Consider the following 56,244-nt stretch of genomic DNA (forward strand, 5'->3'; position numbering starts at 1 on the left):
GTGGGTGTGGCGGTGACAGAAATGGACCGGGTGACCCAGCAGAATGCCGCGTTAGTTGAGCAGTCAGCAGCGGCAGCTGCGTCACTGGAAGAGCAGGCTGGCAGACTGACTCAGGCGGTATCTGTTTTTCACATACAGGCAGGAGAAGTGAAGAGTAACGTTAAAAGCAGTACCGTGGTACCGCTACAGCGGCCCGATATAAAAAAACTGAAAAATAATGACGAGGATGATTGGGAAACATTTTAATTAACATGCCGACATAAAAACAGAATTACCGTATCACTACAACGTTGTACCACTTTTATTTGCCCATGTTTCATGGGCTTTTAAAAACAAAGAGTTAGTCGTCCGGGCACTATCAAAAATAAAAGTACGGGTGTTTTAATGGGGGTCTTTATCTTTTTTGTGACTCAGCCCATCTTTAGTACTCAACTTCTGTCCACCCCAAAACAAAAAGGCCACAAACGTACAGTTGAAAAAATACATTTAGTGATGCGATTTGCAAAATAATCAAAAAATAATACTCGTGTTAATTATGTGTTGACATTAAATATCGGAATTAAACAAAATCAAGCAGAATTCAATGATATTAAGGACATTGTGTGCCGTATATGAGAGAGGAATCGAAAAGAACACGAACGCCGCAGGCTGATGTTAATAAAATTCTTCATTCGTTACCGAGGTATTGATTATGCCAGGGTGGGTAAAGGCGATAGTGTCAGGATTGTTTTTTATATTATTTTTAGCTCTTAGCATGCTGATGTATGACTATATGATTTCTTTATTAAAAATGCAAAGTGAAATTATATTTTCCGTGCAAAATTTAATATTAACATTCGGGCTTCCATTTGCGTTATACGTTTTTTTTGGAATGACAGTTGAGCTTTTTTTTGGTGAGGATTCTATATTTTACAAGGCTATTGCAAAATATAATAATGAAGACGACATCTTACTTGTTTTTTATTGGTCTTATTGCAAGCTTCCCTGTTTCTTTTGCTGTAAATATCTATCTTCTCGATAATGGATATGAAACATGCGGGAAGATTTCGTGGATGTCACCCACCACCTATGTAAAAGATTTATCACTTTGTGACAGGTAAAATAACAGGTTTTAATACCCGCTGATAATAAGATCATACCGAAGACGCCTTACATGGGCGTTTTCGGACACTTTAAGAAGCCCGTAAAAGCGGGCTGAATAGTGGCTAATACAAATAGTAAATCTTAAAAAACCGTAACCATTATTGCGTTAAGAAGAAAAATCCCTGTTTAATTAAATAGAGCTTGTGTTTCAGCAGACAGATGAAACACAATAAACGCAGATTCATTCATCGTGCTGCGTTGTTATGGGCTAAATGAATATTTATTATATCAGTGCGTTAAAATGTATTTAAGGGGTACGCAATGTGGGATCTGGTTTTTTTACGTGAGCTGTTAATCTCAGGTGTTAGCTATCTGCAGCTTTTTCTTGAAGCGATATCCGTCATTTGCGTCGCGACAGGGCTTGTTAAAACGTTGTATATTTTAATTACGGTAAAAAATGGCAGAGTTGCTCGTTTTTATTTCGGTAACTGGCTGGCAATGGCCCTGGAATTTCAGCTTGCAGCGGATATTTTGCTTACTACCGTTGACCCTGATTTAGACAGCCTCATTAAGCTGGCAATTATCGCCGTAATCAGGACGTTCTTAAACTACTTTCTTGCCAAAGAGCTGGAGCACAATTCTTCAGGCGAGGAATCAAAGGGTAAGGCAAGTAAGCATCAATAAATAACAACGCTCACGTTTGAGCGTTGTACCGTTGTGGTTATCGCAACAGACGGAAGAGATGACAGATAAGCCAGCCCGGGGCTCAGATCGCGGAACCTCATTACAGAAATAAGTACTGGTCAATCACGGCGTAAAAAAGACATGGCATTTACCAGACAACCGGTCTATATTATTCCGCATGACAGAGGTAAAGACGCAATGACATCAGTAATCACTAAACCGAAACGGGGACGACCGCCGAAAAATCATGATGCGGGTGCGGATGTAAAAAAAATGCTGATCCGCAGCGGCATGGAGATGTTTACCGAAAAAGGGTATATGACCTCGGATATTAACGGGATCTTGAAAAAAGTCGGTGTGCCGAAGGGCTCTTTTTACTATTACTTTGACAGTAAAGAGCAGTTTGGTCTGGAAATCATGCGTAATTATGACGGCTATTTTTCCCGCCTGCTGGATAAATGTTTGTCTGATACCACGCTGCCGCCGCCGGAAAGACTGCGGGCATTTTATCTGACCGCCAAAGCCGGGATGGAAAAATACCACTGGCAGCGCGGCTGTCTGGTGGGGAATCTCGGTCAGGAAGTGGCCAGCCTGCCGGCGGGGTATTGTGAAATACTCGATGAAATTATTACCGGCTGGCAGAAGAAAGTGGAAATCTGCCTTCTGGAGGCACAGAAACAGCAGCTTATTTCCGGTAAAACAGATTGCAGGCAAATGGCGGCTTTTTTCTGGATGGGCTGGGAAGGGGCGGTAATGCGTGCCAAACTGACCCGCAACAGTGAGCCGCTGGATCTGTTTATCACGGTTTTTATGGCACAAATACGGGCGGATAAAGACTGAGATAGTGTTACAGAATAATTTATTAAATATCGCCGTTGTTAACATTCCGGTGTGTATTTAATAAATTTTTTTACAATTAACCAGACAACTGGTCTATATTCATAAAAGGATAACACCATGTTTAACTGCATTCTGATTGAAAATACTGACGGCTATACCGCAAAGCTGGCTCAGCTCGATGAATCACAGCTGCGGGATCACAATGTGACTGTGCAGATTGACTACTCCACGCTGAACTATAAAGATGGCCTGGCAATTACCGGTAAAAGCCCGGTTGTGCGCAGTTTCCCGATGATCCCTGGCATTGATTTTGCCGGTACCGTGACCGAAAGCAGCTCTGAGCATTATAAAGCGGGTGACAAAGTACTGCTCAACGGCTGGAGTGTCGGTGAAAAATACTGGGGCGGACTGTCTCAGGTAGCAAAAGTGAAAGACAGCTGGCTGACGCCGTTACCTGCCGGGATGAGTACAAAGCAGGCGATGATGATCGGTACCGCCGGTTATACGGCAATGCTGGCGGTTCAGGCCCTGCTGAAACAGGGGATCACCAAAGAATCCGGTAAAGTACTGGTGACCGGAGCCAGCGGCGGCGTGGGCAGCTTCGCGGTTTCTCTGCTGTCAAAATTAGGTTTTGAGGTTATCGCTTCCACAGGCCGTACTGCCGATACTGCGTATCTGATTGATACGCTGGGGGCATCTGAAATTATGGATCGCAATGAGTTATCTGTGCCGGGCAAACCGCTGACCAAAGAGCGCTGGGCGGCGGCGATTGACAGTGTGGGCAGCCACACACTGGCCGGTGTCTGTGCCGGTACTCAGTATGGCGGTGTTGTGGCGGCCTGCGGCCTGGCACAGGGTATGGATTTTAACGGGACTGTTGCACCATTTATCCTCAGAGGTGTGAGCCTGATCGGTATTGACAGTGTGATGCGTCCGCAGGCAGATCGTGTGGCGGCATGGAAACAGCTGGCTGAACTGACTGATCCGGCACAGCTGGAAACCATCAGCCGGGTGATCCCGTTAAATGAAGCCATTCCGGCAGCGCACAGTTTGCTGAACGGCGAAATCCGCGGCCGTGTGGTTGTTGATGTGAATAATTAATATTGTGTGACCCGCAATATCCGTAAAAGGACAGACGGCAGAATCCTTCTGCCGTCTGTCCGGCTTACAAAGTCAGCACTATTAAGTGCTCTTACATACTACTCATAATCACTTGTCAGCGAAAGATGTATTATTGCTGCCATTCATACCGCATAGCTATCGTTCACGGGATAGTGTCAGCGATTGTCCGTTATCATCAATAAACACCGCTTCAGTTTTATATGTTCCTGCTGTGATGCCGGAAGCGCCATCGATGAGATAGGTTTTTTCCCCGAACGGGGGAATCATCATGTCCGGCATGGCGGTTGCCTGGTAGCGCCGGTTCCCGTCCGTCAGTGACAGCGAGGATAATGACAGATAATAAGGTGACGGGTTGCGGGCAGTGACCGCGATCCTGCCATCTGCCTCCCGGTAAGAGAAGGTGAGTGTTTCAAGCCGCTTGCGCAGCGGGGCGGTTAATCCGGCGGGACGATAAAAAATCTTCATCTGAGTATTCATTGCCATCAGCACTTTATTTTTATCACTGTCCGCTGTTTTAACAGCCGGATTTTCATATAAATTCAGCCAGAAGACGGATTCACGATCAGACGGCAGCGGCGTGCCGTTATAAATTATTTCAAGATTGCTGCGTGACTGCGGATCAGCGGTAAAAATGGCAGGAAGTGCCACAAACGGGTATTTGTCCTCTCCCGGAACGCCGCTGTTCTCACCGTTATCCACCCAGACCTGAACCAGCACCGGATAATCATTGGTATTGGCGAGCAGCAGGGTTTTCCGCGCCTGGCCTTCCTGAAAAATCACCCGGGTTGATGATGCCAGCATACCGGCGACCGCCGCAGAAGTGGTGAACAGCAGCAGTGCCGCCAGAATCAGGGCACGACAGGGAACAGAAGAGTATCGTTTCATGTTGCTCCGTTACTGAACTTTAATCAGCACATAGGCTTTGGCATCGACATTACCGGGCTGTGCCTGTTGCCCCGGCAGGCGGGTCAGCGTTGCGGTCAGCCGGATCAGATAACTGGTGTAGCCTGTGGCGGATGAACCGGCGGACGACGCGCCGGACAGTACCGGAAACCATCCGGCCTGATTGGCGGTATTCGCCGAACACGGCGTGGAACCGTTGCATCCGTTCCAGCCGACAAACGGCATCTGTTGTCCGGTGACGGCATTACTGAGCCGGATCCCGGTACCGGTTGCCACGGACGGTACTGTACCATAACCATCGGACAGTAAATATTCCACACCACCGGCGCTGTTCACCAGCCCGAGCTGTTGTGCTTTGCTGTAAGCTTCCTGTGATGTCTGTAATCCGACGGATGTCTGGGCTGTACCCACGCCGGACACCACGGCATTATCGCACTCCACGGTGATATCAAAGGCGCTGCTGACGGTCTGCCCGGCATTAAGCTGCCCGGCGGAAATGCGCGGCAGCTGCACCAGCGGCGTAACATTACGGGCGGCACAGGTGGCATTATGGGAATACGAGGAAACCGGTGAGCCGTTCATCCCGATTGACATCCACCAGACATAATTGAATCCCTCATAATGATAGGCGGAATCAGTACCTTCTTTCGGATAGACATAGCCGGTCGGTCCCTCGAAAATCACATAGGCGTTCGGCTGGGTGCAGCGGTAAGTGGAGGTACCGGTTGTTGGTGCCATGCCGCTGCCGCAGAATGCACTGGCCGCGCCGGAGCGGGGCGGAAGCGTGCTGACTTTGATTAAATCCACTTTCAGGGCACTGATATCCCGCACGCGGATCTGAATTTTTCCGTTTGCGGTGGTCGCATAGGTGGTGATCGGGGTTCTCTGCCAGTAGCGGGTAAATACCTGACCGGAATTCATATGGGTAAAACGGATGGCAGTATACGGAAACCAGGTGGCGTAATAGTTTTCATAACCATCGGTTTTGCCGATATCAAAAAATCCGCCGTGACGATCATCACCATTGGTGGCGAATAATTCAAAGATACTGCCTTTATCTGCGGCGTCACACTCGTACAGTACTTCATCCGGATCGGGAAATAACGGGGATTGTGTCCAGCTGGTGACCGAAGAAGCGAGAACCGTTCCGACCGGCTGGAGGTACGCGCTGGTCATATTGATATTACCCAGCCCGGTGCCCAGCCCGGAGACATCCGCGCCGGTCTGTTTTTTAGTGATCCGCACACATCTGGCATCCGCACTGATACTGTAAAATGCCGTTAATGTGATGAAGGAAATAAGTAACGTTTTGATTATTCTGGTCATAAAAGAGTTTCCGCAGTTACTGACACGGCAGTGCCATTGAAACCAGAGGCACCGGTTTATCATCCGGCAGCCGGTAAGTGGTACTGCAGGTATTGCCGGGACCATCACCCCATACAATCCGCAGTTTTCCTTCCGGTTTATCGGCCCGGAAATAGAGCTGATTGGCCTGGCCGGTCATCCCGAGTACCTGATCATTTTCATTCAGTACCTGGCTGCCCATCGGAATGGCTTTTCCGCCGGCATACAGCAGGGTGATTAACACCGGCTGACCGGCATTCGTATCATATTTTATCCGCAGCATCGCACCACTGTAGGGCGCCACTTTCTGTTCCGGACGGCTGATTTCAGCCTGTGTATCAATTCCTTCACTGCTCAGCATCACGGCGTTGTACTGATACGGGATCAGAGACGGCACCAGCGCATAGCCGCTGCTGCTGACGGTTCCGCCACTGACCACTTTCGCCCCCTGAGCGCCTTTTGCCTCGACAATGGCAAAGGTATCACTGAGATAAGGCCCGGCGGTAAGTCCGCCGCGGTGTAAGACCAGCGATCCCTGAGCGCCGGCGGACGCCTGCCGGTAGTCCGGCGCTTTGGCGGCACTGACGCGCAGATTGGTCACCGGCAGTTGAGTCTGCAGAGAGCCGGAGATTGTTCCCTGACTCAGCCGGTCATCTGAAATATAGCTCAGTCCGTAACTGATCGGCTGAGATTCTGTTCCGGTCAGGCCGGAAAGGTTAGTCTGATAATCATTCCGTCCCTGAGTGTGATTAGCCGAGAATGAAATATTCGGCGAATAGCGCTGCTCCCCCAGCGGCATACTGATCCCGAGGGAGACGAAATTCTGACTTTTCCCGCTGCGCACACTGCTGTCCGGCTGCAAACCGTCAGCCGCTGAGGCGTTGGTCATCCTGGCAACGGAAAGATTGACCGCCACCCGGTTATCAAAAATTTTGCTCCAGGAGAGTTGCAGCTGGTCATTTTTTTCGCCGGAATTATGGTAATTTTCCCGTGATGCGGACAATCCCAGATTTCCGTATTGGTTAAGATTCTGGCTCAGGGTGATATCAAAACGGGAACGCTGGCGCAGAATACGGAAGTCTGTCTCTGATGCCGTGTCCCCGGCGAAATAATCCGCGCTCAGTTTGTCATTCAGAGTCCGGAAACCATTGGTGGAATAATGATAGCTGGACAGGGTGACCGAGGTATCTGTCGGCTGAAATGTCTTGCTGTAGGAAGCATGAAAACGCCAGCCGGTTTCGGTGGTGCCGGGTAATTTTGCATTGGACAGTGTGGCGTTAATGCTGAACGCCCCGAAACGGTTGGTATGCACGCCGCCCAGCAGCATGGCCTGATAACCTTTCGCGACCTGACCGGCGGCATTCAGGGTGATCTGGTTTGTCAGGCCGTGCTGAATCACTACTTCGCTGAAATTGTCATTACTGCCGGTAAACCGGGTTTTCCCCGCTGTCACCGAGTATTTTGTGCTGCCGGGCCGGACGGACTCCGGTACTGCGGAAAAGGGCACAATAAAGCTGTTTACACTGCCGTCCGCCTCTGTCACTTCCACCCGCAGGTCACCGGCGTAGTTTGTGGAATACAGATCGTTTATTTCAAACGGGCCGGGAGCAACGGTGACAGAATAAATCTGCTGATTTCCCTGCCAGACAGTGACTTTGGCGTTACTGTTGGCGATCCCCTGAATACGGGGGGCATATCCGCGTTCATTATTCGGCAGCATCCGCTCATCGGTACTCAGACTGACACCTTTAAATCCCATACCGGATAAAAAATTACCGGAGGTGAAGCCTTCGCCGATTAATAATTTACTGCCGATCTCATAAAGCGCGCGCTGGATATAACGGCGGCTGGTGTTCCATTTTCCGCCGGTGCTGTCAGACCAGTTATACTGACTTTCCTGACGGAAACTCCATAATCCCAGATTAAATCCGCCATTCAGGCTCAGGTAGGTGGAATTCATGTCACGGGTGCGGCTGTCGGTATAACTGACGTGATACTGGTTGGCGTTATAGTTGGCGAATAACATGGTTTCGCCGCTGTCCAGACTTTCCTGCGGGATCCGTTTCTGCCGGTTACCGGAAAGCATGGCCTGCGGGATTGTCAGGTTCAGTTTCAGTTCTGCATTATTAAAGCGGCTGGTGATATTTTTCCCGATCGCTGCCGGGAAATAACATTCGGTATCCCCGGAAAGTGCGGGTTCCTCTTTCAGTCCGGTTAAACGGATTTGTTCCGGTGTCAGACAAGCCGAGATTTTCCCGTCCTGATCGTCTTTAAATGTGACGGGTATCTGTGCAATAAACTGGTCATTGATCAGAAGATCAACTTTATACACACCGGGCGGAACGGCATTACGGGTATTAAATGTCTGCAGGGCACTGTTGGTCAGGGTGTTCCCGCGTATCAGTGACGGGTCAAAATAATAATCGTCATTATCTTCTGCCCGCGCGGTACTTATACCACTGAGGCAACAGCTCAGAAGTATCAGCGTTATTCTGTTACGGGCAAAAAAGGGGATAATGTTTTTCATATTATTATCGTGCCTGTCGTTATCAGTTCAGGGTAACTGAGCGCGTTTTTTCGGCACCATAGTCATTAATAACACCCAGGGTCAGGGTGACGTTCCCGATCTGATAACCGGCAGGTAAGGCCCATTGCGCTGAGGAAAAGGGGGCTATCATTGAGGTATTATCAATCTGCCCTTGTTTATTTCCGGCAGATAATGCGGCAGAGGAAACGCTGGCATAAAAAGGTGTCGGGTTGCGGACATCAAGCGTGCTGCCCTGGCGGCGGAATTCAAGTTTGTTGATCACGTCACCGGCGTCATTCCCGATTTTTGCCGGACGGTAAAATAATTTCATACGGTTAGTAACGACGATCATCAATTTATTTTTTTCGGCATCTTCTTTTTTGACGGAAGGAATACTCAGATAATTAAAGTAAAATACACTCTCACGATCATCAGGCAATTTACCGCCGGTATAGGTCAGTTTGACATTTTGCTTACTGCTGTCAGCAATATTAAAAATAGCCGGTACGGCGACAAACGGGCCATCGGCATTATCCGGTGATGATTTTGGATTATTAATATCTGTCCAGATCTGAACCAATGACGGTGTATCATTGTCATTTGAAAATACCAGCGTTTTATCCCGGCTGTTTTCATTGTAAATAATCCGGTTTCCCAGCATCGTGACACTGGCAGTAGCATGAAAAGCAGTGAGAAGGCTTAATATAATAAATAATGAATATTTTTTCATTGTATAACCTTATAGCGGCACGTATCTGACGGCGGATAACGTGCCGTTTATTATTTTATTTATACCGGCAGGAATTTATTATTTATAGGTAATGGCGTATTGTGCGCTGGCGATAACGCTGCCTGCGGTTACTGCGCTTTTTTCAGCATAGTAACGGGCAACAAAATTAACAGGCGCAACAGAACCATCAGAAGCAATATTAATTTTTTGTGATGACTTAATTAAGTCACCCGGCGTGAATTCAAGATTCACAGCGTTATTGTCCACTAACTGAATGGAAACACCATCAGCATCACCGGTATTACCCAGGTTTTTGGCGGTGGTTACGGAGTTACCGACAAATGCGATACTCAGTGTTTTTTCCATATTCTGTTCAGTGGTTGCAGTACATCCGCTGATATTGATCGTAAATTCAGTGTCGCCGGTAGTCGTACCGACGGTATTTTTAAAATCTTTTACAGGGACTGTCGGTAATAATACAACCGGACTTTTATCTGTACCGTTAATATCGAGTGAGCATGTCTGATTCGCGACTTCGCCGATAAAACGAACGGTATTATTTGCCTCACTGTGTGCTGTAAACGCAGTAACAGCACATGAGGCAGCAATAAATGCAGCAAGTGTTTTTTTCATGATTAATTCCTGTTTATTTATCTGGTCGTTTTCATAAAAACAGAGATCTTATTTTAAGATAATAAAATATCCGCCCGGGAAAGTGGCATGTATTTATTATTAAATAAAATAATGGTCAGATGAAAGCGGATATAAAAGCAATAAGTTTTACCGGAATATTATTTATAAATAATTCCGCTTTTATAATCAGAAATGGCATCATTTCTGACGTGTTATTACCTGTTGAAAATACCGCTGTAGTATAGTAAGTAATTGTACAACTAACAAGAGTATAAAATCCGAGTCGTTGGTGGGCTTCAGGAATGTGTCCTTTTTTTATTTTTTGTGAAAATGATAAAAATCAACAGGTTGATTTAAAATTATAGAAGTGTAAAAATTTGATCTGCAGATGGTAGCGATATTTTATGCTGCAATCTTGCTTGTTATTTTCATTATACGGTATTATATAATAAATAATAATCATATTCATATTTGAAAATAAAATGACATTAAATCGGTGTATTTATTACAGGGTTGTACAAAATTATGTTACAAGTCATGATTGTTGTGTTGGTTTCTGTTTATTATATTTTCATATATTTCAATTGGTTGTGTTTTTTCTTCAAAGATGGAATTTACAGTTATCTGATCGTACCGGCTATTTTGTACAGACGGTGTTTTTCCGGCCGGAGCTGCATTTGCTCATTTCTGTATTTTATGAATAATAGCGGGGCAAAAAAGTATGACTGATACACAAAATAGTATTTATAAAAATGACATTAACTAAGAATTATCTTATAGGGAAGAGATATGCAAATGATGAAGGCCGCAAATCCGGTCAAACTGAAGTCAGTGATCAAATTGATGATCGCTGCCGTTATTCTTCTGGTTGCAGGGGTGGCTACCTTTAATTCATATACCATTGTTCAGGATGGTTCGGTAAAGGTCGGGACCTTTTTAGGTAAGGTTAACCCGGTCGCCTATGATGCCGGACTGCATTTCCCGATTAATCCGTTTATGACATTTGATACCTATTCAACAAAAGATATCCGGGTGTCACTGAAAGAGTTACGTGTACCGTCACAGGATAAACTGAAATCCATCGTGGATATTACCGTGATGCTCCAGTTTGATGGTGCTAAAGCCCCGATCCTCCGTATTAACGGTGGTACAGAAAGTGAAGCACTGGATAAATATGTCCGCCAGAAACTGATTTCCACGATTCTGGAGTTCGGGAAAGATGTTGCCAACGCCCAAGATCTGTATACCGCTGACACTCAGCGGAAATTACAGGACTCTATCCGTGATGCTATTCAGGGCTACGCCTCACCTTACGGTTATACGATCAAAGAGATTATGATCCAGGATATTACGCTGCCGGAAGTGGTCCAGGAGCAGGTGGTGAATACCAAGATGCGCCAGGAGCAGATAAACCAGGCAAAAGCGGAAGCTGAGAAAGAGCGTGAGCTGGCACAGAAAAAAGTGGTTATCGCACAGGCCGAACGTGAATCAGCAGAACAGCAGGCGCTTGCCCGTGAACGTAATGCTCAGGCCAGCTCTTATGCCATGCGTCAGGAAGCCGATGCCCGTTTATATGCGGCTCAGAAAGAATCTGAAGCTAATGCCGCATTACAGAAGACAATCACCCGTGAGATGATTAACTGGAAACAGCTTGAAATAGAACAAATCAAAGCAGGAAAATACAAAGGTGAAGTACCTAACATTGTTGTTGGTGCTGATTATGACGGAAAAATGATCATGGATATGCGCTCTCAGCAGTAAAAAGGTAAGGAAAGTTAAATCTGTTCGTTATGACAGCATGCTGCACTCTTATGCATGACAGGCGGACAATCAGCAGGGCGATATTATTTATAATATTGCCCTGCTTTTTTTATAACATCTTATTTCAAATACCTGAGTGTTAAATATTGATTTATCTTATCATTAGAATAATCAGTAGGATCTCGGATGAATAATAGATAATATTTAAAATAATCACTTTATTTGTTATTTTTAAATTCATTTTATTATTCAGATAAAATAACTGATTATTAAAAGGACGGGTAATGAAAGAATTAAATTTTGCTGAAATGGAACAGGTTTCCGGTGCCGGATGTGTTCAGGACACTATCACCGATCTCGGAAAAAAACTCGGCGATTGGGGTTTTGAGCTGCTCGGCCCATATCTGACGGTGGATTTACCCGTGATCGGTAAAGTCAGCCTCAAAGATGCATACCCGAGGCTGGGCAGGGATATTGGCGGGAAAGTGGGGTCAGTTGTCGGCAGTTTTATCGAAGATAAATTAGGCGGTATTGTAGATCTCGGCGGTATTTGTAAATAATTATCACAGGGGCGTCTGTATTTTACTCTGCTGATCTCAGAGCGGGACTGTCAATTTAATATCAGATAACTTAAATCTGTTATTATTTATGGTCGTTCACTTATCTGCCGGTTATCCGGGTAATGCCACAGATTCCGGTATTCTTCCCGGTAAAAATGCAGAATTATTAAAAAAACTACCGGGTTAATGAATACGGTAACCTGCAGTCAATATCATATTTTGAGGGAATTCATTATTTTATGAATTCCCGTTTTTTTATCTTTTCCCTGATACTGACGGCCTTTTATTCACCGGATAACCGCAGGCAGGGTCTATTGTGTTCCGCAAAGCCGCACTCGATAACCGAAAAATGAAGTGGCGGGGTAAGGCTTTATTATTACCCGGTATCCCGCTGTGGCTGATAGTAATATGCAGTTTTCTGTTTTTAGTGGTTTTTCTGACCTTTATTTTATACGGCAGTTATACGCGGCGGGTCAGTGTGACCGGGGAAATTACCACCAATCCCCGGGCTGTCACTGTATCCGCCGGGGTACAGGGATTTATTATCCGGCAATATGTGAATGAGGGGCAGATTATCCGCAAAGGAGACCCGGTTTACCGCATTGATACCAGCAGGGCCACAGCCAGTGGTGTGGTCAGTGAAAATCAGCACCGTGAAATTGAAAATCAGTTACAGCATATCCGAGATATGGCTGCCCGCCTCAGAGAGAACAAATATACGACACTGGCTTCGCTCGAAAAACAAAAAGCTCTTTATGCACAGGCGCAGTTACGGTCTGCCGGGATTATTGAACGGGCGCAGGAAGGGGTCCGCATAATGAAACGGAATATGGATAATTATCATCACTACCGGGAAAGAGGGCTGATAAATAAAGATCAGTGGCTGAATCAGGCTGCGCTTTATTATTCCCAGCAAAGCAGCCTGCTGGGTTTAAGCGGGCAGAATGAACAGAATATTCTGCAGGTTACGTCTCTGGAAAGTCAGATTCTGACCCAGGCCGCTGAGTTTGATAACCGGATTTATCAGCTGGAATTACAGCAGTCCGAATTGATGAAAGAGCAGGTAAATAACGATGCGGGCGGAGAGATTATTGTCCGCGCCCTGACAGACGGCCGGGTGGATTCCCTCGGCGTGACCGTCGGTCAGATGGTCAACCCCGGCGATACCCTGCTGCAGATCCTGCCGGAAAATGTCAGCCAGTACTGGCTGGTGCTCTGGGTGCCCAATGATGCGCTGCCTTATCTGAATGCCGGGGATGCGGTAAATATCCGTTATGAGGCCTTCCCGGCTGAAAAATTCGGCCAGTTTGCCGCCACCATTCAGGTGATTTCCAAAACCCCCGCCTCGGCACAGGAAATGATGACCTATGCCGGCGCGCCGAAAGTCAGTCAGATGCCGCAATCCATCCCCTATTACAAAGTCATTGTACGCCCGGAAAAACAGATGATCGCCTATGACGGCCGCGAGCTCAGTCTGCAAAACGGCATGAAAGCGAATACCATCCTGTTTCTGGAAAAACGCAAAATCTATCAGTGGATGGTATCGCCGTTCTATGACATGAAACAGAGTGCCTCCGGGCCAACAGGAGCAGACACACCATGACAGAACGGACGCTGTTATCTGACCGGGAGGCTGCATGCACCGTTTATCCCTGAAAAACCTGCGGGAAAAACTCGATCTCCGTCTGCGTCAGCGCATTCCGGTGATCCACCAGACCGAGTCCTCTGAGTGCGGCCTCGCCAGTCTGGCCATGATTTCCGCCCATTACGGCAAAAGTATCGATCTGATTTCCCTGCGTCAGACCTTCAATCTCTCGGCGCGGGGTGCGACACTGGCCGGACTGACCGGCATGGCAGCCGAACTGGGGATGACCACCCGCGCTCTGTCACTGGATATGGATGATCTGCCGAATCTGCGCCTGCCGTGTATTTTGCACTGGGATTTCAATCACTTTCTGGTGCTGGTGAAAATCAGCGGCAACAAATTTATCCTGCACGACCCGGCGTATGGTCGCCGGGTGGTCGGTATTGAGGAGATGTCGCGCAATTTTACCGGTGTGGCGCTGGAAGCCTGGCCGGGCAGCACGTTCACAAAGCAGGAGGTGGTGAAAAAACTCAGTCTGCGTAAGCTGATCGGCAATATTCACGGGCTGAAAAAAGCGCTGCTGAAAATCTTCGCCTTCTCCGTGGTGATTGAGGCCATCGGCCTGATTATGCCGGTCGGCACACAACTGGTGATGGATCACGCCATTCCTGCCGGGGATCAGGGGCTGTTGTCCCTGATTTGTGTCGGGTTACTGTTCTTTATCCTGCTGAAAGCGGCGGTCAGTATGTGCCGCGCCTGGGCCAGTGTGATTATGGAAACGCTGATCAACGTCCAGTGGCAGTCCGGGCTGTTTACCCACCTGCTGCGGCTGCCGCTCAGCTATTTTGAGCGGCGCAAACTCGGGGATATTCAGTCCCGTTTCAGCTCGCTGGATATCCTGCGCACCACCTTTACCACCAGCGTGGTCGGGGCGATCATGGACGGTATCATGCTGATTGGCGTGTTTATCATGATGATCCTCTACGGCGGCCATCTCACCTGGATTGTGCTCGGGTTTACCGCGGTATATATCGGGCTGCGGCTGGCAACCTACCGTTATTACCGTCAGCTGTCGGAAGAATCGCTGATCAAAGAGGCGCGCGCCGGGTCGTACTTTATGGAATCCCTCTACGGCATCACCACGGTGAAAACCCAGGGCATGAGCGAGCGCCGGGGGAATCACTGGCTGAATCTGAAAGTCGATTCTATCAACACCGGTATCCGCCTGACCAAAATGAATCTGATGTTCGGCGGGGTGAATACCTTTATCATGGCCTGTGATCAGATAGCGATTCTGTGGATCGGCGCGGGTCTGGTGATCGACAATGCCATGACCCTCGGGATGTTTGTCGCGTTCAGCGCCTACCGCGAGCAGTTTTCTGACCGCGCGGCGTCCATCATTGAATTCCTGCTGCAACTGCGCATCATGAGCCTGCACAACGAGCGTATTTCCGATATCGCCCTCAACGAGCAGGAAAATAAAAAGCCGGATGTGCCGTACGAGCCGCAGATGCAGGCCGCCGGGCTGGAAACCCGCAACCTGGCGTACAGCTACGACAGCCAGTCCGCACCGATTTTCCGCGATATTACTCTGTTGGTCGCCCCCGGCGAAAGCGTGGCGATCACCGGGCCGTCCGGCTCGGGAAAAACCACGCTGATGAAGGTGCTGTGCGGGCTGTTTGAGCCGTCAGACGGCAAAGTATTTATTGATAACATTGATATCCGCCAGCTTGGCGTGAATAACTACCATAAAATGATCGCCTGCGTGATGCAGGACGACAAACTGTTTTCCGGCTCGATCCGCGAAAATATCTGCGGGTTCACCGAAAATCCCGACGAACAGCTGATGATCGCCTGTGCGCAGGCCAGTTATATTCATGACGTGATTATATCGATGCCGATGGGCTATGAAACACTGATAGGCGAGTTGGGCGAGGGGCTGTCCGGCGGGCAGAAACAGCGGATATTTATCGCCCGCGCGCTGTACCGCAAACCGCGCATCCTGTTTATGGACGAGGCCACCAGCGCGCTGGATAAAGAGAGCGAATCTTACGTCAATCAGGCGATCCGCCAGTTGCCGATCACGCGGATTATTATTGCGCACCGCGAATCGACGATTGAGTCAGCGGACAGAATTATTTTTCTCGGCGGGAAACACAATGAATAAAATCATGTGAATATAACTGAAAATCATTATCTCCGGATATGTATTTTATATTACTGTTAATATTACAACTCTTACGGTATTTTCTGAATTTTAGGCCGATTAGACGAAATCTGTTGTATTTATCCTGTCCGGTTATGGTAAGGATAGGCACCGTTTCACGGAAGAAATAAAACAGGGATGTGAATACTTATGAACAAAACAAACAGCATAATACGGAGCTGTGTGCTTTTATTATCATTGTCAGCCGTCAGCTTTTTTTCATCAGCAGAAAAAATGCTTAAATCCGTACCGAAGCCTGTCAATACGACGGTGTCATCACTGCCTGGTGTAAGCGGTGATATTCTCAGTACAGCAGAGACCGAATGGGTTGATTCCGGTATCCGCGATCGGAAAAATGAATTCAGTCTTTTTTTCACCCGGGAAAATCCGAAAATGGACAGCGCACTGAATATCACCTTTTCATTTATGATTCAGACTACGGGTGATAAGAAAATTGAGATGTTGGATAACGGAAAACCTAACGGTATGTTTTTCAACCGTGTGGTGGATACCTGGTCACTCGACTGTCTGAACTTCTCCGGTCACCAGCTTTCCAAAGTCTATCTGATGAATGATCGCATTATATACAGCCGGAAACTGGATACCCGTAATATGAATATCGGTGAGCTTGAAAAGCTGACTGTGTTCCCGAATACAGACGTTTATAACGCTGCAAAACATTACTGCGGGCGGTAATACGTTTATTGTGACATGATGATCCGCTCAGACGGATAATTATATGGTGGATAATAAAATATAAATATTATTCATCGTATAATGATGTTTTCGTTGTGATAATCTGTTTGCATTATTGTTATTTAAAATTATATATTATGATTTTTATTTACGGGCGCTGATGTATTAAAGGTAATAAACTTATTGCCATATATTTTTTTGCCTGCCGATTGTTATTCAGATTATTTGACCTGACGTTAACATTTAATGTTATGACTATCACCGAAAAATCCCTGTAACTTTTTGATAAGCTAGCGCTGTTCAGCAGTTATCCCGGAACAGATTTTTTTTCTCTGCTTATTCCGCTCAATGCCACAGATGCGCTGAGCTTCCGGGCCATTCATCAGTCTGACGGCTGTTTTTATCATGCAGCCCGGATGGTGGTAATTATCATAATTCCGGCCGGAAATACCCTGCACCGGTATCAGTCAGCATAAGGTCTGAGCAGTGAAAGTAAATTGGTTTATACGCAATCTTTCTGTGGCCGCCATCATGACCGGTATTTATATACATCAGGTTCCTGCGGCGGTTTCCCTGGGTGCATTTGGTTATAAAGCGGCAATGGACGCTGAACAGGAACCCGAACTGACCGGGGACAGCGGAGAGGACGTCAGACCGGCGGCCGGAAAAGAGGTCATAACCTCTGCACACGAACCCTCTGTGGCACCGCTGGTGCCGCTGACCGGCGACCCGGTGGCTTCTGAAACAGAAATCATCCGCCAGCGTTCGATTCAGAATAACCTGCCGAAGTCACAACCGGCGGCAACCGGTGCGGTAACAGCGGCGGCAGGGCAAAATAATCCTCCCGGCGGCCTGACATTACAGGATGCGGTGATCAAATCCCTGGACTGGGATGCCGGGCTCTCCGGGCTGGTAAACCAGTACCGCGCTCAGCTGGAAGCCGTGTATCAGAAAGAAACCGAATATTACCCGCAACCGGGACTTGGTGTTTCCCGTACTCTGAATAACAGTGATAAAGGCTATGTCACCACCGCCAGTGTCAGCCAGCTGCTCTATTCATTCGGCCGGGTGTCATCACAGATAGATTCCCTTACGGCCCGCAGTGATCAGTCACTGCTGCGTGTTTTTGTCAATGCCGATGAAGTGGCGGAAAAAACCGCGATGTTGTATCTCGATATCAAACGTTACCAGGACTATATCGTGCTGGCGGAAGAGCAGCTGGTGTCGGTGCAGCATATTACCGATCTGGCCCGTGAGCGGACTGCCGCCGGTGCGGCTTCCCGTGCCGATCTGGTGCAGGCGGAAGCCCGCCTTGATACTGCGCGGCTGCAACTCAATACCCTGAAGCTCGAGCATGAAAACCAGATCCTGAATCTGAACCGGATGACCGGGATCTCTGTCGGTCAGCTCTCCCCGCAGCCGATAGATGCTGCACTGTACAGCCGGCAGTGCTATTCACAGGATATTGATTTTAATACTGTTCCGGTTGTGCTGGTGGCAAGGGCCGGTTTAACGATAGCGCAAAGTGACCGCGAGGTAGCCAAACGTGAGTCGATGCCGAGTATTGCATTACAGGGATCTTATCAGCAGCGGTTTGATGCAAAAGATACCGACCGTTACGGCCGGGAAGATCACAGCGTTGAACTGACGGTGAATGTGCCGCTGTCGAATTTTTACACCAGCGGATCCAAACAACGTATGGCCGGTTATCAGGAAAATGCGGCCAATGCGGACATTCAGCACACGCAGAACGTGGTTGAGAATAACCGGCGTAATCAGCAAATCCGCCTGAATGAACTGGAACAGCGCATGAAGCTGCTCGATTCCCGTAACCTCTCCCTGAAAGACGTGACCCGTCTTTATCAGGAGCAGTATGTGGCACTCGGTCAGCGCAGCATTATTGATCTGCTGAATGCGGATCAGGAATGGCATCAGTCCCGGCGTGATTATGCGGCGGCAAAATATGACTATCTGGCAACCAGTATCAGTTGCGCTTCTCAGTTAGGCCGTTTCCGCGAAAGTTTACAGTTATCCAATGAATCTCTTCGGAGTCTCCGGTGATCTCAGAACAAAAAAACGAACACAGTGAAAGCTGGCTGCAGGCGTTACTGCTTGCTGCCCGCCATTATCGTCTGCCGGTCTCGGAAGAGAATGTCAGAGTTAATTTTACCTACAGCAGCGGAACAGAACACCGGACTGAACTTCAGCGCCTGGCCCGCAATACCGGACTGACCCTGACGTGGGTGCCGCTGACGCGGGAGATGCTGAATCCCTGGTATTTGCCGTTTATTGTGGCTCTCCCTGACGGAAAAGCCATGTATGCGGAAAGCATCTCTGCGGACGGCCGTGTGCAGGTGATCCTGCCGGGGGACGGGCAGCATAAAAACCACGTGACGATGGATGACCTGCTGACGCTGACTCAGGGCGGTGACGTTATCCTGACGCGACCGGAACGCAACGTGCCGGATGCACGGGTGGATGACTACATCAAACCGTTTAAAAAGCGCTGGTTTTGGGACATCGTTCTGCGCGATCGCAAATATTTCACTTCGGTGCTGATCGCGGCACTGCTGGCTAACGTGCTGGCACTGAGTTCGATTCTGTTTTCAATGCAGGTTTATGACCGCGTTATTCCGGGAAAATCCATTCCGACCCTGCTGGTGCTGTTTATTGGTGTACTGATCGCGATGGGATTTGAGTTCACCATGCGGATTATGCGGGTACGGCTGATCGACCTTATCGGTAAGCGGGCGGATCTGAAAATCACCGATACCGTTTTCGGCCACGCGCTGCGTATCCGGATGAAAGAACGGATGCGCTCAACTGGTACCTTTGTGTCTCAGTTACGTGAGCTGGAAAACGTCCGGGAAACCATCACATCAACCACGGTCACTGCCGCATCTGATCTGCCGTTCTTTTTTCTGTTCCTTGTGATCTTATGGCTGATTGCCGGGCCGCTGGCACTGGTGCCGCTGGTGGCGCTGTTTGTCATGATCCTGCCGGGCCTGCTGTTACAACCGAAACTGGGCATTCTTGCCAATGAAGCAATGCGTGAAAGCACACTGCGTAATGCCTCATTAATTGAGGCCGTTCAGTGTGCGGAAGATATTAAATTCCACCGCGCAGAGCCGCGTTTTCAGCAGGAATGGAACTATCTGAACGAGAAAGTGGGAGATACCAACCTCAAAGTAAAATTTATCACGCAGGGACTGATGACCTGGAGCCAGACTATCCAGACCCTGGTGTTTGCGGTCACCGTACTGTGCGGGGCTTTTCTGGTGATGGACGGGGCGATTACTACCGGTGCCCTGCTGGGGGCATCGATTCTGAGTTCGCGGATGATGGCACCGATGGCGCAGATCTCCGGTCTTCTGGCGCGCTGGCAGTCCACGAAAGTCTCACTGAAAAGCCTTAATGAACTGATGGAAAAACCGGTGGATGCGCAGTACGGCACCCGGCTCGTTCATAAGCCGTCACTGACCGGCCATTACGAATTTGAAAACGTGGCGATCACCTATGATTCACAAGCCAGCCCGGTACTGACTATCGGCTCGCTGACTATCCGTCCCGGCGAAAAAATCGCGATTCTCGGCCGTAACGGCTCCGGGAAATCCACGCTGCTTTATGCGCTGAGCGGCTTACTGGATCCGGTAGCCGGACAGATACGGCTGGACGGCATCAATCTGGCAGCGCTGGATCCTTATGATGTCCGCCGGGATATCGGCTATCTCGGGGCAAACTCCCGCCTGCTGCACGGCACACTGCGCGATAACATGACACTGGGGGCACCGAAAGCGGACGATGCGCAGATTATCCGGGCATTGCAGATAGCCGGGGTGGCGGATCTGGTCAGCAGCAGCCCGCAGGGGCTGAGCCGGGTGCTGTGGGAAGGCGGGATCGGGTTATCCGGCGGCCAGCGCCAGGCGGTATTGCTGGCCCGGACTATCCTGACCAATCCGAATATCGTGCTGCTGGATGAACCGACATCCGCACTGGATGAAATCGCAGAGCAGAAACTGATCGCCGGGCTGAAAACCTGGTCTCAGGATAAGACCCTGATTGTCACCACGCACCGCACCAGTGTTCTGCAGCTGGCTGACCGGATTATTGTGATGAACAACGGACGGATCGCGCTGGATGGTGCCCGTGATGAGGTGCTTAAAAATCTGATGTCCGGCTCAGATTTACCGGCGAAGGCGGAGAACTGAGATGAAAAAAGTAAATCCTCAGGCCATAAAGCAGGAGCCGGAAACCAATCTGCGGGGCGTGCCGTTTTTCTACGGCGGCCGGCACGAACCAAGCCTGCCGCGTCTGGCACGGCTGACTGCGGTGATCCTCGGTTTCTTTATCATTCTGCTTATCTGGGCGGCACTGTCTGATGTCGATGAAATCACCAAAGGGCAGGGCAACATTATTCCGTCATCCCGTGAACAGGTGGTCCAGTCACTTGAGGGCGGGATCCTCGCCTCACTGGAAGTGCGTGAAGGGGCCATTGTTGAGAAAGGCCAGGCAATAGCGTATCTGGATGAAACCCGGTTCGAATCCTCACTGGATGAAAGCCGCAGCCGCTATAAGGCAAACCTTATCAAAGCAGCACGTCTGAAGGCGGAAGTATCTTCCGGGGCGTTTGTCATTCCGGATGATGTGAAGCAGGATACCGAACTGGTGAATGCCGAACAGCGTCTGTACAAATCCCGCAAAGAACGCCTGGAGCAGTCTGTCAAAGGGGTTACGGATTCCCTCGGGCTTTACCGCCGTGAAGAAATGATATTGCAGCGCCTTGTAAAATCCGGTGCATCAAGTGAGGTGGAATTAATCCGCCTGAAACGGACGATTTCCGAACTGGAAAGTAAAAAGCAGGAACTGCGTAATGAATATGTGGTGAATGCCCGTGAACAACTGGCGGAAGTCAATAAAGAGCTGGAAGAGCTGGAATCTGTTATACGGGCACGGGATGATGCTTTGCAGCGCGCCAAAGTTGTGTCACCGGTTCGCGGAATTGTGAAAAATATCGAAGTGAATACCATCGGCGGGGTTATCGCGCCGGGCGGGAAAATCATGGATATTATTCCGCTGGATGATCAGCTGATTGTCGAGGCAAAAATATCCCCGCAGGATATTGCGCATATCCGCCTGAATGATCCGGCGCTGGTCAAAATCACGGCCTATGATTATGCGATTTACGGCGGGCTGGACGGGGAAGTTATCCTGATTTCTCCGGATACGCTGCAGGATGAAATTCAGCGTGACCATGTCTATTACCGCGTGCTGATCCGTACCCGTCGTGATGTGCTGATGAATAAAGCCGGTAAAGAGTTTCAGATCTTCCCGGGGATGGTTGCGGAAGTGGATATTAAAACCGGCAGCAAATCGATTCTCCGTTATCTGGTCAAACCGCTGAACCGGGCCGGCGAAGCCCTGCGTGAGCGCTGATCCTGTCAGTCAGCCCCGTATATTCACACGGAGATATGCGGGGCCTTCTCTTTATTTGTCATGTGGATACTTAACAGTATACTGATACCTTAAGGCCGCCGTCCGCGGTGCTGACGGCACGCTCTCACTGACAAGGCAGGTGATACCATGACAGACAGACAAGAAGTCTTACCCCGGCGTATCAGCGCGCGGATTAAAGATGTCGGCGGCGTGCCGGTATCCCGTGTATTACCGGTAAAAGAGCGCCGTCAGATAGGCGCCTGGTGCTTTCTGGATCATGCCGGTCCGGCGGTTTTCAACGGGGATGACGGCATGAAAGTCGGGCCGCATCCGCACATCGGTTTACAGACATTCACCTGGATGCTGGAAGGTGAGGTGCTGCACCGGGACAGCCTCGGATCAGAGCAGATTATCCGCCCGGGACAGGTAAATCTGATGACGGCCGGGCGTGGTATCACACATACCGAAGATTCTGCGGGCAAAAATGCCCGCCTGCACGCCGCTCAGCTCTGGATTGCCTTACCTCCGGCGGACAGTGCCATCGCACCGCGTTTTGATCACTATCCGGATTTGCCTGTCTGGCATCATGACAAGGTGGATTTCACATTACTGACCGGCGAATATGGTGATCACCGTTCGCCGGTTCTGCATTTTTCCCCGCTGATCGGTCTGGATTTGCTGGCACAGCAGGCAACACAAACCACACTGGATACCCGGCCGGATTTTGAATACGGTATTTTTGTGCTGGAGGGACAGCTGACATACTGTGGTGAAATCTATACCGCCAATGAGCTGGTGTATATCGGCGGGGGATTATCTTCTGTCACACTGATACTGATGAAAGGCTCGCGGCTGTTGCTGCTGGGCGGCACACCGGTACAGGAGCGGATTATGATGTGGTGGAATTTTGTCGGCTACGATACACAGACCTTACAGCAGGCGGTCAGTGACTGGAATCGTGGCGATGCCCGGTTCGGCGTGATTGAAAATGAACGCCGTGAGCCGCTGCCCGCGCCGCTGTATCCTGCATCCCGTCTGTGACCGGCAATGGCGGACACACGCTGAATACAATATTTCTTATTAATGATAGCTGAAATCATTGGCATTCAGAGTGCAGTATTATTTTGCATTTCACGCTAGAATAAAACAGTTAATGGTCGTTATGTTGCTGAACTGAACATAACTTTTCTGTTGTTCTATCACTGAGGTGAACTATGAAAGCAGCTGTTGTCGCAAAAAATAAGACCGTAGAAATCAAAGAGAAAACATTACGCCCGCTGAAATATGGAGAAGCCCTGCTGAAAATGGAATGCTGTGGTGTGTGCCACACTGACCTGCATGTGAAAAATGCCGATTTCGGCGATGTATCCGGTGTGATCCTCGGGCATGAAGGTATTGGTGTGGTGACTGAAATCGCAGAAGGCGTTACCTCACTGAAAGTCGGTGATCGTGCCAGTGTGGCATGGTTTTTCCGTGGCTGCGGTCATTGTGAATACTGTAACAGCGGCAAAGAAACGTTCTGCCGTGAAGTTAAAAATGCCGGTTATACTGTGGACGGCGGTATGGCGGAAGAATGCATTGTCACCGCAGATTATGCGGTAAAAGTGCCGGATGGTCTGGATTCAGCAGCGGCGAGCAGTATTACCTGCGCCGGTGTTACCACCTATAAAGCGATTAAAGTGTCCGGCATCAAACCGGGCCAGTGGCTGGCGATTTACGGTCTCGGCGGATTAGGCAACCTGGCGCTGCAATATGCTAAAAACGTCTTTAATGCCAAAGTGATCGCTATTGACGTCAATGATAAACAACTGGCACTGGCAAAAGAGATGGGGGCTGATCTTACCCTGAATCCGAAAACGGATAATGTCGATGAGATCATTCAGAAAGACCTCGGTGGCGCGCATGCGGCAGTCGTCACCGCAGTAGCCAAATCCGCCTTTAACTCAGCGGTCGGCAGCGTCCGTGCGGCGGGGCGTGTTGTGGCGGTCGGTCTGCCGGTTGAAACCATGGATCTGAGCATTCCGCGTCTGGTACTGGACGGTATCGAGGTTGTCGGTTCACTGGTGGGTACCCGTGAAGATCTGAAAGAAGCATTCTGCTTTGGTGCCGAAGGCAAAGTGGTACCGAAAGTGGCAATGCGTCCGCTTGAAGATATCAATGCCATCTTTGAAGAGATGGAGCAGGGCAAATTTACCGGCCGTATGGTAATTGATTTTAAACATAAAAAATAATATTCATGTCCGTTATCTGCACTATGGTTCAGCCGCCTTTACAGGGCGGCTTTTTTCATGAAGTAACAGATTTATCCTCTAAAATCAGGCCGTCAGATACAGGATAATAGATATTATATAAGTGATAATATGATAGTAAATGGATTATTATCTTCGATAATGTCAGGATAAATAAATGGCTAAAATTTACTGGAATTTTGTTGATAAAGTTGTCTATATTAATCTTAAAGAAAGAACAGACCGCCGGGAAAGTATTGAGTTTCAGTTAAGTAGTCAGGGTGTGCCACCTGAAAAAATCATACGTTTTGATGCAGTCAAAAATGATGATGGTGCATTGGGATGTACGCTTTCTCATATTGGTGTCATGACAATGGCGGAGGAAAATAAATGGAACAATGTTCTTGTTCTGGAAGATGATATGATTTTTAATGATGATAATGAATCTCAGGAAAGGATAAATTATTTTTCAGCAGTCTGATGAGCACATCCTGGGATGCAGGCTTATTATCAGGAAGTTACTTCAAAATAAGTCAGGAACATAATTGTTTTTATCGCCTTTATTTTTCATATTTAGCGAATAGTTATATCGTCAATCAGCACTATTACAGTACGCTGCGAAGTAGTTTTCTGAGGTCAGAAGAAAAACTGAGAAGTGGTGTACACAGAGATCTGTATTGCCTGGATTTTTCTGGAATACCTTGATGGAAAAAGACAATTGGTATGCTATTTATCCATGTGCAGGTTATCAGTCAGTGTGTATGAGTGATATCGAACATGCAGTAACAGACAGAAGACATTATTTTATGCGAAAAATGGATTAATTAGTGACAGATGTAAAATATTCCCCTATTTCAAAAATAGGGGAGGTATATCAGCCTAATAATCCAAAGGTTGAATTTGGTGTGAAGCTGTTTAACACACGAACATAATGCTTACGCTGATACTCGGTAAACTCACCGGTACGGTTCAGAGTAAAAATAATCAGACGGTTATTGTTCGGGTTGGTATCTTTGTGGTAAGGCAGTTTAATCATAGACTGCACCTGTTGCAGCCGCTCACCTTCTTTCAGATAACTGTTGGCAATCTGCACTACCTTCATTTTCATCGGCCCCAGTTCATGGGTGATCATTTTTCCCTCTTCCTGGAAACCGGGTAAATCACGGGTAAAATTCGTGACTTCATTTTCACAAAATTCCTCAACCGTTTCATCCTGATCCAAAAATGCACGGTGAACAATAATATTATATTCATTCAGCGTAGGATCACGATAAATCAGAATGTTGATAGTATTATCAAGGTCAGGTGTTGATGTAATAAAACTGCCCTCAGGAATAATGTACTCGTTATTCTTACTCATAAATAATCATCCTCAAAAATATATAATTACTGATTTTCCTGATAAATTTTGATTTCAACACGGCGGTTTTGTTCTCTGCCATCCTGAGAATCATTATCTGCAATCGGATTTTGGGCACCTAAGCCTCTGGTAACAAAGTGGCTATCCGGAAATCCGGTGGATTTCTGTAACCAGTGCCTTACCTGTTCGGCACGGTTCAGCGATAAGTTAATATTGGTTTTATCACTGCCGGTATTGTCGGTATAACCTTCAATCAAAATTGTTATATCCGGATTTTGTTTAATAAATGTCAATACCGGCATCAGATATTCCGTATTTTCTTCCTTTAACTGAGAGCTGCCGATATCAAAAACAATATTTTTATCATGTGCCACATAGAGCGGGCTACGGGAAAACTCTGTAATTGATTTATCCAGTTTACTGATAAATATATCGGATGGTGTCAGTTCGATGATAAAGAAATAGGGCTTATCATGATGTGAAATAGCATCAGACAGACTTTTCATCTGCTGAATAATAGTAAAACGCTGCTGTAATGCATTGGGTGCGGTTGCATCAAATTCAGCGACCAGACGATTAACGATGGCATTACGCTGAATATTAAAATCCAGTGACCAGAGCAGACTGCCTGTGATTGCACCGGCAATCAGTACCGGAATAAGCAGTAATGAGTAACGTACTTTCTGATAAGGAACCGGTGTCATTTCAGCCGATTGTTTTCTTATCTGCGGTGGTGGTTCACCGGTATTAACCGGTAATGGCGGAAGCGTGAGATATGACGATATCCGCGGCAGCAACGTAAATTTTTTCTGGATCCAGCGGGACCAGGCACCGTGGCGGGTCGGGCCGTTTCCGTAATCAGAAAACATCAGATTGGTAAAACTGAGCACGCTCTCCGAAAACAGGGATTCTATTTCTGTCATCAGACCGGCTTCGTCCAGCCAGTTCAGTGTGGACAGTGCCAGTGCATTACGGTGTTGTGAGGCAATCGCGTGAGATTGCAGGTAAACCGTATTCAGTTCTTTGCGCAGCGCCGTTATTTCATCACGGAACGGCCGGGATGTTGTATCATAAAGATTAAATTTTCCGACCCAGATAGCGTTATCCGGGTCATGAGCAAGCCGCTGGTTGCTCAGGCGTGAATAAATAATTAAGGTACAGGGTATTTCCTGTTCAAACTGGTTTCGGGAAAACGAATTTTTCCAGCCCTGCAATTTATTCAGCAAAAGGATATCGGAATCATTGCCGTCCGGTAATATCGGGAAGATGGCACTGATCTGGTAATGACGGTGTTTCTGACGGATTGCCGTAACCTGTTTATGAATATCATCCGGTTTGTTTATCAGCATCCAGATAATCCGGTTATCAAACCGGAGAGTGTCATCCTCATCCTGCCGGCTGAACCAGGTTCTGGCATAAGGCCCGAGAATAAAGACAATTTCCGGTGCTGTCAGACGATCCGTTTCACCGTCATCCTGCACAACCACCTCTGAATGTTCCCTGATACGGACAGCAGAAATAACAGCAATGATAAAAAGCGAAATACATAACCCGCTCAGCCAGATAAACAGATGTGCTTTATCATAAACAGCCAGCCCGGCCTGGGTGAGGACAAGGAGACTGAATAAAATAATCAGCCATTTTTTTACAGCGGCAAAATTTTTCATTTAAATCAGGGTATCCAGTGTGTCACGAATATAGAGCCAGATAAAAATCAGAATCGATATCAGGCAAAGGATCTCTGCGGAAAAAATAAGCGGCATATTGACTGTCCGGTAACTCACCGGTGCCGGATATTCCGCGGGTTTGAGTATTTCCGGTGCCGGGGGGGGCACGGGATCAGCCACAGGCGGCAGCGGCAGCCGTTTTTCAAACAGCGGAATCACCGGTTTCAGTATGGTTTTGTATTCCGGTAATCCGGACAGCCGCAGCGTCATCTGATACGCAGGTAAAAAAATGGCATTACGTTTTACCGATGAAAAGAATGTCAGCTGTTCTGTAATATCAAAAGGTTCGCGGTCAAACCCGTAGAAATAATTTTCCAGTAAATAAGGTGCCCAGGAAAGCTGCTGGCTGTCTGTGTATTTCAGGATGATTTTATCCAGATAAATACAGAGCAGCCGGCAGAAATTTTCAGAGTGCTCAAAATAAGGATCCTCCAGTTCCAGACAATCACGGAACTGCTGAACAGACGTCGATAAGTTCAGTTGCAACTCTGATAAAGAAGGAATAATTGCCTCCAAATCAATAAGTGCATCAATACACATTATCTTATTAAAGACATCCTGACTGTTTACCATACCTTCTCCACTGTTTCTCCCCAGCCACAGTCCGTAAAGAAGGGAGCCAGCCGGAGTTTTTTAGGAATAAGATGAGATTTATCTTTCAGCTTTATTTCAAACTGATAAATGTTTTTATTATTAACGGATTCCTGTTCCGCAAATTCTGCGGTTGTCAGACGTTGCATGGCAATAAGTTGGTTATCTTCGCTGAATACACCCAATGACCAGTAATCAATACTATCGTCATTAGCCGTTAATTCGGATTTATTGATGTCAACCGTCTTGTAATAATCACTGTATAACTGAGATATCCATACATCCCGTGATGCCGGCATATGCTCAAAATAGGTAGGCTTGGTATTACTCAGCAGTGCTTTGTCCACCAGTTGTTCACTAAAAAATATCCCGGTCAGATATTCATACTCTTCCAGTGTCCGTTCTGTACCTAAGCAATATATTCCCAGGTTAATATCATCAGACTCCTGAATACCTAATAGCTGACGAACCCGGCCTTTTGATATTTTATCCCGTTCAACCCAGCTTTTTTCAACGACTTTTTTTTCTTTTTTCTCCGTTGTATGATCTCCCCAGATTCTGTCACAACCAGTACGGGTGTAAAAATGATACAGAAATATCTTATTGGGATAGATGACATCATAACCGTGGGTAAATGCTCTTGCAGACATCGATATCTCTTCCCCCAGAAAAAAGATCTGTGGGTCATTGGGAACATCAAGTACAAACTGACCTGCGGAAAAAATAAAACCACCGGCTAAAAAACATCCCCGGGTATGTTGTTCCGGATCAAGAAGAGAAACCGGGATAAATGAAGGGATATCAATGTCATTAAAATGATTAAATACCATTCTGGCAACGGCCTGATGGAGTTCTTCTTCTTTGTCTTCTGTTGCCGGGGTATAGCCCGGCGGATAGCCGGAAATAATCGGTTTTCTGAAATCGTTTTTCAGGGACAGATAGTATTCAATGAGTTCACTATCCCAATCCGGAATAAAACGGCAGTGAGAGTCTATCTGAAGAAAATAATCTTCATCAGTATAGTATTGTTCACAGCAATGTCTGGCCCAGCACGCACCTTTCGCCTGATAATATTGCACAAAATGAATATTTAGCGTTGCTCCCAGGTAGCTAAGGCGTATAACATCCGGGTTGTTTTCAGAATATTCCTTTTCTGTTGCACCCATATCAGTAAAAACAGAAAAGTCAGGTTTTTCATCCTGCCAGCACACAGAAATAAATAATTTTTCCGGGCTGGCAGAATGTTCAACCATATTCTTTAATGTCGGAATTAATTCTGAATCCCGGTAACTGGCTATACTGATAAAGATCGTATTTTTCATCATGCGTTTCTGTTATTTAACATCCAGGGTAATGATAGCGGATGCTCTGAATTCCCCCGGTGCCGGGTACGGTGTCCCATCCTGCTTTTTGAGTTCTGCCTGCCATCCGAAATTGGCTTTCTGTCCGCTTTTTAAACCAGTTTGACTTATTTTCGTTGAGTTATCGACCATTACAGGACTGCCCTTGTCATCTGTTATTGCTATGAACAAAGATTCTTCATTATTTTTACTGTCCCGGACTTTAATATATCTTCCGCCATTTATTGTACTATCAGCCTTTATTGAAGCGATGACACCATAAGAGCCATAATCTGTTTTGCATTCTATACCAAACTGCAATGGCTTTTTCACTCCCTGCCGGACTTCGGCAGCAACGACAGTACCAAAATCGACAGGTGACGGAGAATCGACTTTACATACGGGGGTACTGACAATCTGAACAGGATTCATGTAGTAAGTTGAAACAGCATTATTCTCAATGTTATTACTGCCAACTTCTCCGGCACTGAATAATAAGGCCTGCAGGGGATAGCTTGTATTAAGGTCGACGTTCCCTAATTTATAGAATGAGGCAATAAAGATCCCCTGCGGTGCTATGAAACGACTACCACCTCCCTCCTGTTCATCTGCAGTGTATTTTATATTGTATCTTGGTAACGCACCGGTAGGGCCGCCGGACGGTGCGGATGTCGTAAATTTTACGCCGATACCGTCGATTTTTGTTTTGTACATACCATCATAGTTAGGGTCGATATCAGGTACGATAATCGGACGATTCCCGATAAGAGTGGTAGAGTCACAGAAGTAGTGAACCGGCTGACTCAGCGCTGTAGATCTTATTTGCGCGATAGGTGTAGTCGAGCTAATCGGGGCATCAGCCCGTAATTCAATTACTGTAGCCGGCGTCTCCAATTTTTCGGTCTGATAGTTAGGTGGTTCTACAGCTGTACATACCGCAGCCAGCGCATTACCTGATATTCCCAGTGCGGTCAGCGCCGCCAGTAATTTTATTTTCATGACATATCCTTATTGATATCCAAAACAGCGAGCATGTCAGCAGGGAATAATTTACTGAGCTGAAGGAAATTTTTTCCCGCCGCTTCTTCGGCATATCTCAGCAGTAAAATAATCGGGTTACCGGGTTCGGTTTGCTGAAACCATGCACGCGCTTCACGGATCCTTTCGAGGGCATCCTGCCGGGTGTTAATGACTTTGTCACGATAGACAACCCGTTCGGTTGTCACTGTTGTGGTGTCGCCGTCAATCACCGTTTCTGTCGTGCTGCTGACAGAATCCGCTGACTGACTGCGGGTTTCATCCGCCGGGTCATCACCGGCAAACACTAATTCAGAGGTTAAATCGGCATCTTCAGCAGGAGAAACGCCTGCTGCCGGTTTTTTGCCGTTAGCCGTTAAATCTTTATTAAATAAAGAGAGCAGCTGAGTCAGGGCCGGAAGAGCCGGTGTTTCATTTTCCAGTGTTTCACGGGTCAGCTTTTTAATGGCGTCCACAATCAGCGCCGCATTATTCAGGGAAGCCAGTGTTTTATCACCGTTCAGACGCCATTCATTCAGAATTCCGGTGACACTCTCTTCCGCGAGGGCATTTTCTTCCTTCGGGATGGCAAAAGCGCGTTCAACGTCTTTGACCGTCAGTTGCAGTCCGTTAATTTTCGGCAGTGTCATCTGACGGAAATCCAGCATAAAGCCGTCAGTATCTTCCAGTTCAGAAATGGCATTTGCCCGCATAAACGGCTCAAATTCCCCTTCATCATACAGTTGAGGATGAATTTCATTCGGGAAGTCTTTCAGCAACTGATAAAGTGCGATCAGTCCTTCTTCCAGAGCAAACAGGCCAATCTGGCGGCTGCGGGAACGGATTAACAGAATAATCAGGCGGATATGCTTGCTTTTTTTCAGCAGTGTCAGACAGTCGCTTTCAATTTCACGCCAGTTAACCGGTTCTGTTGTTTCAACAAAATCACCGTATTCCGCACCCATTTTAGGTGCCATTTTTGACTGTAACGTAATGTATAACGGGTCATATTCGATACTTTCGCCGCAGACGAACTTCCCTTCCAGCGGTGTCAGGATCTCAGTGTAAAAATCAGACTGAAAAGTAGAATGCAGTTCTTCGCTCACGGTTATTATTCCATTATCTGTTAAGCAAGGTGATTCAGTTCAGGTGAGTTTCAGGATCAAAACTCATGCCGGATATCGGCTCGTCCTGTTTCTCCCGCGGCAGCCAGGCGGCGTAACCCAGCTGATGACTGCCGTCGAGATTGGCTTTCGGCACCGCATCCGGGGCCAGCACCAGCTGTACATCCCAGGCGTATTCAAAGCCAACAAAACTGCGGACCCACTCTTTAAGAATCGGCAGATCCTCTCCCCACAAACTGAAGCGCATATATTGTTCCAGTGTTAACGGCCCCAGAATCAGACTGAACTTATGCTGTCTGTCCTGGACGGTATTGCCGAGAATGGCACCTTCCGATAACAGTAATGAGGAATTCAGATCCCCCATCCGGGTCTGATCGGCGGTTTCGAGAAAAATCCACTGTTTGGTGAATTCCCGCAGTTCTACCCGGATACCAAAATAATATTCCAGCGCACCGGTCAGTCCTTCCGGATTCCGCGCCTCACGGATCAGGTGAGACGCAGAAGACAGGCGGGCATGTGTCGGCAGCACGGAGTGGCAGATTTCATCCGGCACCAGGCCGATAAGTGCGCCGATATAAAAAGAGAACCGCTCATCATCTTTGCGGTCGAGTGTGGCAACATCCTGTGAAACAAACCAGTTCCGGTAAAACAGTGACAGCGCGCGATGATGAAAGATATTGACAAAATCGCGCAGCAGCGTGTCCTGATGCTCCAGGCGGATAAAAGCCTGTTCGGTAAAATTGACCGGCATCGCACCCTGCGGTCCCCAGATCCCCAGACTGTAGAGATCGATGTGACACAAATTACCGTCGTGAGAGATATCCGCTATTTCACGCGGTGCAAAAACCATATTCGGTGTCTGTCCCAGCCGGTAAGGTTCCTGCTGGGGACGTGACGCCGTCCCGATAGGCGGCATATCGGGATATTTTGCCGCGACCGCACGCATCAGGCTGATAAAGCCGCTTTTCCACGGCTCGTTTTCGTCATACCAGTGCGACAGATCGCTTAACATATTGTGATGCAGATGGCTCATTATAAAATCCCGCGCTTGCCCGGCCGTGGTGTCCATTTGGCCACCAGGCCGCGCTGCATTGAGTGCAGTTCTGTCTCGGTAAAGACGTTAACTGCCGCATGGCGCGATAAGTAGTTTTCCATCACTAACCCGAATAAATAAGGGCTTAATCCGGAAAACCCGACTTCATCCACAGTCAGAATACATTGAACACCCCGGCCATAGACCAGTAATTCGTTGCCGGGCAGCCGGCGGATAACCGGTTTGGTTTTACTGCCGACCAGGCTGTCGATTTGTGTCATGGATTCCTGATCAGCCGGACTGACAAACAGGCGCAGCAGATTACGCAGGGATTCACCGCCCCGGTTGTGATCCATATCGTGCAGCGGCAGATAGTTAAAGCTGAGCTGACGGATAAGCCGCCAGGCAGATTCACCACGGGCAAACGGCGGATGCGGCGGGCTTGGCTGTGACAGGAAATTGGCGCCGTACACCGGGACGGAATCTGACAGTGTCAAATCATAGTCATTGCTCCGGTCGATCAGGCGGGGCAGGTCACGGTTAGTGACGAGCGCTTCCACCGAGAGATAACGGATATCATCATCAAACGGGGCTTCCTGCTGATCGACCAGGGAGATAAAGACTTCCGTGCCGATATACGGCGTCAGTGTTTCATATTTACGGCGTGCGCTGCCGCTGGCGCGGGTTTCCCGGCGCAGCGAGAAATAGCGGCCGAAGTTTCCGGAGTCACTGTGGCGTGTCTGATAAATCGGGTTGAAAACCACCTCGCTGCTGTTCTCTGCCTGTTGTCCCATCACCCTGTTGACGGAAAAGACTTCATAATCCAGCGGCCGGCTGCGATCCGGTACCACATGGAAATCATTCAGCGCACGGTTAATTTCGATTTTATCGATCCGTTTCGGGAACAGGTTAATGACCGGTGTGCAAAACAGCAGAAAACGGTCTTTATCAATGTGACTGATAAGATCCTGAGGAAAACGATCCAGCAGAATGATAATTTCCGCTTCGTTGGTGTCATTTTTGCGCAATGCCTCACGCAGATGATTGAGCGTGAAGAAATAAAAGCGCTGGCGGCAGGCAAAATATTCCTGAACCAGATTATGACCGTGGAACATATTCCACTGAACCGGCAATAATGCCTGATCCGGCTGTAAACCTTCGAAAGAAACACCGCCCTTAACAATCGTGGTATCTTTTTTCTCGCTGCCGCCGGTGCGGACAATCATGGCGACATAATGTGCATGGATCAGTTCAAAAATATGAGAAACAACGCGCTCATCACCATCGATATAAAATGGCAGTTTGTCGAGGTTTTCCAGCTGAGAGAACAGGTTGTCACCATCGAGTTTCAGTTTGATCCGCAGTGCGCCTTTCAGGCGTGAATACGATATCCGGTATTTTTCCAGGCTGGAAATATCCGGCGGAATTGAGGTCAGCCGGACATCTTCAATTTCAACCGGCCATAATGTCATATCCTGACTGCTGCGGAACTCACAGCGAGACTGCTCGCCCGGTAATAAACGGGTAAACATCTGGCTGTTCTTCGGAACGTGATAGCCGTTTGACAAATCCCCTTCTTTGGTATTGGGATGCAGCTGTATCACACCCATTGACGGAGTCTGGGCATTATAATTGGGGTAAATGACATCCAGAAAACGCTGGGTAAATTTCGGGAATTCTGCATCCAGTTTTACCTGGGAGCGTGCCGAAATAAAACAGAAGGCTTCAATCAGCCGTTCGACATAAGGATCAGCGACTTCAATACCATTCATGCCCAGACGACCGGCAATTTTCGGATGTTTCTCCGCAAATTCACCGGACATTTCTTTCATAAACGTAAGTTCCCGATTGTAAAAATCAAGAAATTTCTGATCCACGGATATACCTCTGAAAAGAAATGAGTTATGAAGGCAGTACCTGCCTTACAAAAATTATAAAAGATAAATATAAAAAACGCTGAATAAACCTCTGTTAAAAATAAATGCCATGCGCTCATACCGATATCGGATAAGTCTGTATTACCGTGTTATTACCGTAGTTACAAAGTAATAATGTAATTATTTTTTTTAAGTAAAAAGGCGTGAACATTAAATGATTAAAATGTGAAAATAAAATATTCATCGTTATTTTCATATCGTACCGCATTTTGTTACGTTTTGAAAATTAATGTCGGGTGATTGGGTTTCCAGTATTTATACGTATTGATAATTGTATTTTTAATTAAGATTAATCACGTATTTATTAGTATTTTTACGGTAGGAAGGAAACGTTCGTAATTACGCGGTCTTGTGTTTTTAGGCATTTGATTTTTGTTATTAAACACGATATGTTCATGCTTGTTATGAATGATTTTTTGTTTTTTATATTTTTTATTTGATTGATTTGTAAGTATTTTTATCAGTTATTGAAATAAGGCGTGGCGTAGTGCCGGCTATGTCTTAAGAATTATCCAAATTCATAAATTTATGTATGCTTATAGTTGTGTTTTCTTCTTCTGCGTAATAGTCTTCGTTCAAAAGACGCGAAGTGAACCTCAGGATAGTGTAGTGCATATAATGACAGATTTTGATTGTACAGGCTTAACCCGGGAATAAACTTAAGCAAAAATCTTATTGCTAAATGTCAATATCTGTTTTTATGATGTAGAAGCGTTTCTTATGTTTGCAGAAACGAACACTCTTATGTTTATGAATATACCATTCTCTGTGAATCTGATTATTTGTGCAGATTATTGAATGTCGCATTCAGAACATAACGTGTTTAAAAAATCGTACACCTGTTAAAGGTGGATTATTAGTATAAACAACACTTGATTAGGTAATAATTGTGGCTTTCAGCAGACAGAGTTTATTCGGCAAACTCGATACGACATTATTCCGGAGTATCGAAAGTGCAACGACATTATGTAAATTAAAAGGTAACCCATATGTTGAGCTTGTCCATTGGATGGTTCAGCTGTGGCAACAGGAACAGAGTGACCTCAGACAAATTGTCCGTCACTTTCAACTCGATATCCAGTTAATGGAAAAAGGAATGGAACAGGCATTGCTGCGGTTACCGACAGGTGCCAGCTCAATTTCTGATTTCTCCTATCATATTGAAATGGCCATTGAACGTGCGTGGGTGTGTGCGAGTCTGGAATATTCAGAAAGCGCCATCCGCAGCGGTCATTTATTGCTCGCCTGCCTGACAACCACTGAGTTGCGCCGGGCGTTATCCGCTATTTCACCGGTGTTTGACAAGATCCCGCTGGATATCCTGGCGTCGGATCTGGCTTTTATTACCAAAGATTCACCGGAAGCAGAGCAGAATGCCACGGATAACAGTGACCTCGGCGGCAAAAACAGCCTGCCGGGTGAAGCCAGCAATGCGATGGCCGGTGAACAGGGTAAAGCAACCCTGGCGCAGTACACCACTGACCTGACAGCGCTGGCCCGTGAAGGCAAAATTGACCCGGTTATCGGCCGTGAGCAGGAAATCAATACGATGATTGATATCCTGCTGCGCCGCCGTCAGAACAACCCGTTACTGACCGGTGAAGCCGGGGTAGGTAAAACAGCACTGGTGGAAGGGATGGCGCTGGCTATTGCATCCGGTAATGTTCCGCCGCCGCTGGTGAAAGTCCGTCTTCTGAACCTGGATGTTGTTGCACTCTCTGCGGGTGCCAGCATGAAAGGTGAGTTTGAGTCCCGCCTGAAATCAGTGCTGGAAGAAGCGGTTGCTTCCCCGGATCCGGTCATTCTGTTTGTGGACGAAGTCCATACACTGGTCGGTGCGGGCGGTAACAGCGGAACCGGCGATGCGGCAAACTTATTAAAACCGGCTCTGGCGCGCGGCAAACTGAGAACTATCGGTGCCACCACCTGGAGTGAGTTTAAACGTCATATTGAGAAAGACCCTGCACTGACCCGTCGTTTTCAGGTTTTACAGGTTGACGAGCCGTCGGAAGAGAAGAGCGTCGCGATGTTACGCGGCCTGGTGCCGATGCTGGAAAAACATCACAGCGTCTGGATCATGGAAGAGGCACTTCAGTCAGCGGTGCGTTTATCTCACCGTTATATTCCTGCACGCCAGTTGCCGGATAAAGCGATCAGCCTGCTGGATACCGCCTGTGCCCGTGTTGCGGTTGCCCAGAATATCCCGCCGAAGGATTTGCAGGAACTGCAATATAAAACGCAGACAGCATCATCTGAGTTATCACTGGCAGAAAAAGCACTGAATTTCGGCCGTGAAGACAGCGATACGCTGAATGCGTTACAGAATGATATTAAAACACAGACAGCACTGGCGGAAGAAATGGAAGCCCGCTGGCTGAAAGAGAAAACAACGGTTGCGGCGATTGTTGAGGTTCGCAGTCAGATTCAGGCCTTAATCAGCGGTGAAAAACCGGCTGATGTTCCTGTACCGGTAGTCGGTGAATCACACGCAACCGCAGCGGAAAACGGTGATGTTGCCGTGGCTGACGCTGAAGCCGTGGTACTCAGTGATAAAGAACAGCTGGCTGAGCTGCAAAAGCAACTGACTGAGCTGGAAAAAGAGCTTGAAACAATCCGTCTGAATCTGCGTGAAGATGCCGTTATTCAGGCAGAAGTTAACGCCGCGGTTGTGGCAGCGATTGTTGCGGACTGGACCGGGATCCCGGTCGGCCGGATGATGAAAGATGAACTGAATGCCGTTCTGGAATTACCAAATCACCTGGCAGAGCGTGTTATCGGGCAGCAGCATGCGCTGGATATCATCAGTGAGTCTATCCAGACCTCACGTGCCGGGCTGGCGGATCCGCGTAAACCTATCGGCGTCTTTATGCTGGTCGGGCCGTCCGGTGTCGGTAAAACCGAAACTGCGCTGGCCATTGCCGAGCAGCTGTATGGCGGTGAGCAAAACGTTATCACCATCAACATGAGTGAATATCAGGAAGCTCACACGGTATCGTCTCTGAAGGGTTCTCCTCCGGGCTATGTCGGTTATGGTGAGGGCGGTGTGCTGACAGAAGCTGTCCGCAGAAAACCGTACAGCGTTGTATTGCTGGATGAAGTGGAAAAAGCGCACCCGGATGTTCACGAACTGTTCTTCCAGGTCTTTGATAAAGGCCGCATGGAAGATGGTGAAGGGCGTGTGATTGACTTCAAAAACACCATCATTTTACTGACCAGTAATGCCGGCAGTGACCTGATTTCAAGTCTGAGTGCAGACCCGGATACGACTCCGGATCTGGACGGTATGCGTACCGCACTGCAGCCGGAACTGCTGAAAGTGTTCCCGGCAGCGTTCCTCGGACGTCTGAGTGTCGTGCCGTACTATCCGTTACAGGATGAATCGCTGGGCCGGATTGTCCGTATCCATCTGGATCGTGTCGGTCAGCGTCTGTCTGCACAGCACAATGCTGCATTTGAATATGGCGATGATGTGGTGAACTCAATTATCAGCCAGTGTTCTGTAGCTGAAACCGGTGCACGAATTCTTATTCGTTTCATCGAACAAAATATTTTACCAAAAATCGGTTTACATATTTTAAACCGGAACACGGAATCTGCAATTCAGAAGGTCATCCTGAGTTGCGATAATCAAAATGGATTTACCGTCACCTCTGAATAAGACACGGTAACCGTTTAATGGAAGGCAGTGAAGTATATAAATCATATATTAAGGATATAGATATGAACAAAATGAAGTTAGCATTATTAGTTGCTGGTTCTTTAGTTGCCGGTGCAAGCACCTCCGCTTTTGCAGAAGGTCAGGGAACAGTAACATTCACAGGTAAACTGATTACAGAAACCTGTGAAATTGTAGGTGATAAGGATCAGACGGTTGCCCTGGATGCTGTTTCTATCAAAACACTGGATGCCAGCGGTAAAGAAGGTGGTTTTAAAGCCTTCAATATCACTGTTAAGTGCCCGGTTCAGGCTAACCCGGCAGAATTCAACGAAGTCGGTATCCACTTTGAACCTGTCGGCAGCACAACGCCTTGGGATCCTGCAACAGGTAACCTGAAAAACAATACACAGGGCGGCGCTGAAAATGTGCAGATTAAAATCTACAATACCAACGATGGTGTTCAGAGTCATGCCAAGATTGGTGACGTAAGTAAATGGCTGCCGGGTTCTACGGGCGAACATATATTTAATTATGCAGGTGGTTACTACGCCAGCGGTGCAACCACTGCAGGGGATGTATCTGCTAAAGTTATGTACACTCTGGTTTATAAGTAATAGATGTATAAACAGAGCCATTACTGGCTCTGTTTTTTAATTATCTGAGGTTATTATGTTGGTTAAATTACTAAAGATGTTACTGACTGCAGCTCTCTTTTCCGGTTTTACCGGGGTGGCTCATAGTGCGGTTATTGTAGAAGGAACCCGTATTATATTTGATGGCGGAAAAAAAGAGCAGGTTGTCAGAATTAATAACAGAGACTTATCCAAGCCGGCACTTATTCAGGTATGGGCTGACGATGGTGTTGATGTTAATAATATTAACAATCCTGGTTTACCCTTCGTTATTACACCACCGTTAGTACGAATCGAACCGGGAAAAGGGCAGAGTATCCGGGTTATTTATAATGGTAAAACACTGCCTCAGGATAAAGAGTCGGTCTATTACTTTAATGTTATGGAAATTCCGGCTGAAAGTGAAGACACTAAAAATCTTACACAGCGATTAGATATTGCATTCAAAACAAGAATTAAACTTTTTTACCGACCGGAAGCTTTGCGTAAAGAGTCCTCTGTTTCTTATCTTGATAAATTGAAATGGAGTGTCATTAATATTCCCGGGAAAGGAACAGGATTAAAAGTAGAAAATCCATCCCCGTATTATATTTCAGTTTCCGGTATAAAAGCAAAGATCAACGGAAAAGAAACTGAATTAGACGGTGACATGATTGCTCCCGGGTCTTCAGCTGTTTATTCTCAAAATGAGGGTTCACAGATACTGAATGGAAATATAACGGATTTTACTTATGCAATTTTAAATGATTATGGTGCGCAAGTTGTAACAAAAGTTACTAAATCAGGTTCAGGTTTTGCCACCGTAAAATAAAACCGTTTAGTTTTAAAAGGATTTTATCAGGCAGTTAACAAGGAGTGTAACTGCCAATAACAGGGGTATTAGTATGAGACAACATCAATGGAGATTAATGCTCTGTTCTTTCTTATTTCCTGCCGTATCATTTGGCAATACTGCGTTATTGGCGGATGAAAATAATAGTTTTGATAATAAAGTAGAGTATAATTCCGATTTTATTCAGGGACTGAATATTGACGTATCTGACTATAGTTATGGTAATCCGGTCCCGGAAGGAACCTATACAGTTGATGTTATTCTCAATGATAATAACCGCGGGAAACGCAGCATTCTTTTCAAGAATATCACCAATAATAAACGGGCTGATGCGTGTTTTACCCCAGAGCAGATAGAAGCGCTGGGGATTATTCCGGACAGCCGTCTGGGTAGTCAGCCGGATGAAAATCAAAATAATGTCAGTGACGGCAGTACTTGCCATCCACTGTCTTATTATGTCCGCTATGCAAAAGATTATTATAATACCGCAGATTTATCATTAAATATCACAGTTCCGCAGGCCAGTTTGTCACAACAGTATTCAGATTATATTGACCCGTCCCGCTGGGATGAAGGGGTTACCACACTGTTTGTTGATTATAACCTGAACAGCTATCTGTCCAATAATAAAGTAGGTAATAGTAAGGATACTTATTACAATACCAATATTAACTGGACGGCAGGTTTTAACTATCAGGGATGGCGCTTCCGGAACCGCAGTAACTCGGTATGGTCAAAAAATGACAGCTTCAGTAATAAGAATATTCAGCTCTATGCCGAAACCGATATTACCCCCTGGAAAAGCCGTTTAACACTGGGGGAAACGTTCACCAATGGCCGTATTTTTGATTCCTACGGAATCAGAGGTGCGATAGTCGGTACTAATACCCGAATGCAGCCGGATTCTCTCAATAACTTTACGCCTATTATCAGCGGTATTGCAGACAGTAATGCCCGGGTTTTAATTCGTCAGAATAATTACACTATTTATGAAACAACAGTAACGCCGGGGCCATTTGAAATTAAAAACTATGGTGCAGTGGGGACTAACGGAACATTGCAGATGGTTATTATTGAAGCTGACGGCAGTGAAAAAGTCCGGGATATTGTTTTCTCCGCGCCGCCGATGATGCTACATCCGGATACCATACAATACTCACTCTCTGTAGGGGAATTACGCGATAATTCGTCCAGCAGTTCACCTGTGGTGGCAGAAGGTGAATTCCTGCAGGGGATCAATAACTTTTTAACCTGGTATACAGGTTTCCAGTTATCAGAAAACTATAAAGCTGTGGCTATCGGTAATGCACTGAATACCCCGCTTGGCGGGATTTCAGTCGATATGACACACGCCCGCAGTGATCTGAAAGATGAATCTCAGTCAGGTGAGTCTTTCCGTATCAGTTACAGTCGTTTGTTTGAAGATACAGATACTAACCTTATTGTATCCAGCTACCGTTACTCAAATGATGGTTATCTTAATTTCCGTGATGCGACAATGATCCGCGATCGCGGGGAAAACTATGATGACCAGAAACGGGATGACGAGGGCAGGTTAATTAATAATTATTTTGGAGTCAGAGCCAAAAACCAATACTCAATTAACCTGAATCAGCGTTTATGGGGTAACAGCTCAGTGTCTGTGATGGGTAACTACTACGATTACTGGACAGATCGTTCGCCGTCATCACAGTGGAGTGTTTCTTATCAGCAAAGCCTGAACTATTTCTCCTATAGTCTGGCCTATCAGCGCGCTAAGACCGGTGCAAACAGTTATGACGACACCTATATGGTTAATGTCAATATTCCGTTCAACAGAGGAATTGACTACCAGCCGTTGTTCAGCAGTTTGTCGTTAATGACAACCCGCAATGCGGATGGTAATACGGCGTTCCAGACATCTGTTTCCGGCAGTCAGGGAGACCAGAGTGAGCTGAGTTATAATCTCGGTGCAACAGCGAATTCACATTCTGAGGCCAGTGATCGTCTGAACGGGTCGGCTAACTACCGGACATCCATCGGGAATTATGGCGTTACAGCATCGATGGATAACAAATCAAACCGTCAGGCCTCTGTGTCAGCCAACGGTAGTATTGTTGCCCATCCCGGCGGTGTAACGCTCGGACCGTCTGTAGGTACTTCAGCATTTGCCATTATTGAAGCGCAGGGTGCGGAAGGTACAACGGCGCTGAATGGCACCGGCAGTAAGGTGGATGGCAGAGGTTACGCCATTGTTCCTCACCTTACTCCATACAGAGAAAACCAGGTCGGGCTCGATGCGAGTAAAGCCGGACCGGATGTTGACCTGATAGATGACCAGGTTGTGGTGATTCCGCGTGATGGTTCAGCCATTGCTGTGAAAATTAAAACCAATGTCGGTAAACCTGTTGTCCTGATTGTGAGAGGCAGAGACGGTAACTTCCTGCCAATCGGAACCAATATTTATGGCGGTGACGGTGAATATCAGACCATTGTCGGTCAGGCCGGAATGGCCTACCTGCGGGGTTGGGATGGCAGCAGCGGTGCATTATCTGCTAAATCAGGTACTGTCGGTGAGTGTGTGATTAATCCGGAAGCGGCTATTGCACAGAAAATATCGGCTGCCGGTGACTCGGTGGTTCAGGTGGAGGTTAAATGTATTTAATCAATATATTCAAGAAATGCGGAATATCATTATTCTCCGGCGCAATATCTTTATTTACGCTTTTAGGAATATTTACATACGCCAACGCAGAAATTATATGTGATAATTGTCAAATGAACGTTGAGTTCAAGGGAATTTATCAACAGAATACATGTGATATTTCGGTTAATGGTGCATCGGCAAATGAAACAGTCGTATTACCGACAATTTCATACAAGACATTATCTTCACCGGGAAAGGAAGCCGGAGGTACCTTATTTACTGTTGCATTGAAAGATTGTCCGACGGAGGTTGAAGTAAATCTTTTTTTCAAAAGCTTTGCGGGTAATTTAAATCCTGTGACAGAAAATCTGATAAACAAAACAGGTGCCGGATCTGCAAAAAACATTGAACTTAGACTTCGTGATGCATCGTCAAAGCATATTGCGATTGATAATCCGGCATCAATGCAAGTATACGATATACCAAGTACGAATTCCTCGGTATCTAAGAATTATTACGTATCTTATTATGCCGGAGGAAACGCTGTATCTGCAGGTAATGTGGAAGCTAAAACAGTATTAGAAGTTATTTATAAATAGTCGTGATGTTTATATAAACATAATATGTTCACGAGAAGCGGAATTATCTCAGTTTATATTCAGTAATAATGTTTAATATGTAATAACGCCTTTACTCATCGGCCTGGTGTTAAATTTCTGGCTAATGAAAGCGGCTAATTTGAGTGAAGTAATATTAGTAATTTTACTAATCAAATTAAACAAAAAAAGAGAAACACGGTATGAGAATTAATAACGGTAGTGCTCAGAAGTTCATAGCAAGAAACCGCGCTCCCCGCGTGCAGATTGAATATGACGTCGAAATTTACGGTAGTGAGAAAAAAATAGAATTGCCATTCGTAATGGGTGTATTAGCTGATTTGTCCGGTAAACCACTGGAACCGCTTCCGCCGGTTACAGACAGAAAATTCCTGAGCATCGATATTGATAATTTCGATGATCGCATGAAGAGCATGAAGCCGCGTGTGGCTTTTGCTGTACCGAATACGTTAACCGGCGACGGTCAGCTGATGGTCGATATTACATTTGAAAGCATGGATGATTTTGCGCCGGATGCGATTGCCCGCAAAATCGAGCCACTGGCTGAGCTGCTGGAAGCACGCACTCAGTTAACTAACCTGCAAACCTACATGGATGGTAAGGCAGGGGCGGAAGGTCTGATCATGCAAATCCTGCAGGATAAAGAACTGCTGAAAACCCTGGCGTCTGCACCTAAGCGTGAAGACAAAGTTTCAGATCCGTCTCAGGACGATTAAGAATTGTAGGTGACAGAGATATGTTAGCTCAAAATACTCAGAAAAATGCCGGCGCAAAAACAACGCAGACGCATGAACAAAGTGATTTCAGCTCCCTGCTCGCACAGGAGTTTAAATCAAAAACTGAACAGTCCAAAACGGCGGTTCAGAATGCAGTGAAAACGCTGGCTGAACAAGCCCTGGCGAACTCTATTACGATTTCCTATGACGCGTATAAAAATATCGAGTCTATTATTGCGGAAATCGATCTGAAGATGTCAGAACAGATTAACCTGATTCTGCATCACAAAGAGTTCCAGCAGCTGGAAAGTGCATGGCGCGGCCTGCATTACCTGGTCAATAACACCGAAACCGACGAGAAACTGAAATTACGTTTCATGGATATCTCCAAGGATGAACTGCGCCGTAACATGAAACGCTATAAAGGCGTGGCATGGGATCAGAGCCCGCTGTTCAAACAGGTTTATGAAGAAGAATATGGCCAGTTAGGTGGCGAGCCGTACGGCTGCCTGGTTGCTGACTACTATTTCGATCATACTCCGCCGGATGTTGATCTGCTGGGGTCTATCGCGAAAGTCGCTGCGTCTGCACACGTACCGTTTATCACCGGTGCTTCTCCGTCTGTTATGCAGATGGATTCCTGGCAGGAGCTGTCCAACCCGCGTGACCTGACTAAAATCTTTACCCAGAACCTGGAATATGCAGCATGGAACTCACTGCGCCAGTCTGAGGATGCCCGTTATATCGGTCTGGCCATGCCGCGCTTCCTGGCGCGCCTGCCATACGGTATCCGTACCAACCCAGTTGACGAGTTTGATTTTGAAGAAACCACTGACGGTTCTGATCACAGCAAATATGCATGGTCAAACGCGGCATATGCCATGGCTGTGAATATCAACCGCTCATTCAAACATTTTGGCTGGTGTACGCTTATCCGCGGTGTGGAAAGTGGCGGTGTGGTGGAAAATCTGCCGTGCCATACTTTCCCGAGTGATGACGGCGGCGTGGACATGAAATGTCCGACAGAAATTGCGATTTCTGATCGCCGTGAAGCAGAACTGTCCAAAAATGGTTTCATTCCGTTAATTCACCGTAAAAACACAGACTATGCCGCGTTTATCGGCGCGCAGTCTCTGCAGAAACCTGCGGAATATTATGATCCGGATGCAACAGCTAACGCCAACCTGTCAGCACGTCTGCCATACATGTTTGCCTGCTCCCGTTTCGCGCATTATCTGAAATGTATCGTCCGTGACAAGATCGGTTCATTCAAAGAGCGTGATGATATGCAGAAATGGCTGAATGACTGGGTGATGAATTACGTTGACGGAGATCCGGCTAACTCTTCCCAGGAAACGAAAGCACGCCGTCCGCTGGCTGCCGCAGAAGTGGTGGTTGAGGATGTGGAAGGAAATCCGGGTTACTACCAGGCGAAATTCTTCCTGCGTCCGCACTTCCAGCTGGAAGGTCTGACTGTTTCTTTACGTATGGTCGCTAAATTACCGTCACTGAAAGGTGCAGCGTAATCGCGTCCTGAAACAATATTCCCCCGCTTCATAAAGGGAACAGCAGTTCATTGCCGGTGAGAACCATAAGGATATTAGGTCCGATACCCGGCATAACACAAGTGGTAACCACAGGGTGTGGTTACCTGTCAAAGCAATTTGATTAATGCATTAATAAGAGGAAATACAGATGGCTCAAGATATGTTTTTAAGAATCGCAGGCATCGATGGTGAAGCACTGGATAACGCACACAAGGATGAAATTGAAGTTCTGTCATGGCGCTGGGGTGTGAATCAGCAGTCCAACATGCACAGTGGTTCAGGCGGCGGTTCCGGTAAAGCAACTGTGGAAGACTTCACATTTGTTCACTATACCGATAAAGCAAGCCCGAACCTGCTGAGCTACTGCTTATCTGGTAAACACATCAAAGACATCCAGTTTACTGTCCGTAAAGCGGGTGGTACTCCGCTGGAATACCTGATTATCAAATTCACTGATGTTATCATCACTGATGTTGCGATGCAGGGCTCTATCGAAGACGAAAGCCGTCCGCGTGAAGTGGTTAAATTCTCCTTCACTAAGATGACTCAGGAATATGTTATCCAGAATGCTGAAGGTAACAAAGCAGGTACTATTGCAGCTACCTACGATGTTAAAGCTAACCTGATCGGCTGATAACATTTTATATCGGAATAAAACCTGCTGTTTCAGGACAGCAGGTTTTTATCCCCGATAATTATTTTTATACATATTTAATTGTTTGCAATTTTTAGTGGCGGACAATATTATTTAATTATTCTTAGTTGTTTATACATATCAGCATTTTCATAATGCCAGGCATGGTTATATGTCCGATAATACAGAAAAAAATCATACCATTTTTAAGGTAACTAATATCCTGTGTGCTCTGGTAATATCCTTTCTGATAACCGGGTGCAGTTTTTTCAGTACTTCAAAATCAACCCCGTCTGAAACTAAGTCTGAATCAGAACTAAAAATTAGTTTGGTGGCCAGCGCTGAAATCAATAAAAGTAAAAACCAATTGCCATCACCACTGAATGTATTTGTTTATGCTGTTAAATCAAAACAATCATTTTTAAGTACGGATTATTTAACCTATTTATACAAAAATCAACCTAATCCTGAAAATGAAATGCTTATTCTGGAATATATTATCAGGCCGGGCGAAACAAAAACAATTGATTATAAAATTAATTCAGATTTTCCCTATATCGGGGTGATCGCAGCGTATAAAGATATCAATAATGCTAAATGGAGCGCCGTATATCCGTTGTCAGATTTGCGCGGCGCAACATGGACTGAAAAGTACATTTTATTTACCGGGCCTGAACATGAAATTAAAGTCTTATTTTCAAATTCAGTTGTGTCAATCAAAGAGAATGGATGAGTTGTGAGAACAAATAAAGTCGTATGGAGTGAGGGATTGTTCCTGCGCCCTCAGCTATTCCAGCAGCAAGAACGTTATTTTGAATATATTGCTCATAAACGTGCAGCGACCATTAGTCCGTTCTTCTGGGGTTTTGCACAATACGAGATTGATCGTGAGGCATTGTCTTATGGCAAGCTGGTCTTACGTTCAGGGCAGGGGGTTTTCCCTGATGGTACGCCATTCGGAATCCCGGGCCATGATGAGCAGCCTGAACCTTTAACCATTACAGCCGAGCATCTCGGAAAGATGATTTATCTGGCTGTACCGTTGCGTCTTGATAACAGTGATGAAACGATTTTTGATGAATTTGATACCAGTTCATTAGCCCGTTTTTCGTCGTATGAAGAAGAAATTAATGATACCAACGCAGTGCGTCAGGGACCGAAACCGATCCAGCTGGCGCGTATGCGTTTGCGTCTGATGCCGGAAACGGAAATGACGGAATCATGGATTGGTATTGCGCTGGCAAAAGTCAAAGCGATTCAGCCTGACGGCAGTGTGCTGCTCCATCTGGAGGATCACATCCCGCCGGTTACCGGTTATGCGGCTAACTACCTGCTGACGGAGTGGATAACCCACCTGAACGGGCTGGTAAAAATGCGGGCGGATATGCTGGCATCCCGTCTGGCATCCAGTGACGGTAAAGCCAGTGCCAGTGCGGAAGTGGTCGATTATCTGTTACTGCAGATCTTCAATAAATATGAGCCGATCTTAAATCATCTGCGCCATATACCTGAAACCGCGCCGATTGTGATTTATGAGGAGCTGGCGAAGTTTGCCGGGGAGTTATCCACATTCCTGCGGGCGAAAACACGGCGGCCGAATATGGCACCGGGCTATGATCACGCCAACCTGTATGCCTCCATCCGGCCTCTGGTGGATGAAGTTCACGGCCTGCTGAACCAGATGCTGGTGCGTTCCGGTCAGAGCATTCCGCTGGTGCGCCAGGAGCACGGTGTCTGGACGGCGTCGGTTATTCCGAGCGAACTGCGCGGGTTCTCCAACCTGGTGCTCGCCGCATCATCACAGCTGCCGCTGGATGTTATGCAGCATCAGTTTGTGGCACAGACCAAAATCAGCTCACCGCATAAACTCCAGGAACTGGTCCGTTCTCACCTGCCGGGGCTGATTTTGCGTAATCTGCCGGTTCCGCCGAGACAAATACCTTATACCTCCGGATATCTGTACTTTGAACTGATGAAGCAGGGACCTTACTGGGAAAATATCCTCAACAGCGGTTCTCTTGCTCTTCACGTTGCAGGGGACTTCCCGGGGATACGGCTTGAGCTTTGGGGCGTGAGGGATTAATGAACCTGTTCAATGACAATTACGGTGATGATGACGATCAGGACAAAAAAGGTCCTGACGGCGCATTGACGGATCATCAGGCAGAGCAGTCCCCCCAGTCAATGGGGGCTTTTCTGCATGATGACGGCAGTTTCTTTGCTCCGCTGGACAGTGATCCGCTGGGTAAGGATGAAATTGATTACCGTGATCTTGCAATTAAAAGCGAAAGTATCCAGGCCCGGATCCAGCGTGTCAGCCGGGCGGAAGATCCGTTACTTGAGGCGGTACAGCCGCTGCTGCGGGCACTCAGTGAACTGCCTGAACAGGTCGCTGACCTGAAACAGGTGGAGATCCTCAAAAAGAGTCTGAAAAACGAAATTGCCACTTTTACTGCCGTGTGTGATGCGGTGAGTATCCCGTGGCAGAAAATGGCCATTATCCGTTATGCCATTTGTACCGCGATCGATGAATCCATCCACTCCAAAGCCTGGGGGCTGGCGTCCGGCTGGTCGCAGAGTAACCTGCTGAACCACTTTGAAGGGGATAACGACGGGGGGAACAAATTCTTCCTGCTGATCGGCCGTTTGTCCATGAACCCGCAGGAATATACCGATGTGCTGGATATTTTGTCCCGTATTCTCGGGCTCGGGTTTGAAGGCCGTTACAGCATCATCGAAAATGGCGATCGCCAGCTGAATAAAATCCGTCAGCGCCTGTTGTCGTTACAGCAGAGTACCCGTGACTCTGTGCCGGCGGCATTATCGCCGAATGCGACAGTGACCCAGGAAGACCAGGAAGTACGCCGGATATATCTGCCGGTGCGTATTTCCCTGATTATCTGCGCATTTATTCTGATCAGCCTGTTTTCCGTCTTTAAATACTGGCTTTCTGTTGATCTCGGGGAATTTAACGACCGGGTTGCGGCACTGAAACACGGCGAACTGAAACATACTCAGCTTGCTGTCAGTGTGCCGAAATTGCGTCTGGCTATCCTGCTCAAAGATGAAATTGCCAAAGGGCTGGTTGAGGTGGATGAAAGCGGTCCGCAGAGTATTGTGACGTTCCGTGGTGATGCGATGTTCCCTTCCGGCCGTAAAGAAGTCAAACCTGAAATGGACAAAATCCTCACCCGTGTGGCGGATGAAGTGAAACGTGTTGACGGTAAGGTGGTGATTGCCGGACACACGGATAACGTGCCTATCGGACGGGCCAAATTTGCCAGTAACGAGGAGCTCTCGCTGAAACGTGCTGAATCTGTGGGGGACTTCTTTGTGAAAGCGGGGATCCCGGCGCAGGAAATTGAGACAAAAGGCATGGGGGCTTCACAACCGGTCAGCAGTAATAAAGATGAACAAGGGCGTGCGCTTAACCGTCGCGTTGTCGTTTATGTTACCTATCTGTGAGTTATAAAATGTCATTCTGGAATCGAACATTTGCACTGCGGTTTTTAAAAAGATTTCTGATATTTCTTTTCTTTTTATTAGCAGCCGCCATCATATGGTACCTGGGACCGACATTCGGCTATGGTGAGATCCGTCCGCTTGAAGACGCTGTACCGCGGATCATCTTCATTGTTCTGCTGGCTGTTATTTTTATCGGGCTCTGGTGCCGTGTTCCCTGTTTTCTGCTTGCGGTACTGACACTCTGCGTGACATTCTGGGTCTTCTCGCCCTATCTGCTGCTCGGGGAGTCCTATCCGTTTGAGGAAACCACACCGCGCCTGATTGTTATCGGGGTCATTACGCTGGTGACACTGCTGTACTGTGTCTGGCTGCTGATCTCCATGCTGCGTTACAACCCGGAAAAACTGGATCGCTTTTTTAAGAAAAGCAGCATTGATCCGGTCCGTGCTACAGAGCGTTACCGGGAAGTTGTCGCCGTTATCAATAATGCTGCCCGTTATGTGGCGCATACCGGCCGCAAAATTTCCCGCTGGAGTCATTTCTGGCGTCCGAAAAAGGTGGTTTACGATCTGCCGTGGTACATGATGCTGGGTCCGAAGGACGCCGGTAAAACGACGGCAGTGTTGTCATCAGGTCAGGAATTTCCGTTACCGGAACAATTGCTGCGCGTTTCCCGTGACAGTACACCCACCGCAAACTGTGAATGCTGGTTTACCAACGAAGCTATTTTTGTTGATACCTCCGGTAAATACATCGATGAATCAGATGAAAATGCGGGTGAGTGGGAAGCACTGGTTAAGGCGATTAAGAAAAACCGTCCGCTGAAATCACTCAACGGTGTGGTGGTCACCATTCCGGTGACTGACCTGATGGGGAAAGATAAGAAAGAGCTGTATGCGTTATCATCAAAATTCAGAACACAACTGGATATGCTGCGCCATGAGTTAGGGGTGCGTTTCCCGGTGTATGTGATGATCACCAAGATGGATATGGTGTCCGGTTTTGATGAATACTTCCGTTCGCTGACGGTGGAAGAGCGCGACCAGATCTGGGGCTTTACCCTGCCGTTTGGTGAGAAAAAGAAAAAATCCGATGCGATTGTCGAGATCCGCGATGTGCTGCGCAATGAGTTATCCTCACTGGAAAGCCGCCTCGATAAAGACATGACCGCGCGTATGCTGGATGAATATGATGTTACCACGCGTAAACGCATGTATCAGTTGCCGCAGGATTTCCGGTTACTGGCGGACTCTATCGCCGAGTTCGGTCAGAACGTGTTCTCGCCGTCCCGTTATGATGATACGCAGAAGTATACCTCACTGCGCGGTATCTATTTTGCCAGCAGCACGCAGTCAACCATGCAGTCTCTGCTTAACCCGAACACCATTGTTCAGAAATGGCGGGATATGGCAAACAGCCTGGGGGATGTGGTTACTGACAAAGCCGAGGATACAGAAGATCGTCTGGTTCAGGAAACCGTCAACGGTAAGCATTTCTTCCTGAAACAGCTGTTTGAAAACTTTATCCGTGACCGCAACCTGGTGCGTTACAACCTGGCGCTGACCGCCAAGTACCGCTTCCAGACACTGGCCGGTCATCTGCTGACGATTCTGCTGACGGTCTGGCTCTGTTATGCGCTGGTGGTCAGTTATCACAACAACCGGAACTATCTGGATGATGCAACGGTGAAAGTGGAGCAGGTGTCAACCGTGCTGGATGAGTACCTGGAAAATAACAGTGACGGCCTGCTGGCGAAGATGCTTTCACTGACTCAGGATATTCCGGTGCTGGGCGTGTTCGACTTTAAAGATCCGCGTCTGTCTTACCGTTACGGCCTGTATGTCGGTTTTGATATCCGTGAAGAATCAGACAAGATTTATCAGTATTTCCTGCAGCGCTGGATGCTGTTCTCACTGGAGCGGATGGCTGAAAAATCCCTGTTTGATGCTGTAACGGCGGATGATGCAGATACCATTTACGACAAACTGAAAACGTACCTGATGCTGCACGGCGAAGGGAAATTTGATAAAGATTACCTGATTAAAACGCTGACTGAAGAAGCACAGGCAAACCGGATGATTGAAAACTACGGTCAGACCATTGTCTTTGTTTCTCACCTGGAAGAGCTGTTTAACGATCCGCAGTGGAGCCAGTATAACCCTGAGATTAATGACCGCCTTGTGGCTGCCGCGCGTGTGGTTCTGCAAAAAAAGCCGTTAGCCTCTCGCCTGTACCAGAAAGTTAAAGAACAGGCGATGACGGAGGCGCCTGAAAATATAACACTGAACAAACTGGCCGGTGACCAGTTGGGCAGTATTCTGGAAATCAGTGATGAGTCACTGGCACTGAACGGTATTCCCGGCATTTTCACTAATGCCGGGTATCATCAGGTTTTTAAAAAAAAACTGACTGATTATGTAAAAAATATCCAGAGCGAGGACGGTTGGATCACCGGGCAGAAAAGTGAAGCCCGTCCGGCCGATATCAAACAGCTGGACGGCTTTTATATGACGGAGACAGAAGAAGCGGTACTGAAACTCTATCTTCAGGAATATGTGGCAGTCTGGAATCAGTTCCTCAACGGCATTCAGCTGAAGAAAATTGTGCCGGATGCGGCGGTGGGAAATGATACCACGTTTGATATGTACGCCCTGCAAATCCTCAGTGCGCCGGATTCACCGCTGATTGATATGATTACACAGATCGGTCATGAAACCGCGTTGTCTGTTGATTTCGCGAAAAAGGAATCGGAACTGCCGGATCTGTCCAAAACCCAGGTCGGCCGGAATCTGACAACCGGGCGTCTGGGATCGGTCACCCGTAACCTGAAAGATATTCAGACGGTAAAGGAAGCTCTGTCGCAGCGGGAAACAAAAATCCTGTATGACAATGTGGATCGCCGTTTCTCAGCGCTGCACCGTCTGATCAATCTGGATACCTCGCCACAGCCGGGAAACAAGAGAATTCAGGCAGGGCAGGGCGGGGATAACGGGCTGAATAAAATCATCAGTATGCTGGGGGATCAGCATAATTATCTGGTGATCACGGAATCAGCAATGGAGGACGGCAGCGCGCTGCCTTATCCGTCAGAAGCGGAAAAACGGCTGAAAGCGGAGTCCCGGCTTTGGCCGGCACCACTTAAAGCGATCATCATGCCGCTGCTGGGAGGGATATCCGTAAAGCTGAGTCAGCAGTTCACACTGCAAAGTAATGAAGCCGTCAAAACGGAATTAGGCGACATGTGTGTCGCCTCTTTTCAGGGCAGCTATCCCTTTGCGGACAGCGAAGAAGAAGTCAGCCTTGAGGAGTTTGAAGTCTTCTTCGGGCCCGGCGGTATAGTGGATGCTTACTATAAAGAGAACCTGGAAAAACTGGTGGATACCAGTGTGTCACCATGGCGCTATAAACGGGAAGATCTGCGCGGAAATGAAGACCGGGAGGTGCTGCGTTTTTTCGAACAGGCCCGGGAGATCAAAAAAGCCTTTTTTCGTAACGGGATGAGTGAAAATGTTTCTTTCAGTTTTAGCGCAAGTATCCCGGCATTGTCGCCGCGGATTTTGCAGTTTGGTATTAATATTAACGGAACAGCACTGACTTACAAACACGGACCGGTCTGGCCGAAATCATTTAAATGGCCGGTACAGGACACCGAAAACACGATCACAATGAATGCCGTTTCCGCAGATAATTCAGAAAATACCGAAGAGCGCGTACTGATGGGCGAATGGACGCTGCTGCACTGGATGGATATGGCGGACGAACAAAAAAATATATCTGCGGCTAAACAGACTCTGATTTACCGGCTGGGTGATCAAAAGGTCAGTATAAATATCAACGGATTAAATTATAAAGGTAAGCCGGTAAATAAAATGCTGAAGAATTTCAAGTGCCCGGTAAATATTTAAGCAATAGGTATTTATAATTAAGAATATTCGTTTGCTTATTTAATTGTGGACTTTTCCTATTAATTATCAGAGCGATTTCCTTATATTGATAAATGGCTGCTTATTATGAAAATAAAGACAATTTTCTCAGGATTGGGAAATGGTTCAGGAAGAAACAGAATTAAGGGTAATCACGTAATTCAGCGTGTTATCCGCCAGTGCAGCCAGTTAAATATCAATCAATCGCTTAATAGCAGAGTGATTACAGAACAATTCCCGTGGTGCTTTGTTGTACCGGCATCTGAAAGGAAAGACGAGTTTTATCTCGGTGCTTTCAGTTTTCTCAGTGATGATAACTGTGTGATTTTGTATACAAAAGCAACGGATAAATGGACTGTCAGACATCTGAGTACGGCATCAAATGTTATTTTCTGGTGTTCACGGATAATTGCATTTCATATTGAAAATGAAAATTGTGTGATTGATGAAAAGAAATTAAGAAACTGGGTTACGTCGCTGCAACGATATTACTCTCCGCTGTGGGAATCAGTACTCCTGAAACCCGGATTTCAGTTTAAGAACAATTTGGACGTTCTGATATCTGAAATGACGTATACAGATTGTAATATCAATGATAATGGAGGAGTTAGCGCGATGCCATGGATGAATTGGCCTCATTGTATTAAGTCCTTTGACTCTGCCTGGCTATGGCGTCTGAATCGGCAGGGAAACATTTTAGACTCAATTAAGACAGATATCAGAAACATGGATGTCTCCGTTTAATTATGTACTTAATACAAACTTGATTTGTATCAAACCAATTAGGTGTGAATATGCCTCGAACATTAACGTTATATTGCTCGGCAATGCCGGAACTGGCAGGTGAGCCGGGCTTGGCAATATCAACACTGGAGGGCGAGGAAGCCCTGTCAGCGTTGTATCAGTACAAGGTGGTTGCAAAAACACCCGCAAACCCGGCCATTCCGTGGCAGGTTGCGGCAAACCTTGATCTGAAAAAATTCATCGGGCAGCAGATGACCGTTATTATCGAACTGGATGGTAACGGGCTGGAAACTGAACGGGGTTCCGGTAAGGGACACAGAGAGATTACGGGTCTTGTTGAGCGCGCCCGTTTTATCGGCAGAGATGAAAATCAGGCGATGTATGAATTTATCATACGTCCGTGGCTGAATCTGACAACACTGACTTCTGACTATAAGATTTACCAGCAGAAATCAGTCGTCGATATTATTGATGAAGTTTTATCTGATTACCATTTTCCGATTGAAAAGCGTTTATCTGCAATTTATCCGCCGCTTGACTTTCAGGTTCAGTATGGTGAAACCGATTTCGATTTCATTCAGCGCCTGATGGAAGAATGGGGGATTTACTGGTTCTATGAACATTCTGATCTGAAGAATCGTCTGGTACTTGTTGACCATGTCGGTGCCCATAAACGGACATTCAGCCCGGCGTATCATACATTACGGTATGAGTCCGATAAGCCGAAAGATGGTCAGGAATATATCGATCAGTTTGGTGCTCAGGAAACGATTACGTCAGGGCAGTGGCTGACATCGGATTATGACTTTAAAAAATCCCGTGCTGATATCTCCGCGCTGGATAAAAAGCCGCGTAAAACCAACTTTAATGAGTATGAGCAATATCAGTGGCCGGGTGACTATGATGATCCGTCAATAGGGGAATTCCTGGCGCGTGTCCGCAGTGAGGAACAGGGGTGTCTGGGCGCGCGTGCTGTGGGTTCCGGTGAAATCCGTTCTGTTGTATGTGGTACGACCTTTACACTGACAAATTACCCGCAATCCAAAGCGAACCGTGAATATCTGGTAATTTCAAATCAGCTCCGGGCTACTGAAATTAACCAGCAGTCTGACAGTGATGATTTCAGCATCTACACCAGTTTTGTTGTGCAGCCGACAACAAAAGTTTTCCGGCCACCACAGACTATCGCCAAGCCGTTCACACACGGCCCGCAAACTGCACTGGTTGTCGGACCGGCAGGTGAAACGGTCTGGACAGATGAATATGGCCGGGTCAAAGTCCGCTTTATGTGGGATCGCTACGGTAAAAATACCGATGCGGATTCCTGCTGGATCCGTGTCGGACAATCATGGGCCGGGGATAACTACGGCGGTATCTACATTCCGCGCGTTGGTCAGGAAGTGATTGTGGATTTCCTGCACGGGGATCCGGATCGTCCGATGATTATCGGCAGTCTGTACAATAACGCGACACCACCACCGTGGGATCTGCCGGCAAACCGGACACAGAGTGGTTTAATCAGCCGTACCATCGGCGGCGGTAAAACCAACTACAACGGTATCCGTTTTGATGACAAACCGGGGCTGGAAGAGTATTGGGAGCAGGCGGAACGAAATATGTCCCGTGTGACCAAACTGAACGAAACTCAGCTTATCGGGGTCAATCATTCCCAGACTATCGGTGTGAGCTCGGACTCTACTATCGGTGTTAACCGCAGTGAAACGGTCGGGGTGAACAAGAGCAGTATGGTCGGGGCTAACAGCAGCCAGATTGTGGGTGCTAACTTCTCCCAGGATGTCGTCGGTACGGCCTCCCGTATTGTTGGTCTGTCGGATTCTGTTGTTATCGGCGGTGCCTTCAGCGGGATATATGGTGCTGCCTATTCCATGAATATCGCGGCAGCCAGCTCGTATAACGTGGGCGGTGCATATGCTATTAACGTGGGTGGTGCTTATTCCACTAACGTCGGTGGTTACCATTCGGTTGCGGTCGGCGGTGCAATGCAGATGGGCGTCGGTGGTGCATTCTCTCTGACAGCCGGTGGTGAACTGGCTATCGGTTGTGTGGGATGCCTGGTGATTACTGCAGATCAAATTAAGATCAAGGCTAAAGACAGCCTGATTCTTGACGGCTGTAATACATACATTAACCCTGGTGATAATGCGCATGCCCGTGGATTCGGTACTCAGCCGGGTAGCCCTGTAGCGATCGCGGCACCGGCAATACCGGGACTACCGGGATTCATCATCTTCCCGGTGATTCCGGTACCACCAATTACGCCGCCGCCAACGCAGTCACCTACGGATCCGGAATTCACGACACCGTCTATCACGACACCGGAACCGACGACACCGGAACCAACGACACCGGAGCCAACGACACCGGA

The 56,244-nt window shown here is 47.3% G+C and carries 42 protein-coding genes and 1 pseudogene; 30 read left to right on the top strand and 13 right to left on the bottom strand.

Features of this window, described 5'->3' with window-relative positions; translation table 11 throughout:
- The 5 genes and pseudogenes from N7387_RS15360 to N7387_RS15380 all read left to right on the top strand — a co-directional run.
- Window positions 1-138 (top strand): annotated as a pseudogene (locus N7387_RS15360) (hypothetical protein); the annotation flags it as partial.
- Between the two features lie 797 nt (window positions 139-935).
- Window positions 936-1,100: a DUF1240 domain-containing protein gene (locus tag N7387_RS15365; protein WP_279800093.1), complete on the top strand. Its 165-nt coding sequence runs from the start codon at window positions 936-938 to the stop codon at window positions 1,098-1,100.
- A gap of 304 nt (window positions 1,101-1,404) precedes the next feature.
- Entirely contained in the window at window positions 1,405-1,767 is a 363-nt protein-coding gene (locus tag N7387_RS15370; protein ID WP_025151650.1) for a DUF1622 domain-containing protein, read from the top strand.
- 141 nt (window positions 1,768-1,908) lie between these two features.
- On the top strand, window positions 1,909-2,607 hold the full coding sequence (locus tag N7387_RS15375; RefSeq protein ID WP_262863958.1) for a TetR/AcrR family transcriptional regulator: 699 nt from the start codon (window positions 1,909-1,911) through the stop codon (window positions 2,605-2,607).
- A gap of 117 nt (window positions 2,608-2,724) precedes the next feature.
- Window positions 2,725-3,708, top strand: a complete 984-nt coding sequence (locus N7387_RS15380; RefSeq protein ID WP_279800097.1) for an oxidoreductase — start codon at window positions 2,725-2,727, stop codon at window positions 3,706-3,708.
- A 156-nt stretch (window positions 3,709-3,864) separates the two neighbouring features.
- Here the strand turns inward: N7387_RS15380 and N7387_RS15385 are convergent, their stop codons facing one another.
- The 5 genes from N7387_RS15385 to N7387_RS15405 all read right to left on the bottom strand — a co-directional run bounded on the left by N7387_RS15385 (window position 3,865) and on the right by N7387_RS15405 (window position 9,866).
- Window positions 3,865-4,614 (bottom strand): molecular chaperone, encoded by a 750-nt coding sequence (locus N7387_RS15385; RefSeq protein ID WP_279800100.1) that lies wholly within the window; start codon window positions 4,612-4,614, stop codon window positions 3,865-3,867.
- A gap of 9 nt (window positions 4,615-4,623) precedes the next feature.
- The gene (locus N7387_RS15390; protein WP_279800102.1) at window positions 4,624-5,958 is read right to left on the bottom strand and encodes a fimbrial protein; all 1,335 of its coding nucleotides are present in this window, start codon (window positions 5,956-5,958) and stop codon (window positions 4,624-4,626) included.
- Between the two features lie 16 nt (window positions 5,959-5,974).
- The gene (locus tag N7387_RS15395; RefSeq protein ID WP_279800104.1) at window positions 5,975-8,503 is read right to left on the bottom strand and encodes a fimbrial biogenesis outer membrane usher protein; all 2,529 of its coding nucleotides are present in this window, start codon (window positions 8,501-8,503) and stop codon (window positions 5,975-5,977) included.
- A gap of 22 nt (window positions 8,504-8,525) precedes the next feature.
- Window positions 8,526-9,233 (bottom strand): molecular chaperone, encoded by a 708-nt coding sequence (locus tag N7387_RS15400; RefSeq protein WP_279800106.1) that lies wholly within the window; start codon window positions 9,231-9,233, stop codon window positions 8,526-8,528.
- Window positions 9,234-9,311: 78 nt separating this feature from the next.
- The gene (locus tag N7387_RS15405; protein ID WP_262861677.1) at window positions 9,312-9,866 is read right to left on the bottom strand and encodes a fimbrial protein; all 555 of its coding nucleotides are present in this window, start codon (window positions 9,864-9,866) and stop codon (window positions 9,312-9,314) included.
- A gap of 789 nt (window positions 9,867-10,655) precedes the next feature.
- Between N7387_RS15405 and N7387_RS15410 the strand changes: the two genes are divergently transcribed.
- The 11 genes from N7387_RS15410 (at window position 10,656) to N7387_RS15460 (ending at window position 24,816) form a co-directional block, all read left to right on the top strand.
- Window positions 10,656-11,627, top strand: a complete 972-nt coding sequence (locus N7387_RS15410; RefSeq protein WP_274371631.1) for an SPFH domain-containing protein — start codon at window positions 10,656-10,658, stop codon at window positions 11,625-11,627.
- Between the two features lie 284 nt (window positions 11,628-11,911).
- Window positions 11,912-12,187, top strand: a complete 276-nt coding sequence (locus N7387_RS15415) for a hypothetical protein (RefSeq protein ID WP_279800109.1) — start codon at window positions 11,912-11,914, stop codon at window positions 12,185-12,187.
- Between the two features lie 316 nt (window positions 12,188-12,503).
- Complete coding sequence (locus tag N7387_RS15420) at window positions 12,504-13,790, top strand: HlyD family secretion protein (RefSeq protein WP_279800111.1); 1,287 nt, start codon at window positions 12,504-12,506, stop codon at window positions 13,788-13,790.
- A 34-nt stretch (window positions 13,791-13,824) separates the two neighbouring features.
- The gene (locus tag N7387_RS15425; protein WP_279800112.1) at window positions 13,825-15,939 is read left to right on the top strand and encodes a peptidase domain-containing ABC transporter; all 2,115 of its coding nucleotides are present in this window, start codon (window positions 13,825-13,827) and stop codon (window positions 15,937-15,939) included.
- Window positions 15,940-16,212: 273 nt separating this feature from the next.
- The gene (locus tag N7387_RS15430; RefSeq protein ID WP_279800114.1) at window positions 16,213-16,674 is read left to right on the top strand and encodes a hypothetical protein; all 462 of its coding nucleotides are present in this window, start codon (window positions 16,213-16,215) and stop codon (window positions 16,672-16,674) included.
- A gap of 486 nt (window positions 16,675-17,160) precedes the next feature.
- Window positions 17,161-18,735 carry a TolC family protein gene (locus N7387_RS15435; RefSeq protein ID WP_279800115.1) on the top strand — a complete coding sequence of 525 codons (1,575 nt, stop codon included), beginning with the start codon at window positions 17,161-17,163 and terminating at the stop codon, window positions 18,733-18,735.
- Window positions 18,732-20,882 (top strand): type I secretion system permease/ATPase, encoded by a 2,151-nt coding sequence (locus N7387_RS15440; RefSeq protein ID WP_279800117.1) that lies wholly within the window; start codon window positions 18,732-18,734, stop codon window positions 20,880-20,882. The genes N7387_RS15435 and N7387_RS15440 overlap by 4 nt, the downstream gene beginning before the upstream one ends.
- Window position 20,883: 1 nt before the next feature.
- On the top strand, window positions 20,884-22,107 hold the full coding sequence (locus tag N7387_RS15445) for an HlyD family type I secretion periplasmic adaptor subunit (protein ID WP_262883193.1): 1,224 nt from the start codon (window positions 20,884-20,886) through the stop codon (window positions 22,105-22,107).
- A 147-nt stretch (window positions 22,108-22,254) separates the two neighbouring features.
- Complete coding sequence (locus N7387_RS15450; RefSeq protein WP_279800120.1) at window positions 22,255-23,148, top strand: pirin family protein; 894 nt, start codon at window positions 22,255-22,257, stop codon at window positions 23,146-23,148.
- A 173-nt stretch (window positions 23,149-23,321) separates the two neighbouring features.
- Window positions 23,322-24,338, top strand: coding sequence for an alcohol dehydrogenase AdhP (gene adhP, locus N7387_RS15455; RefSeq protein WP_279800122.1), 1,017 nt, complete (start codon window positions 23,322-23,324; stop codon window positions 24,336-24,338).
- Window positions 24,339-24,513: 175 nt separating this feature from the next.
- Window positions 24,514-24,816 (top strand): glycosyltransferase family 25 protein, encoded by a 303-nt coding sequence (locus tag N7387_RS15460; protein ID WP_279800124.1) that lies wholly within the window; start codon window positions 24,514-24,516, stop codon window positions 24,814-24,816.
- 393 nt (window positions 24,817-25,209) lie between these two features.
- On the opposite strand, the gene N7387_RS15465 is transcribed toward N7387_RS15460, so the two are convergent.
- Genes N7387_RS15465 through tssF form a run of 8 tightly spaced genes read right to left on the bottom strand, consistent with a single transcriptional unit; the run spans window position 25,210 to window position 34,404 of the window.
- Window positions 25,210-25,695, bottom strand: a complete 486-nt coding sequence (locus N7387_RS15465) for a DcrB-related protein (protein ID WP_279800126.1) — start codon at window positions 25,693-25,695, stop codon at window positions 25,210-25,212.
- Between the two features lie 26 nt (window positions 25,696-25,721).
- A complete protein-coding gene (locus N7387_RS15470; protein ID WP_279800128.1) occupies window positions 25,722-27,362 on the bottom strand; it encodes an OmpA family protein in 1,641 nt (546 codons plus the stop codon).
- A complete protein-coding gene (locus tag N7387_RS15475) occupies window positions 27,363-27,995 on the bottom strand; it encodes a hypothetical protein (RefSeq protein WP_262860511.1) in 633 nt (210 codons plus the stop codon).
- The gene (locus N7387_RS15480; RefSeq protein ID WP_080694416.1) at window positions 27,989-29,338 is read right to left on the bottom strand and encodes a GlcNAc-transferase family protein; all 1,350 of its coding nucleotides are present in this window, start codon (window positions 29,336-29,338) and stop codon (window positions 27,989-27,991) included. The genes N7387_RS15475 and N7387_RS15480 overlap by 7 nt, the downstream gene beginning before the upstream one ends.
- Before the next feature lie 9 nt (window positions 29,339-29,347).
- Window positions 29,348-30,352, bottom strand: coding sequence for a fimbrial protein (locus tag N7387_RS15485; RefSeq protein WP_279800132.1), 1,005 nt, complete (start codon window positions 30,350-30,352; stop codon window positions 29,348-29,350).
- On the bottom strand, window positions 30,349-31,476 hold the full coding sequence (locus tag N7387_RS15490; protein WP_262862295.1) for a type VI secretion system ImpA family N-terminal domain-containing protein: 1,128 nt from the start codon (window positions 31,474-31,476) through the stop codon (window positions 30,349-30,351). Before N7387_RS15490 ends, N7387_RS15485 begins: the two co-directional genes overlap by 4 nt.
- Before the next feature lie 34 nt (window positions 31,477-31,510).
- The gene (gene tssG / locus N7387_RS15495; protein WP_262860507.1) at window positions 31,511-32,527 is read right to left on the bottom strand and encodes a type VI secretion system baseplate subunit TssG; all 1,017 of its coding nucleotides are present in this window, start codon (window positions 32,525-32,527) and stop codon (window positions 31,511-31,513) included.
- On the bottom strand, window positions 32,527-34,404 hold the full coding sequence (gene tssF / locus N7387_RS15500) for a type VI secretion system baseplate subunit TssF (protein WP_262860506.1): 1,878 nt from the start codon (window positions 34,402-34,404) through the stop codon (window positions 32,527-32,529). Before tssF ends, tssG begins: the two co-directional genes overlap by 1 nt.
- A gap of 949 nt (window positions 34,405-35,353) precedes the next feature.
- On the opposite strand from tssF, the gene tssH reads away from it, so the two are divergent.
- The 14 genes from tssH to tssI all read left to right on the top strand — a co-directional run.
- Window positions 35,354-38,122 carry a type VI secretion system ATPase TssH gene (gene tssH / locus N7387_RS15505; RefSeq protein ID WP_279800136.1) on the top strand — a complete coding sequence of 923 codons (2,769 nt, stop codon included), beginning with the start codon at window positions 35,354-35,356 and terminating at the stop codon, window positions 38,120-38,122.
- 17 nt (window positions 38,123-38,139) lie between these two features.
- On the top strand, window positions 38,140-38,736 hold the full coding sequence (locus N7387_RS15510) for a fimbrial protein (protein ID WP_262860504.1): 597 nt from the start codon (window positions 38,140-38,142) through the stop codon (window positions 38,734-38,736).
- 55 nt (window positions 38,737-38,791) lie between these two features.
- Complete coding sequence (locus N7387_RS15515; protein ID WP_045137601.1) at window positions 38,792-39,565, top strand: molecular chaperone; 774 nt, start codon at window positions 38,792-38,794, stop codon at window positions 39,563-39,565.
- A gap of 73 nt (window positions 39,566-39,638) precedes the next feature.
- Window positions 39,639-42,230, top strand: a complete 2,592-nt coding sequence (locus tag N7387_RS15520) for a fimbrial biogenesis outer membrane usher protein (RefSeq protein WP_279800139.1) — start codon at window positions 39,639-39,641, stop codon at window positions 42,228-42,230.
- On the top strand, window positions 42,221-42,811 hold the full coding sequence (locus N7387_RS15525; RefSeq protein WP_279800141.1) for a fimbrial protein: 591 nt from the start codon (window positions 42,221-42,223) through the stop codon (window positions 42,809-42,811). Before N7387_RS15520 ends, N7387_RS15525 begins: the two co-directional genes overlap by 10 nt.
- Before the next feature lie 200 nt (window positions 42,812-43,011).
- The gene (gene tssB / locus N7387_RS15530; RefSeq protein WP_072869741.1) at window positions 43,012-43,545 is read left to right on the top strand and encodes a type VI secretion system contractile sheath small subunit; all 534 of its coding nucleotides are present in this window, start codon (window positions 43,012-43,014) and stop codon (window positions 43,543-43,545) included.
- Window positions 43,546-43,565: 20 nt separating this feature from the next.
- Window positions 43,566-45,071: a type VI secretion system contractile sheath large subunit gene (gene tssC, locus N7387_RS15535; protein WP_262860502.1), complete on the top strand. Its 1,506-nt coding sequence runs from the start codon at window positions 43,566-43,568 to the stop codon at window positions 45,069-45,071.
- Between the two features lie 169 nt (window positions 45,072-45,240).
- Window positions 45,241-45,726, top strand: a complete 486-nt coding sequence (locus tag N7387_RS15540) for an Hcp family type VI secretion system effector (protein ID WP_279800144.1) — start codon at window positions 45,241-45,243, stop codon at window positions 45,724-45,726.
- A gap of 172 nt (window positions 45,727-45,898) precedes the next feature.
- Complete coding sequence (gene tssJ / locus N7387_RS15545; RefSeq protein WP_262860500.1) at window positions 45,899-46,459, top strand: type VI secretion system lipoprotein TssJ; 561 nt, start codon at window positions 45,899-45,901, stop codon at window positions 46,457-46,459.
- A gap of 3 nt (window positions 46,460-46,462) precedes the next feature.
- On the top strand, window positions 46,463-47,809 hold the full coding sequence (tssK, locus tag N7387_RS15550; protein ID WP_262860499.1) for a type VI secretion system baseplate subunit TssK: 1,347 nt from the start codon (window positions 46,463-46,465) through the stop codon (window positions 47,807-47,809).
- Entirely contained in the window at window positions 47,809-49,191 is a 1,383-nt protein-coding gene (gene tssL, locus N7387_RS15555) for a type VI secretion system protein TssL, long form (protein ID WP_274371544.1), read from the top strand. Before tssK ends, tssL begins: the two co-directional genes overlap by 1 nt.
- Before the next feature lie 8 nt (window positions 49,192-49,199).
- The gene (tssM, locus tag N7387_RS15560; protein WP_279800147.1) at window positions 49,200-53,096 is read left to right on the top strand and encodes a type VI secretion system membrane subunit TssM; all 3,897 of its coding nucleotides are present in this window, start codon (window positions 49,200-49,202) and stop codon (window positions 53,094-53,096) included.
- Between the two features lie 105 nt (window positions 53,097-53,201).
- Window positions 53,202-53,858: a hypothetical protein gene (locus N7387_RS15565; protein WP_279800149.1), complete on the top strand. Its 657-nt coding sequence runs from the start codon at window positions 53,202-53,204 to the stop codon at window positions 53,856-53,858.
- A 50-nt stretch (window positions 53,859-53,908) separates the two neighbouring features.
- The coding region (gene tssI / locus N7387_RS15570; RefSeq protein WP_279800151.1) for a type VI secretion system tip protein TssI/VgrG at window positions 53,909-56,244 on the top strand (2,336 nt) is incomplete at its 3' end.

The organism is Morganella sp. GD04133, assembly GCF_029835375.1.
GTDB classification, from domain to species: Bacteria; Pseudomonadota; Gammaproteobacteria; order Enterobacterales; family Enterobacteriaceae; genus Morganella; species Morganella morganii_B.

Coding starts and splice junctions, on each gene's coding strand:
- tssM (WP_279800147.1), top strand. CDS start 49,200: ATGTCATTCTGGAATCGAACATTTGCACTGCGGTTTTTAAAAAGATTT.
- N7387_RS15425 (WP_279800112.1), top strand. CDS start 13,825: ATGCACCGTTTATCCCTGAAAAACCTGCGGGAAAAACTCGATCTCCGT.
- N7387_RS15430 (WP_279800114.1), top strand. CDS start 16,213: ATGCTTAAATCCGTACCGAAGCCTGTCAATACGACGGTGTCATCACTG.
- N7387_RS15400 (WP_279800106.1), bottom strand. CDS start 9,233: ATGAAAAAATATTCATTATTTATTATATTAAGCCTTCTCACTGCTTTT.
- N7387_RS15565 (WP_279800149.1), top strand. CDS start 53,202: ATGAAAATAAAGACAATTTTCTCAGGATTGGGAAATGGTTCAGGAAGA.
- N7387_RS15445 (WP_262883193.1), top strand. CDS start 20,884: ATGAAAAAAGTAAATCCTCAGGCCATAAAGCAGGAGCCGGAAACCAAT.
- N7387_RS15390 (WP_279800102.1), bottom strand. CDS start 5,958: ATGACCAGAATAATCAAAACGTTACTTATTTCCTTCATCACATTAACG.
- N7387_RS15540 (WP_279800144.1), top strand. CDS start 45,241: ATGGCTCAAGATATGTTTTTAAGAATCGCAGGCATCGATGGTGAAGCA.
- N7387_RS15485 (WP_279800132.1), bottom strand. CDS start 30,352: ATGAAAATAAAATTACTGGCGGCGCTGACCGCACTGGGAATATCAGGT.
- N7387_RS15515 (WP_045137601.1), top strand. CDS start 38,792: ATGTTGGTTAAATTACTAAAGATGTTACTGACTGCAGCTCTCTTTTCC.
- N7387_RS15510 (WP_262860504.1), top strand. CDS start 38,140: ATGGAAGGCAGTGAAGTATATAAATCATATATTAAGGATATAGATATG.
- N7387_RS15385 (WP_279800100.1), bottom strand. CDS start 4,614: ATGAAACGATACTCTTCTGTTCCCTGTCGTGCCCTGATTCTGGCGGCA.
- N7387_RS15470 (WP_279800128.1), bottom strand. CDS start 27,362: ATGAAAAATTTTGCCGCTGTAAAAAAATGGCTGATTATTTTATTCAGT.
- N7387_RS15520 (WP_279800139.1), top strand. CDS start 39,639: ATGAGACAACATCAATGGAGATTAATGCTCTGTTCTTTCTTATTTCCT.
- N7387_RS15380 (WP_279800097.1), top strand. CDS start 2,725: ATGTTTAACTGCATTCTGATTGAAAATACTGACGGCTATACCGCAAAG.
- N7387_RS15465 (WP_279800126.1), bottom strand. CDS start 25,695: ATGAGTAAGAATAACGAGTACATTATTCCTGAGGGCAGTTTTATTACA.
- N7387_RS15415 (WP_279800109.1), top strand. CDS start 11,912: ATGAAAGAATTAAATTTTGCTGAAATGGAACAGGTTTCCGGTGCCGGA.
- N7387_RS15450 (WP_279800120.1), top strand. CDS start 22,255: ATGACAGACAGACAAGAAGTCTTACCCCGGCGTATCAGCGCGCGGATT.
- tssC (WP_262860502.1), top strand. CDS start 43,566: ATGTTAGCTCAAAATACTCAGAAAAATGCCGGCGCAAAAACAACGCAG.
- N7387_RS15405 (WP_262861677.1), bottom strand. CDS start 9,866: ATGAAAAAAACACTTGCTGCATTTATTGCTGCCTCATGTGCTGTTACT.
- adhP (WP_279800122.1), top strand. CDS start 23,322: ATGAAAGCAGCTGTTGTCGCAAAAAATAAGACCGTAGAAATCAAAGAG.
- N7387_RS15480 (WP_080694416.1), bottom strand. CDS start 29,338: ATGATGAAAAATACGATCTTTATCAGTATAGCCAGTTACCGGGATTCA.
- tssB (WP_072869741.1), top strand. CDS start 43,012: ATGAGAATTAATAACGGTAGTGCTCAGAAGTTCATAGCAAGAAACCGC.
- tssL (WP_274371544.1), top strand. CDS start 47,809: ATGAACCTGTTCAATGACAATTACGGTGATGATGACGATCAGGACAAA.
- N7387_RS15375 (WP_262863958.1), top strand. CDS start 1,909: ATGGCATTTACCAGACAACCGGTCTATATTATTCCGCATGACAGAGGT.
- N7387_RS15525 (WP_279800141.1), top strand. CDS start 42,221: ATGTATTTAATCAATATATTCAAGAAATGCGGAATATCATTATTCTCC.
- tssG (WP_262860507.1), bottom strand. CDS start 32,527: ATGAGCCATCTGCATCACAATATGTTAAGCGATCTGTCGCACTGGTAT.
- N7387_RS15460 (WP_279800124.1), top strand. CDS start 24,514: ATGGCTAAAATTTACTGGAATTTTGTTGATAAAGTTGTCTATATTAAT.
- N7387_RS15395 (WP_279800104.1), bottom strand. CDS start 8,503: ATGAAAAACATTATCCCCTTTTTTGCCCGTAACAGAATAACGCTGATA.
- N7387_RS15365 (WP_279800093.1), top strand. CDS start 936: ATGAAGACGACATCTTACTTGTTTTTTATTGGTCTTATTGCAAGCTTC.
- N7387_RS15475 (WP_262860511.1), bottom strand. CDS start 27,995: ATGGTAAACAGTCAGGATGTCTTTAATAAGATAATGTGTATTGATGCA.
- N7387_RS15410 (WP_274371631.1), top strand. CDS start 10,656: ATGCAAATGATGAAGGCCGCAAATCCGGTCAAACTGAAGTCAGTGATC.
- N7387_RS15370 (WP_025151650.1), top strand. CDS start 1,405: ATGTGGGATCTGGTTTTTTTACGTGAGCTGTTAATCTCAGGTGTTAGC.
- tssJ (WP_262860500.1), top strand. CDS start 45,899: ATGTCCGATAATACAGAAAAAAATCATACCATTTTTAAGGTAACTAAT.